Source organism: Nocardioides asiaticus (assembly GCF_040049175.1).
Classification (GTDB): domain Bacteria; phylum Actinomycetota; class Actinomycetes; order Propionibacteriales; family Nocardioidaceae; genus Nocardioides; species Nocardioides cheoyonin.
Genome location: NZ_JBDZDM010000006.1, coordinates 278,593 through 334,727 on the forward strand (window position 1 = coordinate 278,593; position 56,135 = coordinate 334,727).

The 56,135-nt window shown below is 72.2% G+C and carries 54 protein-coding genes (2 of these 54 only partly in view); 15 read left to right on the top strand and 39 right to left on the bottom strand.

Translation table 11 applies throughout. The features are described 5' to 3' along the window. The 4 genes from ABLE53_RS21470 to hemL all read right to left on the bottom strand — a co-directional run. Positions 1–445, bottom strand: the 5' portion of a protein-coding gene (locus ABLE53_RS21470) for a cytochrome c biogenesis CcdA family protein (protein WP_348861191.1). The gene continues 314 nt to the left of window position 1, outside the view; the window shows 445 of its 759 coding nt (coding positions 1–445); it begins with the start codon at positions 443–445; its stop codon lies beyond the left edge, outside the window. Beyond that, positions 442–1,050, bottom strand: a complete 609-nt coding sequence (locus ABLE53_RS21475; RefSeq protein WP_348861192.1) for a TlpA disulfide reductase family protein — start codon at positions 1,048–1,050, stop codon at positions 442–444. Before ABLE53_RS21475 ends, ABLE53_RS21470 begins: the two co-directional genes overlap by 4 nt. Before the next feature lies 1 nt (position 1,051). Further along, the gene (locus tag ABLE53_RS21480; RefSeq protein ID WP_348861193.1) at positions 1,052–1,759 is read right to left on the bottom strand and encodes a histidine phosphatase family protein; all 708 of its coding nucleotides are present in this window, start codon (positions 1,757–1,759) and stop codon (positions 1,052–1,054) included. Positions 1,760–1,838: 79 nt separating this feature from the next. Beyond that, positions 1,839–3,173: a glutamate-1-semialdehyde 2,1-aminomutase gene (hemL, locus tag ABLE53_RS21485; RefSeq protein WP_348861194.1), complete on the bottom strand. Its 1,335-nt coding sequence runs from the start codon at positions 3,171–3,173 to the stop codon at positions 1,839–1,841. Positions 3,174–3,387: 214 nt separating this feature from the next. Between hemL and ABLE53_RS21490 the strand changes: the two genes are divergently transcribed. Further along, positions 3,388–4,734 (top strand): lytic transglycosylase domain-containing protein, encoded by a 1,347-nt coding sequence (locus tag ABLE53_RS21490; protein WP_348861195.1) that lies wholly within the window; start codon positions 3,388–3,390, stop codon positions 4,732–4,734. Between the two features lie 58 nt (positions 4,735–4,792). Here ABLE53_RS21490 and ABLE53_RS21495 read toward each other — a convergent pair whose 3' ends face one another. From ABLE53_RS21495 to ABLE53_RS21525, 7 genes are all read right to left on the bottom strand, one after another. After that, positions 4,793–4,975 carry a hypothetical protein gene (locus ABLE53_RS21495; RefSeq protein ID WP_348861196.1) on the bottom strand — a complete coding sequence of 61 codons (183 nt, stop codon included), beginning with the start codon at positions 4,973–4,975 and terminating at the stop codon, positions 4,793–4,795. Between the two features lie 943 nt (positions 4,976–5,918). Next, the gene (gene hemB / locus ABLE53_RS21500) at positions 5,919–6,899 is read right to left on the bottom strand and encodes a porphobilinogen synthase (RefSeq protein ID WP_348861197.1); all 981 of its coding nucleotides are present in this window, start codon (positions 6,897–6,899) and stop codon (positions 5,919–5,921) included. Continuing rightward, positions 6,896–8,581, bottom strand: a complete 1,686-nt coding sequence (locus ABLE53_RS21505) for a bifunctional uroporphyrinogen-III C-methyltransferase/uroporphyrinogen-III synthase (protein ID WP_348861198.1) — start codon at positions 8,579–8,581, stop codon at positions 6,896–6,898. The genes hemB and ABLE53_RS21505 overlap by 4 nt, the downstream gene beginning before the upstream one ends. After that, a complete protein-coding gene (hemC, locus tag ABLE53_RS21510; RefSeq protein WP_348861262.1) occupies positions 8,578–9,552 on the bottom strand; it encodes a hydroxymethylbilane synthase in 975 nt (324 codons plus the stop codon). The genes ABLE53_RS21505 and hemC overlap by 4 nt, the downstream gene beginning before the upstream one ends. Positions 9,553–9,565: 13 nt before the next feature. Continuing rightward, complete coding sequence (locus tag ABLE53_RS21515; protein WP_348861199.1) at positions 9,566–10,885, bottom strand: glutamyl-tRNA reductase; 1,320 nt, start codon at positions 10,883–10,885, stop codon at positions 9,566–9,568. Positions 10,886–10,964: 79 nt separating this feature from the next. After that, the gene (locus tag ABLE53_RS21520) at positions 10,965–11,690 is read right to left on the bottom strand and encodes a redox-sensing transcriptional repressor Rex (RefSeq protein ID WP_348861200.1); all 726 of its coding nucleotides are present in this window, start codon (positions 11,688–11,690) and stop codon (positions 10,965–10,967) included. Positions 11,691–11,880: 190 nt separating this feature from the next. Further along, positions 11,881–12,132, bottom strand: a complete 252-nt coding sequence (locus tag ABLE53_RS21525) for a glutaredoxin family protein (RefSeq protein WP_348861201.1) — start codon at positions 12,130–12,132, stop codon at positions 11,881–11,883. Positions 12,133–12,213: 81 nt separating this feature from the next. Here ABLE53_RS21525 and ABLE53_RS21530 point away from each other — a divergent pair, with 81 nt between their 5' ends. The 3 genes from ABLE53_RS21530 (at position 12,214) to ABLE53_RS21540 (ending at position 15,416) form a co-directional block, all read left to right on the top strand. Then, the gene (locus ABLE53_RS21530; protein WP_348861202.1) at positions 12,214–13,116 is read left to right on the top strand and encodes an HAD family hydrolase; all 903 of its coding nucleotides are present in this window, start codon (positions 12,214–12,216) and stop codon (positions 13,114–13,116) included. Positions 13,117–13,204: 88 nt separating this feature from the next. Beyond that, positions 13,205–14,011: a sigma-70 family RNA polymerase sigma factor gene (locus ABLE53_RS21535; protein ID WP_348861203.1), complete on the top strand. Its 807-nt coding sequence runs from the start codon at positions 13,205–13,207 to the stop codon at positions 14,009–14,011. A 127-nt stretch (positions 14,012–14,138) separates the two neighbouring features. Further along, a complete protein-coding gene (locus tag ABLE53_RS21540) occupies positions 14,139–15,416 on the top strand; it encodes a DUF5667 domain-containing protein (RefSeq protein ID WP_348861204.1) in 1,278 nt (425 codons plus the stop codon). Positions 15,417–15,443: 27 nt separating this feature from the next. On the opposite strand, the gene ABLE53_RS21545 is transcribed toward ABLE53_RS21540, so the two are convergent. The 5 genes from ABLE53_RS21545 to ABLE53_RS21565 form a co-directional block, all read right to left on the bottom strand. Continuing rightward, the gene (locus ABLE53_RS21545) at positions 15,444–16,706 is read right to left on the bottom strand and encodes a 1-acyl-sn-glycerol-3-phosphate acyltransferase (protein ID WP_348861205.1); all 1,263 of its coding nucleotides are present in this window, start codon (positions 16,704–16,706) and stop codon (positions 15,444–15,446) included. Next, entirely contained in the window at positions 16,699–17,736 is a 1,038-nt protein-coding gene (locus ABLE53_RS21550) for an NAD-dependent epimerase/dehydratase family protein (RefSeq protein ID WP_348861206.1), read from the bottom strand. Before ABLE53_RS21550 ends, ABLE53_RS21545 begins: the two co-directional genes overlap by 8 nt. A 37-nt stretch (positions 17,737–17,773) precedes the next feature. After that, positions 17,774–17,875: a 30S ribosomal protein bS22 gene (locus ABLE53_RS21555; RefSeq protein ID WP_008356322.1), complete on the bottom strand. Its 102-nt coding sequence runs from the start codon at positions 17,873–17,875 to the stop codon at positions 17,774–17,776. A 104-nt stretch (positions 17,876–17,979) separates the two neighbouring features. After that, the gene (locus ABLE53_RS21560; RefSeq protein ID WP_348861207.1) at positions 17,980–18,186 is read right to left on the bottom strand and encodes a helix-turn-helix domain-containing protein; all 207 of its coding nucleotides are present in this window, start codon (positions 18,184–18,186) and stop codon (positions 17,980–17,982) included. Positions 18,187–18,430: 244 nt separating this feature from the next. Beyond that, positions 18,431–19,627, bottom strand: a complete 1,197-nt coding sequence (locus ABLE53_RS21565; RefSeq protein ID WP_348861208.1) for an acetoin utilization protein AcuC — start codon at positions 19,625–19,627, stop codon at positions 18,431–18,433. Between the two features lie 214 nt (positions 19,628–19,841). Between ABLE53_RS21565 and trpS the strand changes: the two genes are divergently transcribed. Further along, complete coding sequence (gene trpS, locus ABLE53_RS21570) at positions 19,842–20,819, top strand: tryptophan--tRNA ligase (RefSeq protein ID WP_348861209.1); 978 nt, start codon at positions 19,842–19,844, stop codon at positions 20,817–20,819. A gap of 16 nt (positions 20,820–20,835) precedes the next feature. Here the strand turns inward: trpS and ABLE53_RS21575 are convergent, their stop codons facing one another. Genes ABLE53_RS21575 through ABLE53_RS21605 form a run of 7 tightly spaced genes read right to left on the bottom strand, consistent with a single transcriptional unit; the run spans position 20,836 to position 24,885 of the window. Then, positions 20,836–21,570, bottom strand: coding sequence for a GTP pyrophosphokinase (locus tag ABLE53_RS21575; RefSeq protein ID WP_348861210.1), 735 nt, complete (start codon positions 21,568–21,570; stop codon positions 20,836–20,838). A gap of 57 nt (positions 21,571–21,627) precedes the next feature. Beyond that, complete coding sequence (locus tag ABLE53_RS21580; RefSeq protein ID WP_348861211.1) at positions 21,628–22,041, bottom strand: GNAT family N-acetyltransferase; 414 nt, start codon at positions 22,039–22,041, stop codon at positions 21,628–21,630. 4 nt (positions 22,042–22,045) lie between these two features. Continuing rightward, complete coding sequence (locus ABLE53_RS21585; RefSeq protein ID WP_348861212.1) at positions 22,046–22,564, bottom strand: hypothetical protein; 519 nt, start codon at positions 22,562–22,564, stop codon at positions 22,046–22,048. 10 nt (positions 22,565–22,574) lie between these two features. Then, positions 22,575–22,802: a hypothetical protein gene (locus tag ABLE53_RS21590; protein WP_348861213.1), complete on the bottom strand. Its 228-nt coding sequence runs from the start codon at positions 22,800–22,802 to the stop codon at positions 22,575–22,577. After that, positions 22,799–23,536 carry an ABC transporter permease gene (locus tag ABLE53_RS21595; RefSeq protein ID WP_348861214.1) on the bottom strand — a complete coding sequence of 246 codons (738 nt, stop codon included), beginning with the start codon at positions 23,534–23,536 and terminating at the stop codon, positions 22,799–22,801. The genes ABLE53_RS21590 and ABLE53_RS21595 overlap by 4 nt, the downstream gene beginning before the upstream one ends. Beyond that, the gene (gene ccmA, locus ABLE53_RS21600) at positions 23,533–24,243 is read right to left on the bottom strand and encodes a heme ABC exporter ATP-binding protein CcmA (RefSeq protein WP_348861263.1); all 711 of its coding nucleotides are present in this window, start codon (positions 24,241–24,243) and stop codon (positions 23,533–23,535) included. Before ccmA ends, ABLE53_RS21595 begins: the two co-directional genes overlap by 4 nt. Before the next feature lie 48 nt (positions 24,244–24,291). Next, positions 24,292–24,885: a TetR/AcrR family transcriptional regulator gene (locus tag ABLE53_RS21605; RefSeq protein WP_348861215.1), complete on the bottom strand. Its 594-nt coding sequence runs from the start codon at positions 24,883–24,885 to the stop codon at positions 24,292–24,294. Positions 24,886–24,967: 82 nt separating this feature from the next. Here ABLE53_RS21605 and ABLE53_RS21610 point away from each other — a divergent pair, with 82 nt between their 5' ends. After that, complete coding sequence (locus tag ABLE53_RS21610; protein WP_348861216.1) at positions 24,968–26,224, top strand: MFS transporter; 1,257 nt, start codon at positions 24,968–24,970, stop codon at positions 26,222–26,224. Here the strand turns inward: ABLE53_RS21610 and ABLE53_RS21615 are convergent. Together ABLE53_RS21615 and ABLE53_RS21620 are read right to left on the bottom strand one after the other, a co-directional pair. Beyond that, a complete protein-coding gene (locus ABLE53_RS21615; RefSeq protein ID WP_348861217.1) occupies positions 26,211–26,993 on the bottom strand; it encodes a sugar phosphate isomerase/epimerase family protein in 783 nt (260 codons plus the stop codon). The genes ABLE53_RS21610 and ABLE53_RS21615 overlap by 14 nt on opposite strands. Further along, the gene (locus tag ABLE53_RS21620; RefSeq protein ID WP_348861218.1) at positions 26,990–27,931 is read right to left on the bottom strand and encodes a Ppx/GppA family phosphatase; all 942 of its coding nucleotides are present in this window, start codon (positions 27,929–27,931) and stop codon (positions 26,990–26,992) included. The genes ABLE53_RS21615 and ABLE53_RS21620 overlap by 4 nt, the downstream gene beginning before the upstream one ends. 64 nt (positions 27,932–27,995) lie before the next feature. On the opposite strand from ABLE53_RS21620, the gene ABLE53_RS21625 reads away from it, so the two are divergent. From ABLE53_RS21625 to ABLE53_RS21635, 3 genes are all read left to right on the top strand, one after another. Continuing rightward, positions 27,996–28,757, top strand: coding sequence for a DUF3109 family protein (locus ABLE53_RS21625; protein ID WP_348861219.1), 762 nt, complete (start codon positions 27,996–27,998; stop codon positions 28,755–28,757). A 103-nt stretch (positions 28,758–28,860) separates the two neighbouring features. Further along, entirely contained in the window at positions 28,861–29,526 is a 666-nt protein-coding gene (locus tag ABLE53_RS21630) for a VOC family protein (protein ID WP_348861220.1), read from the top strand. A gap of 10 nt (positions 29,527–29,536) precedes the next feature. After that, positions 29,537–30,253 (top strand): class I SAM-dependent methyltransferase, encoded by a 717-nt coding sequence (locus tag ABLE53_RS21635; RefSeq protein WP_348861221.1) that lies wholly within the window; start codon positions 29,537–29,539, stop codon positions 30,251–30,253. A gap of 178 nt (positions 30,254–30,431) precedes the next feature. On the opposite strand, the gene ABLE53_RS21640 is transcribed toward ABLE53_RS21635, so the two are convergent. Further along, positions 30,432–31,610, bottom strand: coding sequence for an NAD(P)/FAD-dependent oxidoreductase (locus ABLE53_RS21640; RefSeq protein WP_348861222.1), 1,179 nt, complete (start codon positions 31,608–31,610; stop codon positions 30,432–30,434). A 28-nt stretch (positions 31,611–31,638) separates the two neighbouring features. Continuing rightward, positions 31,639–32,658 carry a LacI family DNA-binding transcriptional regulator gene (locus tag ABLE53_RS21645; RefSeq protein ID WP_348861264.1) on the bottom strand — a complete coding sequence of 340 codons (1,020 nt, stop codon included), beginning with the start codon at positions 32,656–32,658 and terminating at the stop codon, positions 31,639–31,641. 108 nt (positions 32,659–32,766) lie between these two features. Here ABLE53_RS21645 and radA point away from each other — a divergent pair, with 108 nt between their 5' ends. Then, the gene (radA, locus tag ABLE53_RS21650; protein WP_348861223.1) at positions 32,767–34,191 is read left to right on the top strand and encodes a DNA repair protein RadA; all 1,425 of its coding nucleotides are present in this window, start codon (positions 32,767–32,769) and stop codon (positions 34,189–34,191) included. A gap of 98 nt (positions 34,192–34,289) precedes the next feature. After that, on the top strand, positions 34,290–35,372 hold the full coding sequence (gene disA / locus ABLE53_RS21655; RefSeq protein WP_348861224.1) for a DNA integrity scanning diadenylate cyclase DisA: 1,083 nt from the start codon (positions 34,290–34,292) through the stop codon (positions 35,370–35,372). Positions 35,373–35,418: 46 nt separating this feature from the next. Here the strand turns inward: disA and ABLE53_RS21660 are convergent, their stop codons facing one another. Next, on the bottom strand, positions 35,419–36,225 hold the full coding sequence (locus tag ABLE53_RS21660) for a hypothetical protein (protein WP_348861225.1): 807 nt from the start codon (positions 36,223–36,225) through the stop codon (positions 35,419–35,421). Positions 36,226–36,304: 79 nt separating this feature from the next. Here ABLE53_RS21660 and ABLE53_RS21665 point away from each other — a divergent pair, with 79 nt between their 5' ends. Next, the gene (locus ABLE53_RS21665; protein ID WP_348861226.1) at positions 36,305–37,198 is read left to right on the top strand and encodes an HhH-GPD family protein; all 894 of its coding nucleotides are present in this window, start codon (positions 36,305–36,307) and stop codon (positions 37,196–37,198) included. A gap of 124 nt (positions 37,199–37,322) precedes the next feature. Here ABLE53_RS21665 and ABLE53_RS21670 read toward each other — a convergent pair whose 3' ends face one another. The 7 genes from ABLE53_RS21670 to ABLE53_RS21700 form a co-directional block, all read right to left on the bottom strand. Further along, positions 37,323–39,911 (bottom strand): ATP-dependent Clp protease ATP-binding subunit, encoded by a 2,589-nt coding sequence (locus ABLE53_RS21670; RefSeq protein WP_348861227.1) that lies wholly within the window; start codon positions 39,909–39,911, stop codon positions 37,323–37,325. 188 nt (positions 39,912–40,099) lie between these two features. Continuing rightward, positions 40,100–40,429: a histone-like nucleoid-structuring protein Lsr2 gene (locus ABLE53_RS21675; protein WP_348861228.1), complete on the bottom strand. Its 330-nt coding sequence runs from the start codon at positions 40,427–40,429 to the stop codon at positions 40,100–40,102. Positions 40,430–40,554: 125 nt separating this feature from the next. Beyond that, a complete protein-coding gene (locus ABLE53_RS21680) occupies positions 40,555–41,334 on the bottom strand; it encodes a type III pantothenate kinase (protein WP_348861229.1) in 780 nt (259 codons plus the stop codon). An 11-nt stretch (positions 41,335–41,345) separates the two neighbouring features. Then, positions 41,346–42,275, bottom strand: a complete 930-nt coding sequence (gene nadC / locus ABLE53_RS21685; RefSeq protein ID WP_348861230.1) for a carboxylating nicotinate-nucleotide diphosphorylase — start codon at positions 42,273–42,275, stop codon at positions 41,346–41,348. Continuing rightward, on the bottom strand, positions 42,272–43,987 hold the full coding sequence (locus ABLE53_RS21690) for an L-aspartate oxidase (protein WP_348861231.1): 1,716 nt from the start codon (positions 43,985–43,987) through the stop codon (positions 42,272–42,274). Before ABLE53_RS21690 ends, nadC begins: the two co-directional genes overlap by 4 nt. A gap of 22 nt (positions 43,988–44,009) precedes the next feature. After that, complete coding sequence (panC, locus tag ABLE53_RS21695) at positions 44,010–44,891, bottom strand: pantoate--beta-alanine ligase (protein WP_348861232.1); 882 nt, start codon at positions 44,889–44,891, stop codon at positions 44,010–44,012. Further along, positions 44,888–45,823, bottom strand: a complete 936-nt coding sequence (locus tag ABLE53_RS21700) for a Rossmann-like and DUF2520 domain-containing protein (protein ID WP_348861233.1) — start codon at positions 45,821–45,823, stop codon at positions 44,888–44,890. The genes panC and ABLE53_RS21700 overlap by 4 nt, the downstream gene beginning before the upstream one ends. A 209-nt stretch (positions 45,824–46,032) precedes the next feature. On the opposite strand from ABLE53_RS21700, the gene ABLE53_RS21705 reads away from it, so the two are divergent. After that, positions 46,033–46,716, top strand: a complete 684-nt coding sequence (locus ABLE53_RS21705) for a sulfotransferase family 2 domain-containing protein (RefSeq protein WP_348861234.1) — start codon at positions 46,033–46,035, stop codon at positions 46,714–46,716. Positions 46,717–46,735: 19 nt separating this feature from the next. On the opposite strand, the gene ABLE53_RS21710 is transcribed toward ABLE53_RS21705, so the two are convergent. After that, a complete protein-coding gene (locus tag ABLE53_RS21710) occupies positions 46,736–47,533 on the bottom strand; it encodes a sulfotransferase (RefSeq protein WP_348861235.1) in 798 nt (265 codons plus the stop codon). A 99-nt stretch (positions 47,534–47,632) separates the two neighbouring features. Between ABLE53_RS21710 and ABLE53_RS21715 the strand changes: the two genes are divergently transcribed. Both ABLE53_RS21715 and ABLE53_RS21720 read left to right on the top strand, forming a co-directional pair. Beyond that, positions 47,633–51,148, top strand: a complete 3,516-nt coding sequence (locus tag ABLE53_RS21715) for a bifunctional glycosyltransferase/CDP-glycerol:glycerophosphate glycerophosphotransferase (protein WP_348861236.1) — start codon at positions 47,633–47,635, stop codon at positions 51,146–51,148. Then, positions 51,145–52,278: a glycosyltransferase family 2 protein gene (locus ABLE53_RS21720; protein WP_348861237.1), complete on the top strand. Its 1,134-nt coding sequence runs from the start codon at positions 51,145–51,147 to the stop codon at positions 52,276–52,278. The genes ABLE53_RS21715 and ABLE53_RS21720 overlap by 4 nt, the downstream gene beginning before the upstream one ends. A gap of 135 nt (positions 52,279–52,413) precedes the next feature. On the opposite strand, the gene ABLE53_RS21725 is transcribed toward ABLE53_RS21720, so the two are convergent. From ABLE53_RS21725 to ABLE53_RS21735, 3 genes are all read right to left on the bottom strand, one after another. Next, positions 52,414–54,099, bottom strand: a complete 1,686-nt coding sequence (locus tag ABLE53_RS21725) for a glycosyltransferase family 61 protein (protein WP_348861238.1) — start codon at positions 54,097–54,099, stop codon at positions 52,414–52,416. Positions 54,100–54,191: 92 nt separating this feature from the next. After that, a complete protein-coding gene (locus ABLE53_RS21730) occupies positions 54,192–55,925 on the bottom strand; it encodes a glycosyltransferase family 61 protein (RefSeq protein WP_348861239.1) in 1,734 nt (577 codons plus the stop codon). Between the two features lie 13 nt (positions 55,926–55,938). After that, positions 55,939–56,135, bottom strand: partial view of a hypothetical protein gene (locus tag ABLE53_RS21735; RefSeq protein WP_348861240.1) — the 3' portion only. Its footprint extends 322 nt past the window's final position; the window shows 197 of its 519 coding nt (coding positions 323–519); its start codon lies off the right edge, out of view; it ends in the stop codon at positions 55,939–55,941.

Sequence of the window (56,135 nt, forward strand, 5' to 3'; positions counted from 1 at the left end):
AGCCGAGCCCGAAGAGGAAGCCGAGCAGCGGCGCCGCCGCCAGCCCGACCGCCGGCACCTTGTGGAAGCGCACGTCCCGCTGGAGCGCCGGGATCAGCCCGATGAAGGCGATCCCCATGACGATGCACAGGATGCCGAGGACCCGGTTGGCGACGTCGGTGTACGCCAGCAGCTTGGAGGCGATCCCGCCGACCGCCAGCCCGAGCAGGACGAAGACGACGGTGAAGCCGAGCACGAAGAGCACCGAGCCCAGGAGCATCCGGCCCCGGCGTACGTTGCCCTCGGCCAGGTCGGCGCCGGAGAGCCCGGTGGAGTAGGACAGGTAGCCGGGCAGCATGGGCAGCGTGCACGGCGAGACGAAGGACAGCAGCCCCGTCACCAGGGCCACCGGGACCGCCAGGAGCAGCGAGCCGTTGCTCGCCGTCGACGTGAACCACGCGCTCATGCCGCACCCTCCTCCGGGGCGGCGGGCCCGCCGGCGTCCTCGATGATGTCCTCGAGGGTGGTCCGGGTGGGGATCGTCCCGCGGATGATCGCCGCGACCCGGCCCTGCGGGTCGAGGACGGCCGTCGCGGGCACGGTGCGGGGACTGAGCCGGTCGCGGAACGCGAGCGTCGCCTTGCCGTCGGGCGAGTAGAGCGAGGGGTAGGTGACCTTGTAGTAGCGCTCGAAGGCGAGACCCTGGTCGGCGGAGTTGTCGCGGATGTTGACCCCCAGGAAGGCGACCTTGTCGCCGAGTGCGGTGTGGACCGACTGCAGCATCGGGGTCTCCTTGCGGCACGGGCCGCAGGTCGACCACCAGAAGTTCACGACGACCACCTTGCCGCGCTGCGCGGAGAGGTCGTACGACGACCCCGTCAGCGTCTTGCCGGACAGACTGATCGGCTCGCCGCGGTCGGCGGCGGCGTACTGGATCACCTGCCCGTCGCCGGAGATGTAGCCACCGTCGTTGGTGCCCGAGAGCCCGCACCCGGCCAGCGCGGCCAGGGTGAGGAGGAGTGGTGCGATGAGGCGGAGCCGCCGAGCGAGAGGCGGCATCTCGGGCTGCATGTCAGGCCTGCTCCTCCTCGGGCACCTTGCTGTCGGGGCGGTGCTCCTCGGGTGCGCCTCCGGCGGAGTACGGCGCGTGCTTGTCCTTGGCGGGGATCAGGTCGCCGGACGGCTCGGAGTAGGAGATCTGCGCGAGCCGGTCGCCGACGAAGTGGAACGAGGTGAGCGAGCACAGGGTGCACTGCCGCTTTCGCGGGTCGTGGAGGAAGCTGCGCCGCTCGGCCGCGAGCCTGGTCGTCCAGATCGGCAGCTGGTGGGAGACGATGACCGCCTCGTGGCCCTCGGCCGCCGTGCGGGCGGCCTCGATCGCGGCCATCATCCGGGCGACGATCTCCTTGTAGGGCTCGCCCCACGACGGCTTCCACGGGTTCCACAGCCTCAGCCAGGTGCGCGGGCTCTTGAGCGGACTGTCGCCGCGGCCGAACTGCATGCCCTCGAACCAGTTGCCCGACTCGATCACCCGCTCGTCGAGCGCGACCTCGAGCCCTTTCGCGGCGGCGAGCGGGGCCGCGGTCTCCTGGGCCCGCTCGAGCGGGCTGGAGACGATCCTGGTGATGTCGCGGCCGCCGACGCGCTCGGCGATCCGCTCGGCCATCTTGACCCCGAGCGGGGAGAGGTGGAACCCGTCGCGCCGGCCGTAGAGGATCCCGTCCGGGTTGTAGACCTCGCCGTGGCGCAGCAGGTGGACGGTCGTGTCGGGCGTGCTCATGCCGCCACCTCCGTGAGAGAACAAGAACGATACGGACGCGGCGGCACGAGTGGATCGACGTTCGCTCGCTGACGCTCGCTCATTGCTGCACCCTTGCGGCGGCCTCGGCGGCGGCGGGCAGCGCGTCGACGATCTGCCCGACGGCGCGCTCGTCGTGGGCGCTGGAGAGGAACCAGGTCTCGTACGCGCTGGGCGGGAGGTAGACGCCCTGGTCGAGCATCGAGTGGAAGAAGGCGGCGTACGCCGTGACGTCGGTGGTGCTCGCGTCGTCGAAGTTGCGCACGTCGCGGTCGGTCAGGAAGACCGAGAACATCGTGCCGGTCGCCTGGATCCGGTGCGCTACGCCGGCCTTGGTGAGCGCCTCCGCGACGGCGCCCTTGACGGTCTCGGCGGCGGCGGAGACGTGGGCGTAGACCTCGTCTGTCGCGAGCCGCAGCGTGGCGAGCCCGGCGGTGGTGGCGACGGGGTTACCGGACAGGGTGCCGGCCTGGTAGACGGGGCCCTCGGGCGAGAGCCGCCGCATGATCTCGGCGCGGCCGCCGAACGCCGCGGCCGGGAAGCCGCCGCCCATCACCTTGCCGAAGGTGACCAGGTCGGGGGTCCAGCCCTCCTGCTTGCCGTCGAGACCCCACTGGCCCTGCCTGCTGGCGCGGAAGCCGGTCATCACCTCATCGGAGATGAACAGCGCGCCGTTGGTCCGGCAGGTCTCGGCGAGGAAGGCGTTGAAGCCCGGCTCCGGCGGAACGATGCCCATGTTGCCCGGTGCGGCCTCGGTGATGAGGCAGGCGATGCGGTCGCCGTACTCCAGGAAGGCCTTGGTCACCGCGTCGCGGTCGTTGTAGGGCAGCACCAGGGTGAGCTCGGTGCTGGACGCCGGGACGCCCGGGGTCCCGGGGACGGCGAACGTCGCGAGGCCGGAGCCCGCGCTGGCCAGCAGCGCGTCGACGTGGCCGTGGTAGCACCCGGCGAACTTGATCACGACGTCGCGGCCGGTGAAGCCGCGGGCGAGCCGGATCGCCGACATCGTCGCTTCGGTGCCGCTGCTGACGAAGCGGACCTCCTCCACCGGGGCCCGCTCCACGATCGCCTCGGCCAGCTCCACCTCGGGCTCCGTCGGCGTGCCGTACGACGTGCCGCGGGCGACCGCCGCGCCGACCGCCTCGAGCACCTCGGGGTGGGCGTGGCCCAGCAGCATCGGGCCCCACGAGCAGATCAGGTCGACGTAGTCGTTGCCGTCGACGTCGGTCAGCCAGGCTCCCTTGGCCGAGCGGATGAAGCGGGGCGTGCCACCGACCGCGTTGAAGGCCCGGACCGGGGAGTTGACCCCACCGGGGGTCACCGCCTTCGCGCGGGCGAAGAGGGCTTCGGAGGCGGGGACGGAGCCCGCGGGGTCGTACGTCGCATCAGTGGGCACCGGCTCATTGTTCCTCAACCGGCCAAGTAAACTTCATTCGGCTCATCGCATCATGGAGCGCCGTGAGTCGCGTCTCACGATCGTGGCCGTTTGCAGCGGCCTTTCTTGGGCAAACGTGATGTGCGTAACTTGTGCGTGACACGCTTCGTTAGGGCTTGACGTACGAGGGAGCACGGATCGCACGGGGAGTGCGATGCACTTGAGGGAGAACCAGATGTCCGCACCGCGCTTCGGCCGGCTGCACAAGGCCACGGCGCTCGTCCCGCTGGCGGTCCTCTCCGCCGCGTGGACGGTCAACGTCACCGGCCTGACCTCCACCACGTCGGCGGTCGCGTCCAACACGACCCCTCCGGCGGCGAGCCTCCCGGACGGCACGGCGCTCCCCTCGGGTCCGATCTCGGCCCCGGCCAGCGTGTCCGCCCCTGAGGGCAGCAACCGCGGGCTGAGCGCCAAGAAGGCCTCGGACATCGTGGCGACCGCCTCGTCGTCGGGCATCCCCTCGGCCGCCCTGGCGGCCTACCAGCGGGCGGCGACGATCATCGACGACGCCGACAAGAGCTGCCACCTCGACTGGCAGCTGATCGCGGCCATCGGCCGGGTGGAGTCCAACCACGGCCGGGCCGACGGCAACCGGCTCACCTCGAACGGCCTGTCGACGCCGGGGATCTTCGGCCCCGCCCTCAACGGCAGGACCGTCTCCCTGATCCGTGACACCGACGGCGGGCGCTACGACGGCGACACCTCCTACGACCGCGCGGTCGGTCCGATGCAGTTCATCCCGTCGACCTGGTCGATGGTGGGCGTCGACGCCGACGGCGACGGCAAGCGCAACCCGCAGGACATCAACGACGCCGCCCTCGCGACGGCGGTCTACCTCTGCTCCGGCGACGACGACCTGTCCACGCTGAGCGGTCAGCGGGCCGCGGTGTTCCGCTACAACCACAGCCAGTCCTACGTCTCGACCGTCCTCGGGGTCGCCTCGGCCTACCGTGCCGGCGACTACACCTCGGTGCCCGACAACACCGTCACCACCGACTGGACCTTCACCCCCTCCGCGCCGCCGGCGAAGGGTCACGGAGCCAAGCACGGTGGCAAGGCCGCCGGCGGCCACACCAGCACCGGGACGCCCGCCGCCGGCACCGGGTCCACACCCTCGACCGGCGGCAGCTCGTCCTCCTCCGGGGGCACCTCCAGCACCGGTGGCTCCGGCTCCGGCGGCAGCAGCAACAACGGCGCGGGCAGCAAGGGCAGCGACAAGGGCAGTGGCCCGACGGACGGCAACAGCTCCGCCCCGGACCCGGTCGGTGCCGCGGGCGACGCTGTCCAGGCCGGCGGTCAGGCGGTCGAGGACACGATCACCAAGGCCGAAGCAACCACGAAGTGCGTGGGCCAGGTGATCCCGGCCCAGCTTCAGGACGTGCTCAGCAACGCTGGCGTCCTGGGTGGGACGCTGTCGCAGATCGTGGGCGTGCTGAACAGCCCCGTCGCGGCGCTGCTGGGTGGCAAGGAGAAGGCAGCGACGCTGCAGGACTGCGTCAACAAGCTGGTCGGCGGCAGCTGACCCGGAGCCAAGACTGTGAGCAGGGCCGCCACCTCCGACCTGGAAGTGGCGGCCTTGGTCACTCGGTTTGCGTACGTCGCCAGTCCTCGAAGGCGAGCTCCTCGTCGAGGTCGCGCTCGACAGGGATCCAGGCGCCGCTCGGCGGGTCGAGGGTCCACCGGCGCGGCCGGTTGAGCTCCAGCGCGCGAGCCCTCGCAGCGAGCATCCGCTCGACCTGAGTGGCCCGCGAATCGCCTGCCACGATAGCGAGGTACTCCAGACCGGCCCGTCGGAAGCGGTCCTCGCGGCCGACGTCCCGGCGATGGCGCTCCCGGGACTTGTGGGCGGCCGTCGTACTCGCCGACGACTCCGGCCTCGACGTCGAGTATGTCGGGCGCGCCGAGCGCCCTGCCGTCGAGGGCGTAGATCACCCGGTTGCAGACGGGCTTCGGCAGCCGTGCGTCGAGCACCCACACCAGCCGCATCCGCGACTCCATCGGCGACCTGCTCCGCTGCTCGGCGAGCTCGACTGCCGCGAGCAGAACGTCGCGGCGACGACCGCGGAGCCCGCTCGCGTACGACCTGAGCCGCCTGATCGAGGTCAGTCGGGCCGCCATCACCATGTCGACGAGCACCACGGCCTCCCGCAGGTCGTCGAGCCGGAGAATCTCGTCGACGACCGCCCGCTCGACGATCGTGCACGGCACCCCGTTGACTACTCGGATCTCGCCGGAGGAGAGCGCTGCCCGGGTTGCGATGCTCGCGTCCGTCCGGGCGAGCTGTCTCGTCGACACAAGCGCCACCTGCAGCGCGGAGCCATCGGGGGCGCGCCCGTCGCAGTACGCGGCGCCGTACATCCGGAGCGCGGCCCAGCCGGTCACCGCACCGTCGCCTTCGAGCCGCATCGACTGCTCGAGGATGCGCTGCTCGGGGACCGACGAGTCCGTCTCGGCGGGAACGTGGAAGCCGTGGCTCGTCTGGCGCCACCGGCCACGCCGCACCTCGTGGCGTGTCGGACGCTCGGCGTACTCACCGTCGTCGGCAGTCCGTGGTCGGCGCCGGGTCGGGCGCACGAGCCCGACCGGCGGATCGCAGCGGGGCTGGAAGTGACCGTCCTCGTCCATGCTCCAGGCATGCCCGCGGCGTACGCCGCTGAGACCTGCCAACCACGGCCTGTGGACAGCGACCAGGCCGAGCGTGACAGGTCAGCGCAGCAGCCCGGCGGCCTCGACGGCCCAGTAGGTCAGGATGACGTCGGCGCCGGCGCGCTTGAAGGCGGCGAGGCTCTCGAGGATGGCCGCCTGGCGGTCGATCCAGCCGTTGGCCGCGGCGGCCTCGAGCATGGCGTACTCCCCCGAGATGTTGTAGGCCGCCACAGGGACGTCCACGGCGTCGCGGACGGCGCGCAGGACGTCGAGGTAGGGCAGCCCCGGCTTCACCATGACGATGTCGGCGCCCTGCTCGATGTCGAGCAGCGCCTCCCGGACGCCCTCGAGGGCGTTGGGCGGGTCCTGCTGATAGGTGCGCCGGTCGCCCTTGAGCGAGGAGTCGACCGCCTCGCGGAAGGGGCCGTAGAAGGCGGAGGCGTACTTCGCGGAGTAGGCCAGGATCGAGACGTCCCGATGGCCGGCCTCGTCCAGCGCCGTCCGGATGACGGCGACCTGGCCGTCCATCATCCCCGACGGCCCGACCATGTGGACGCCGGCCGACGCCTGGGCGCGCGCCATCTCGGCGTACACCTCGAGCGTCGCGTCGTTGTCCACCGAGCCGTCGCCGGCGAGGACGCCGCAATGGCCGTGGTCGGTGAACTCGTCGAGGCACAGGTCGCTCATCACGGTGATCGCGTCGCCGACCTCGGAGACGACGTCGGCGATCGCGACGTTGAGGATCCCGTCGGGGTCGACGGCGCCGGAGCCGACGGCGTCCTTCTCGGTGGGTACGCCGAAGAGCATGATCCCGCCGATCCCGGCCTCGGCAGCCTCGACCGCCGCCTTCCGCAGCGAGTCGCGGGTGTGCTGGACGACGCCCGGCATCGAGGAGATCGGCACCGGCTCGGTCGCGCCCTCGCGGACGAAGGCCGGCAGCACCAGGTTGGCCGGGCGTACGGCGGTCTCGGCCACCATCCGCCGCAGGACAGGGGTCTGCCGCAGCCGCCTGGGACGTATGACTGGACGCTCGATGCTCATCGTGAGCTCGTCGCCTTCCGGCGGCCGGCCGGCTTGCGCTCGGACGGCTTGGTGACGGGCTGGCCGGCCTCGATCATCGCGGCCCGGCGGGCGGCGCCGAACGAGGCGAGCGCGTCGGTCAGCGCCTCGATGGACGGCTTCGGGGCCATCACGTCGACGCGGAGTCCGTGCTCCTCGGCGGTCTTGGCGGTGGCGGGACCGATGACCGCGATCACCGTCGAGGCGTGCGGCTTGCCGGCGATGCCGACCAGGTTGCGGACCGTGGAGGAGGAGGTGAAGACGACGGCGTCGAACTTCCCGGTCTTGATCGCCTCGCGGGTCGGCGCCGGCGGCGGCGCGGCCCGGACGGTGCGGTAGGCGGTGACGTCGTCGCACTCCCAGCCGAGGTCGACCAGGCCGGCCACGAGGTTCTCGGTGGCGATGTCGGCGCGCGGCAGGAAGACCCGGTTGATCGGGTCGAGCAGCTCGTCGTACTCCGGCCAGACCTCGAGCAGCCCGGCTGCCGACTGGTTGTCGCCCCCGGGCACGAGGTCGGCGCGCAGGCCCCAGTCGGCCAGCGCCTGCGAGGTCTTCTCGCCGACGGCGGCGATCTTGAGCCCGGAGAAGGCGCGGCTGTCGAGGCCGTACTCGTCGAACTTCTCGCGTACGGCGCGGACCGCGTTGACCGAGGTGAACGCGATCCACTCGTAGCGGCCCTCGACGAGCCCGCGGATGGCCTTGTCCATCTGCTGCGGGTTGCGCGGCGGCTCGACGGAGATGGTGGGGACCTCCTCGGGCACCGCGCCGAAGCCGCGCAGCTTGGCGGAGAGCGCTGGCGCCTGCTCCTTGGTGCGCGGCACGAGGACCCGCCAGCCGAAGAGCGGCTTGGTCTCGAACCACGACAGCGTCTCGCGCAGGCCGACGACCTTGCCGACCACGATCACGGCCGGCGGCGCCATCCGGGCGGCGCGGGCGTCGGCCGCGATGTTGTCGAGCGTCGAGGTGACGGTGGCCTGCTCGGTGGTGGTGCCGACCCGGGTCATCGCGACCGGCGTCTGCGGGGAGCGGCCGGCGGCGATCAGCTCCTTGGCGATGTCGCCGACCAGGCCGACACCGGAGAGCAGCACGAGGGTGCGGTCGTCGGCGTACTGGCTCCAGTCGACCTTCTCTCCGCAGGTCACGACCGCGACCTCGCGGTGGTCCTTCGTGGTGAGCGGGATGCCGGCGTACGCCGGGACCGCGCTGACCGAGGAGACACCGGGGACGATCTCGAAGCCGATCCCGGCCTTGGCGCAGGCCTGCGCTTCCTCCGGGCCGGAGGCGTACAGGAACGGGTCGCCGGCCATGAGGCGTACGACCCGCAGGCCGCGCTTGGCCTGCTTGACGACCACCTTGGCGCGGGCCGCGTGGGTCAGCGGCTGGCCGTCCTCGCCGAAGCCGCCGTCGACCAGCTCGGGGCCGACGGCCGCGGCCGCGTCCACCGGGTCTGCGTCCTCGGCGGGCTCGGGGAGCCCGAGCACCTGCCTGACCATGGCGGCGTGCTCGGGGGCCTCGGTCACGACGACCTCCGCCTGCCTGAGCAGGTCGAGCGCCCTCACGGTGAGCAGCTCGGGGTCGCCGGGACCGCTGCCGACGAACGACACCCAGCCCAGGCTCGCGTCGGCGGCTGCCGCCTTCTGATCGGTGGTCTTGGCTCCGGTCATGCGTTGTGCACCTTGTCCAGCTCGGGAGCGGCGGGATGGGGCTCGCCGCCCTTGTTCAGCTCGTGATCCAGCTCTGCGGCACCCTCGGCGAGCATCTCCTCGGCGAGCCGGGTCCCGACGCCGACGGCGTCGTCGACCGGACCGCTCGAAGACATGCGGATCGAGAGGGATCCGTCGGGCGAGAGCACGACGGCCCTCACCCAGAGCTCCGCTCCGTCGTCGCCCTCGACGACCTCGGCGAGGGTGCCGATGGGAGCGGCACAGCCACCCTCGAGGGTGGCGAGTACGGCGCGCTCGGCCTCGACGGCCGCGCGCGTGAAGGGGTCGTCCAGACCCGTGAGAACGGTGAGGAGCTCGGCGTCGTCCGCGCGGCACTCCACCGCCAGCGCACCCTGGCCGGGGGCGGGCAGCACCTGCAGCGGGTCGAGCACTTCGGTGACCTCGTCCAGTCGATCGATGCGAGCAAGGCCGGCACGGGCGAGCACGACGGCGTCGTAGTCACCGGCCCGGACCTTGCCGATTCGGGTGTCCACGTTCCCACGGACGCCGACGAGGTCCAAACCGAGACCGAGGGCCCTGATCTGGGCGGCCCGGCGCGGCGATCCGGTGCCGACCTTCGCGCCCTGCGGAAGCTCGGCGAGGGTCAGTCCGTCGCGCGCGACGACCACGTCGCGCGGGTCCTCGCGGGAGGGTACGGCGGCGAGCGTGATGCCCTCGGCGGCGTAGGTCGGCAGGTCCTTCAGGGAGTGCACGGCCACGTCGATCTCACCGGCCAGCAGGGCGTCGCGCAGCGCGCTGACGAACACGCCCTGCGAGGGCGCCCCGGTCAGCGGCGTGCCGGCGGCCTGGCTGCGGTCGCCCTCGGAGGTGATCTCGACCAGCTCCGTGTCGTGTCCGCGCTCGCGGAGGAGGTCGGCGACGTGGCCCGACTGGGTCTTCGCGAGGACGGAGCGGCGGGTGCCGAGACGGATCGTCACCGGGTGGTCACCGGCTTCCCTTGCGGCCGGGGCGGGAGCCGTCCTCGGGGACGTCGGGACGGGTCACCGCGCTCACCGCGTCGGCGTCCAGGGCGAAGAGCTCGGCCAGCGCGGCGGCGTACGACACGGCGCCGGTCTCGTTGGCAAGCTCCTTGACGCGGACCGTCGGCTCGTGGAGCAGCTTGTCGGCGACCCGGCGGACGGTGCGCAGGACCTCGGCGCGGGTGGACTCGTCGAGGCCGGGCAGCCGGCCGTCGAGACGGGCCATCTCGGCGTCGACGACGCTGGTGGCCATCGAGCGGAGCGCGACCACGGTCGGGGTGACGCTGGCCTGCTTGCGGGCGCTGAGGAAGGCAGCGACCTCCTGCGCCACGATGTCGCGTACGGCGGCGAGCTCCTGCCCCGCCTGCGACTCGTGCAGCTCCTCGGCGAGGCTGGCCAGGTCGACGAGCGTGACGCCCGGCAGGTCGGCGACCTGCGGGTCGATGTCGTGGGGCAGGGCGAGGTCGACGAGGGCGACCGGCCGGTCGGCGCGGTCGGCGACCATCGGGGTCGACACGAGGACGCCGCGAGCGCCCGCGCAGGTGATCACGAGGTCGGCGTCGGCCACCTCGGTGGCCAGCGAGGGCAGGCCGGCGGCGCGGCCGGCGTACTCACGGGCGAGGCGCTGTGCGCGGTCCTCGGTGCGGTTGACGACGACGATGTCCTCCGCTCCGGCCCGAGAGACGGTCGCGGTGGCGAGCCCGGCCATGGCGCCGGCGCCGACGATGACGACCCGCTTGCCGGCGACCGGGCCGATGGCCCGCTGCGCGCGGGCGAGCGCGGCGGTGACCAGCGACGGGGCCGCGCGGTCGATGTCGGTCTCGGCGTGGCTGCGCTTGCCGACCCGGAGGGCCTGCTGGAAGAGCGAGTTGAGGGCCGGGCCGACGGTGCCGAGCTCCTGGCCGAGCTGCAGCGCGGCGCGGGTCTGGCCGAGGATCTGGGCCTCGCCGACGGCCATCGAGTCGAGCCCGGCGGCCACCTGGAACAGGTGGGAGACCGCGCCGTCGTCGTAGTGGACGTAGAGGTGCGGCAGCATGGTCTCGACCGACTCGCCGGCCCGCTCGATGATCTTGCGGGACAGCTCCTCGACCGAGCCGTGGAACCGGTCGACCTCGGTGTAGATCTCGAGCCGGTTGCAGGTCGCGATGACGGCCGCCTCGGTGACGTGCTCGCAGTGGGCGACGTCGGTGACCAGCTTCTGCAGGCCGCCCGCGTCCACCGACACCGCCTCGAGCATCGGGACCGGAGCGGAGTTGTGGGAGATGCCGACGACCAGGACGCTCATGCCGCCGCCTCCGTGGGAGAACAACAAAGATACGGACGCGGCGGCCTGAGAGCGCCGATGGTCGCTCGCTGACGCTCGCTCATGCCGTCACCCCGTCGGGGTCGATGGCGACGGCGCCGGTGCCGTCGAGTGACGGGACGCCGTCGGCCTCGGTCTGCGCCTTGCGGGACTCGTGGTAGGCCAGGATCTGGAGCTCGATGGAGAGATCCACCTTCCGTACGTCGACGCCCGGCGGCACCGAGAGGACCGTCGGGGCGAAGTTGAGGATGCTGCTGATGCCCGCCTGGACCATCGCGTCGGCGACGTCCTGGGCGGCCGGGGCGGGCACCGAGATCACCCCGATGGCGACCTGGTGCTCGGTGACGATGTCGGCGAGCTCGCGGAACGGCCGCACCGGGATGCCGGCGACCTCCTTGCCCTCGAGCCGCCGGTCGGCGTCGAGGAGCGCGACGATCCGGAAGCCGCGGCTGCGGAAGCCGGAGAAGTTGGCGAGCGCCTGCCCGAGGTTGCCGATGCCGACGATGACGACCGGCCACTCCTGGGTCCCGCCGATCTCGCGGGAGATCTGGTAGCGCAGGTAGTCGACGTCGTAGCCGACCCCGCGGGTGCCGTAGGACCCGAGGTAGGACAGGTCCTTGCGCAGCTTCGCCGAGTTGACCCCGGCAGCGGCGGCCAGCTCCTCGGAGGAGCAGACGGCGATGTTGCGGTCGGCGAGGGAGAGGAGTGCGCGGAGGTAGACGGGCAGTCGGGCGACGGTCGCCTCGGGGATGTCCCTGGCAGAGTCCGTGGTGCTGCGTGCCGTCACTCTCAGCTCTTTCAAGACAGGCCGCGGTCGGGGGCTGGTGGGCAGTCCGGGCGCGCTCCGCGACCCGTTCACTCTAGGCAGTTTGTGCAATCGAGAACAAACCGAGTGAGCCAGGAGACGCGCCGGCTTCTATCACGGGTGAGGTACCTCACAGGGGCCGGGGTGATACATCCCGAGACCCCCCGCGGGCTCACCGGGTGGTCGGGCGCCCGAGCGCGGCGCGCAGACGATCCTCCGAGACCCGCCAGAAGTCGTGCTGGCGGCCGTCGACGAAGGTCACCGGGATCTCCTCGCCGAAGCGCTCCTTGAGCTCGGGGTCCTCGTCGATCGAGACCTCGTCGTACGACGTCCCGGTGTCGGCGCAGACCCGCTCGATCACCGCGCGGGCGTCGTCGCAGAGGTGGCAGCCGGGCCTGGAGTAGAGGGTGATGCGGGCGCTCATGCTGTTCCCTTTCTGACCGGTGCCATTGTGCCCCGCGGAGGCCGGCACGGACCACCGGCGCGGCGCACTAGAGTGACCGCCGTGAGCACCGCCCGGGACCGTCAGCGCCGCCGGGAGGAGATGCGCCGCCGCGACCTCAGGCGCCGATCCGCCCTCGCGGGCGAGGCCTCGGCGGCGGCCGCCGAGGTGGAGACCGCGCTCAGCGGGACCGGCGACTCCCCGGCGGCGGCGTTCTTCGACGTCGACAACACGATCATGCAGGGCGCGACGATCTTCCATCTGGCGCGGGGGCTCCACAAGCGGAAGTTCTTCACGACACGGGAGATCCTCGGGGCGGCCTACAAGCAGGCGTACTTCCGCGTCGTCGGCGTCGAGGACCCCGCCCACATGGACTCCGCGCGCAACAGCGCGCTGTCGTTCATCAAGGGCCACACCGTCACCGAGCTGCAGGAGCTCGGCGAGGAGATCTTCGACGAGGCGATGGCCCACCGGATCTGGCCCGGCACCCGCGCGCTCGCCCAGTCGCACGTCGACCGCGGGCAGCGGGTCTGGCTGGTCACCGCCGCCCCGGTCGAGATCGCCCAGATCATCGCCCGCCGGCTCGGCCTCACCGGGGCGCTCGGCACGGTCGCCGAGCACGCCGACGGCGTCTACACCGGTCGCCTGGTCGGCGACATGCTGCACGGGCCGGCGAAGGCGGAGGCGGTCAAGGCGCTCGCCGCCCGGGAGGGTCTCGACCTGGCGCAGTGCTCGGCGTACTCCGACTCGGCCAACGACCTGCCGATGCTCTCCCTCGTCGGCGACCCGTGCGCCATCAACCCCGATCACAAGCTGCGTGCCCACGCGCGGGCGATGGGCTGGCGGATCCGCGACTACCGCACCGGGCGGAAGGCGGCGCGGGCGGGGATGATCGCGGCCGGGCTCGGCGGTGTCGCCACCGGCGCTGTCGCCGCCGGCGTCGCGCTCCGGCCCCGCAAGCGCTGAATTCTTTACTGAGACACCTGACACGGCAACGGCCCGGGACGTACAGTGGCCCGGGCAGCGGGGGAGCACATCCGGGGAGGGAACCCATATGCCGTGGCAGGCCGGCGACATCGCCCGGGGTCTGAGCGCGTTGCGCGCGGAGGTCGCCCGGGTGCTGGCGGAGACGGCGGACCCGACGCCGCGACTCGTCCCGGCCCTCGCCGGCGCCGGCGTCCTGCTCAGCAAGGCCGACACCGGCACCCCGCACGGAGGCAGCGGCTCGAGCACCGACCTCCCCGCTGCGGCGTACGACGGCGGCGGGAGCGACCAGGACCGGGCCGCCTCCTCGGAGGAGTCCGAGGAGGACCGCACCCGCCTCATCGCCCTCGTCGAGCTCGCCCGCAAGGGCGACTCCGAGGCGTTCGGGATGCTCTACGACCACTACCACGGCTCGGTCTACCGCTTCCTCTTCTACCGCACCCGGTCCGTGACCCTCGCCGAGGACCTCACCTCGGAGACCTTCTTCCGCGCCCTGCGCTCGATGACCGGCTTCCGGTGGCAGGGCAAGGACTTCGGGGCCTGGCTCATGACGATCGCCCGCAACCTCGCCACCGACCACTTCAAGGCCGGCCGCACCCGCCTCGAGCTGACGACCGAGGACATGGGGCTGCACGACGACGCGACGGACGGACCGGAGTCGGCGGTGCTTGCGAGCATCACCAACGAGATCCTGCTCGAGGCGCTGTCCAAGCTCCCCGACGAGCAGCGCGACTGCGTCGTGATGCGCTTCCTCCAGGGCCTCAGCATCGCCGAGACGGCCTCCGTCCTCGGCCGCAGCGACGGCGCCGTCAAGCAGCTCCAGCTCCGAGGGGTCCGCAACCTGGCGAAGCTGATGCCGGAGGGGCTCCGAGGGTGATGGAGAGCTCACTCCGCACCGCGCTCACCGGCGTAACCTTTGCGCCCGCGGCATCGTTGGTGTCAGCAGCCGCGGCGACGCGGCTCCTCCCCCGCAGCACCACCGGTCCGATCCGAGGACGACACTGATGAGCCCGGCGTTCCCGACGCGACGACGCGCCGACGAGTTCCACCGCCTGGTCGAGGGCACCCCGACCCGCGGCGAGGCCACCCCGGCCGACCTCGCCGAGCTGGCAGAGCTCGCCCGCGAGCTGCGCGACCTCCCGGCCGTCGAGCCGCGGGCGGCGTTCTCGACCGCGCTGCGCGAGCGGCTGATGGTCGCGGCGGAGACCGAGCTCGCGCCGGCCGCGTCCACGATCGAGAGGCGGCTCACCGTCGGTGGGGCTCCCGGATCCCGCAGCCGCCGCTCGCGGCGCCTCACCGCCGGGCTGGCGGCGCTGGCGATCGTCGGTGGCACGGCCGGCACCGCGCTGGCCTCCCAGGGCGCGCTGCCCGGCGAGACGCTCTACCCGGTCAAGCGGGCGATCGAGAACCTCAAGACCGGCTTCAGCGTCGGCGACGAGTCGAAGGGCTCGACACTGCTCCACGACGCCGGCACCCGCCTCGACGAGGTCCATCGGCTCACCCACGACAAGGCCAGGCCCGCGGACGCCGACACGGTGAGCAAGACCCTGGAGTCCTTCGCCTCGCAGGCGACGACCGCCTCCGACCTGCTCCTCGGCGACTACAAGGACTCGCGCGACGCGAAGCCGGTCGAGGACCTCCGCAGCTTCGCCGCGGACGGGATCAGTCGGCTCTCCGACCTGCAGGCGCAGGTTCCCGAGGCTGCGCAGGGCGCCCTCGCCGACGCGGCCCAGACCTTGCTGCTCATCGACCAGGCCGCCGCCGCGGTGTGCCCGGAGTGCTCGGGTCCCGGCATCACGCAGCTTCCGCAGAACCTCCTGCACGCCGTCTCACAGTCGCTCAACAGCACGGCGTCCGACGCCACCGGCGCCGCCGGCAACGGTCAGCCCGGCGTCTCGCTGCCCTCCATCAACCCGGAGGACCTGCTCCCGGCGACCGTCGGCGCCGGCCAGGGCGGCGGCGCGACGGGGTCGAAGCAGTCGACGGGCTCCGGGTCGGGCTCGTCCTCTCAGAGTGGCTCGTCCGACGACAGCTCGTCGACCGACAGCGGCTCCGGCAGCGGCTCCGGCGGTGGACTCCTCGGGAATGTGCTCGGCGGTGGCTCGAGCTCCGACGACGGCTCGGGCAGCTCCTCCGACTCGGGATCCGACGACTCCGGCTCGACCGACTCCGGCAACGGCGGCGCGGTCGGTGACACCGTCGGTGGGGTCGTCGACGGTGTCGACAAGGTCGTCGGAGGCGTCACCGACGGCGTGGGCGGCCTGCTCGGCGGCGGCTCCTGACGCAGGAGCCGCTCACATCGCGCGGCGTCAGCGGAAGACCGACTCCCGCTGCATCAGCAGCGAGTAGAGCGTCTGCTGGATCGTCTCGCGCACCTGGTCGGTCACGTTGAACACCAGCATCGGATCGTCGGCCTCGCCGTCGTCGTACGCGTCGGTGCGGATCGGCTCGCCGAACTCCATCAGCCACTTCGACGGCAGCGGGATCATCCCGAGCGGGCCGAGGAGGGGGAAGAACGGCGTGATGGGGAGGTATGGGATGCCGAGCACCTTCGCCAGTGCGGGGATGTTGCCGACGAGCGGGTAGATCTCCTCGGCGCCGACGACGGCGAGCGGGACGATGGGTACGCCGGTGCGCAGCGCGGCGGAGACGAAGCCGCCGCGGCCGAACCGCTGCAGCTTGTAACGCTCGCTGTAGGGCTTGCCGATGCCCTTGAACCCCTCCGGCCAGACGCCGACGAGCTCGCCGTCGCAGAGCATCCGCTCCGCGTCCTCGCTGCACGCGAGCGTGGCGCCGGCCTTGCGGGCGAGCATGCCGATGAACGGCATCCTGAAGACCAGGTCGGCACCCAGCGGCCTCAGGTCGCGACCGACGTGGTCGTGGATCGTCACCATCGTCATCAGCCCGTCCATGGGCAGCGTGCCGGAGTGGTTGGACACCACGAGCGCGCCGCCGTCGGTGGGGATGTTGTCGATCCCGCGGACCTCGATCCGGAACCACTTCTCCTTGATCGGGCGCAGCATCGCGAGCAGGAACCGCTCGGTCAGCTCCCGGTCGAAGCCGTAGTCGTCGACGTCGTACTGCCCGGTCACGCGCCGGCGAAGGAACGCCAGGAAGCGCGCCAGCTGCGGCTCCCAGTCCGTGCCGAAGACCTCCCGTGCGGCGCTGTCGAGCGCCGCCTGCCAGTCGGCCGGCGGGATGCCGCCGAGCGGGTGGCGGTCGGTCGTGGTCGCCACCTGCGTGGGCTCATGCTCCGCGCCGGTGCCGTCGGGCCCAGTGGCGTCGGGCTCAGTGGCGTCGGGCTCAGTGGAGCCGGGCTCAGTGGAGCCGGGCGCGCTGCCATCGGGCTCGGCGGCCTCAGGCGCGGCGGAGTCCGGCTGCGCGGCGGGGTCCTGCCCGACGGCGTCGCGTACGCCGTCCGGCTCCTCGGCCCCATCGGTCTTCTTCCGGCGCGCGGGCCGGGAGGCCCCGGCACCCCCGGCGAGCCGGCGAGCGGCCGAGGACGACGACCGGCCGCTTCCGCGTCCCGGCTCTCCACGGGTGCCGAGCGGGATGATCTCTGCGTCAGCCACTGAGCGGAACCTCTCCTCGGATCGGGGCTGCGGGCAGACGGTGCTCGAGCTCGGCCAGGAGCCGGTCGGTCCGGCCGCCCGTGGGCGTCGTCGAGGCTGCGAAGTCGGCGAGGGCCGAGGCCGTCGTGTAGGCCGGCTCGAAGCCGAGCTCGGCCCGCATCCGGGTCGTGTCGACGCCGCGGCCGTAGGTGAGGAAGCCGAGCAGCTCGGGTGGCAGCTCGGCGACCCGGGTCTGCCGGAGGAGGCTGTGGACCGGGCCCGGGAGCGGCAGGGTCGGCCGCTGCATCCGTCGCGCGACCTGCGAGAGCGTGAGGATGCCGTCGCCGGCGACGTTGAAGGTGCCCGGTACCCGCGACCTGATCGCGTGGCCGAGGGCGGCGTACAGGTCCCGCTCGTGCAGGAACTGCATCCGCGGGTCGAAGCCGAGGACGGTCGGCAGGACCGGCAGCCGGAGGTACGTCGCCAGCGGGCTGTCGACCCGGGGACCGAGGACGTTGGCGAACCGCAGCGTCGTGACGCAGACGTCGGGCCGGCGCCGCGCGAAGCCGCGCACGTAGCCCTCGATGTCGGCGACGTCCTTGGCGTAGCCGCCGTAGGCGCTGCGCCGCGGCTCCATCTCCTCGGCGAACATCGCCGGGTCGCGGTTGCTGGATCCGTAGACGGTGGTCGTCGACTTCACGACCAGCTGCTGGACCGAGGGGGCCTTCTGGCAGGCGGCGAGGAGCTGCATCGTCCCGATGACGTTGAGCTCCTTCATCATCGTCCGTCCGCCGGTGCTGCCCGGGGTGGCGATGATGCTCATGTGGACGACGGTGTCGACGTCCTCCTTGGCGATCACCTTGGCGATCACCGGGTTGCGGATGTCGGCGCGGACGAAGGACATCCCGCCGATGTCGCCGCGGGGCGGGACGACGTCGACGCCGATGACCCGCTCCACGCCGGCGCGCTCGGCGGCGGCGCGCGCGAACCTGCGCCCGAGGTCACGCGAGACCCCGGTGACCAGGACGACCCGTCCGGCGCGCTCCGTCATGTCACCTACGCCGACCGCAACGACCGCGGCTAGCGCGTCACTTGCCGAGCTTGCGACGCTGGACGCGCGTCTTCTTCAGCAGCTTGCGGTGCTTCTTCTTGGCCATGCGCTTGCGGCGCTTCTTGATGACAGAACCCACGGGAAACCTTCCTGTTCACCGACGGCAGGGGCCGCCGGACCGGCCAAGCCTAACCGGACGGGAAGGACCGTGGGGAATCGGTGACGGGCGGCGAGACCGGCAGCTCAGCCGGCGTTGTAGAAGGAGTTCTTCAGGTAGTCGTTGGCGTCGTCCTCCCGCACCCGGAAGGAGCGCCCCACGCGGACGGCGGGGAGCTCCCCGCTGTGGACGAGTCGGTAGACGGTCATCTTGGAGACACGCATCATCGCGGCCACCTCGGCAACGGTCAGGAACTTGCTGTCGGAGATATCTCCGGAGGTGTTGCCAGCCATGAGTCCACCGATTCCTTCTCGAAAGTAGCGCGCCACCGGCTTCCCCACCGATTGCTCCCACGCGCTCGCTGCCTTCGTGAGAATAGAGCCTGATGTGACTAGTGGGGAAGGGGTAACCCCTGGGAATCTCATCGAGACCCGGCGTGTCGGATTGATTTCGGGCAATGCACTTGATCCCCGCGGCCGCGGACCGCCGGTCGCGCCGCGCGGGTGTGTCTCTCAACCGTGCCCTAAGAGGGGGTAGTTAAGGAAGAGGGTCGAGCCCGTGGAGCGGGAAGACGGCCGTCCGGGTGGCGTTGATCTGCCGATCGAGCCACGTGGCGGGGTCATACCCCAGTGACCAGTCGCGGTACGTCGGCTCTCTGCCGTCGGTCATGCGGCGGGGCGCGACCGCGCCGAGCAGCTCCTGGATGTGGGCGCGCCAGCTCTCCGGCGTGTCGAGCTGCGGGTCCAGCGGCGCGCCGCCGACGATCGCCAGCAGGTGGGTCCACGCCCGGGGGACGACGTCGACGACGGCGTACCCTCCCCCGCCGAAGGCGACCCACTTCCCGTCGCAGACCTCGTGGGCGAGCTCGTGGAGGGCGAGGTACGCCGCCCGCTGGCCGTCGACGGTGAGCATCAGATGGGCCAGCGGGTCCTCGGTGTGGGAGTCGCAGCCCTGCTGGGTGACCAGGATCTGCGGCTTGAACTCCCTCACCAGCGGCGGCACCACGGCGTGGAACGCCCGCAGCCAGCCGTGGTCGGCCGTGCCGGGCGGAAGGGCGACGTTGACCGCGCTGCCGACGGCGTCGGGGCCGCCGGTCTCCTCGGGGAAGCCGGTGCCCGGGAAGAGCATCTGCCCGGTCTCGTGGAGGCTGATGGTGAGCACTCGCGGGTCGTCCCAGAACGCCCGCTCGACGCCGTCGCCGTGGTGCACGTCGACGTCGACGTACGCGATCCGCTCGACGCCCTGGTCGAGCAGCCACCGGATCCCGATCGCGACGTCGTTGTAGATGCAGAACCCGCTCGCCCGGTCGCGCATCGCGTGGTGGAGCCCGCCCATGATGTTGGCGGCATGCAGGCTCTCCCCGCTGAGCACCTGCCGGGCCGCCTCGACGCTCGCGCCGGCGATGTGGGCGCTGGCGTGGTGGATGGCCGGGAAGACCGGGTCGTCCTCGGTGCCGAGCCCGTGGGTGAGGTCCGCGCCCAACGTCTGGCCGGCCCGCTCGACCGCCTCGATGTAGGAGGCGTCGTGGACGGTGAGCAGCTGGTCGTACGACGCCATCGGCGCGGGCACCACCCGCAGTCCGCCCACGGGCCGGGACAGGACGCCGATCTCGTCGGCAAGCCGCATCGTCAGGGCGACGCGGAGCGGAGCCATCGGATGGCTGGGTCCGAAGTCGTACTCCGAGAGACTGGGGTCGTAGACGACGGTGGCCGGTCCGGAGCACTGCACGTCCATGGGACTGACCGTACCGGCTGCACTTATCGCCTCGGCCCCCGCTTCGAGGTGTGGCACACTGGCCGGGTGCACGCGCTTCGCATCCAGTGGTGGTCCGCCTGACCGGCGGCCATCCTTCGTGCGCATCTGACACCCATCACCAGGCCGCCCACCGGGCGGCCTTCTTCGTGTCTTTCGCGTCGGCCTCCGGTGGGCTCTCACCCCAGGAGGAACCATGATCCGACGACTCTCCCTGCTCACCCCGTCAGGCCGGCTCACCCTCGGCAACCTGCTCGGCGCGCTCCGGCCGATGGCGGAGGGTCAGCACCGTGCCCAGGGTCGGGCAGAGTGCTTCTACGGGCTCTCGGACCTGCACGCGCTCACCACCCCGCACGACCCCGCCGTGCTCCGGGAGCGCGTGCGCGAGATGGCCACGCTCCTGCTCGCGGTCGGGCTCGACGACTCGACGCTCTTCCTGCAGTCCGCCGTGCCGCAGCACCGCGGGCTCGCCTACCTGCTCGAGTGCGTCGCGCACACGGGCGAGCTGAACCGGATGATCCAGTTCAAGGAGAAGGGCCGCGGGGTCGACTCGACCCGGGCCTCTCTCTACACCTACCCGGTCCTGATGGCCGCGGACATCCTGCTCTACCGCGCGCCCGAGATCCCGGTCGGCGAGGACCAGCGGCAGCACGTCGAGCTCGCCCGCGACGTCGCGCTCCGGTTCAACAACACGTACGGCGGTGTCTTCACGGTCCCGCGTGCGGTCCACCCACCGACGGGCGCCCGGGTGATGGACCTCGCCGACCCGACCCGGAAGATGAGCAAGTCGGCCGGCGACGCCCATCCGGGGTCGATCTTCCTGCTCGACCCGCCCGACGTCGTACGCCGCAAGGTCGGCCGCGCGGTCACCGACTCCGACACGGGCCCGGACCCGGTCCGAGCGGACCGCGCGGCGAAGCCCGGCGTCACGAACCTGATCGAGATCCTGGAGGCGTGCGGCGGGTCGGCCGACGGGCTCGCGTCGTACGGCGGGCTCAAGGCGGCCGTCACCGAGGCGGTCGTCGCAGTGCTGGAGCCGATCCAGAAGAGGTACGCCGAGCTGGCGGCTGACCAGGCACACGTCACCAGCGTGTACGCCGCCGGCGCGGCGCGCTGCCAGGAGGTCACCGCCCCGGTGCTGGCGGCTGCCGAGGCGGCGATCGGGCTGGCGTGAGGCCCGGCTCCGACGGTCAGCTCGCGCCGGGCGCGAGGCCCTTCATCCCCGCGCGCAGCCGCGCCATCCGGGCGTCGAGGTCGTGGGCGGTGGCGGCCGCGACCCGGAGCTCGTCGAGCAGGCCGGGCGGCACCTCGCCGTCGTACTTGTAGTAGATCTTGTGCTCCACACTCGCCCAGAAGTCCATCGCGATGGTGCGGATCTGGAGCTCGACCTCGACCTGCTCGGTGCGGTCGGAGAGGTAGACCGGGACCTCGACGATGAGGTGCAGGCTGCGGTAGCCGTTGGGCTTGGGGCGGGCGATGTAGTCCTCGACCTCGACCACCGTCACGTCGGGCTGGCTGGTGAGCATGTCGGCGATCCAGTAGACGTCGGACTCGAACGCGCAGGTCAGGCGTACACCGGCGATGTCGTGGATGCGGGCCTGGATCTCCGCGATCGACGGCGGGCAGCCGATCCGGGTCGCCTTCGCGAAGATGCTCTCCGGCGACTTGAGCCGGGTGCGGACGTGCTCGATCGGGCTGTGGTCGTGGGTCTGCTCGAACTCCTCGCGGAGGATCGAGATCTTCGTCGTCAGCTCGTCGATGGCGAACTTGTAGCGCAGCCGGAAGCGGGTGAACTCGCGCTGCAGCTCACGCAGCCGCGCCGCCGCGGTCTCCTCGTCCTGGTCGGCGAAGTCGGGGTGCTCGAGATGGTTGAGGATCCGCTCCAGCACGACGGCTGACTGGGCACGTGACTGCTGCTCGACCACCGGGAACTCCTTCGACCACGGACGCCGTCAAGAGTGCCTCATCGGTCCAACCGGTCCTCAGTCCGGCTGCTCCCAGCGCGGGTAGATCCGGTAGCCGGGCTTGGTCTGGTGGGGCATGGCCTCGTAGAACGCCTGGGCGTCGTCGGTGAGCAGGTCCATCCGCTGGGTGCCGGTGGCGTCGTAGATCGCCTCGACGAGCCGGCGGGCGATGCCGCGGCGGCGGTACGCCGGGGTCACGGCCAGCTGCGCCAGGTAGGACTGCAGCGCGCCGTCGCCCATGCCGTAGCCGAAGCCGACGACGGCGCTCCCGTCGACGGCGATGCGGGCCACCACGCCGGGCCCGGATAGGACCCGGCGGCAGAGGTCGGGGTCGGTCAGCGACGGCCAGCCGAGGGCGGCGCAGAGCGCGCCGACGCCGGCGGTGTGGACCGAGTAGGGCAGGGGGTCGTACGGCAGGATCTCGACGGGCACCCGCTCATCCTGCAGCAGCGTCCGGCCCTCGGTCGCGCACCCTCCGCACGTGCTCGAGCGACTCCCGCAGCTCGGCGAGCCAGTCCTCGCTGTGCTGCTGCACGAGCCTCACGCACCAGCCGAGCGCATCGCTGCGGCTGCGCGCGACGCCGGACTCGACGAGCAGGTCGAGAACCTGCCGCTCCGGCTGCCGCAGCCGCGTCATCACGGGCGCGGAGACGTTGGTGAACAGCGCGCGTACGCCGCCGCACTCGACGCCCCACGACACCTTGCGGCCGTAGCGCCGCTCCGCCTCGCGTGCGACGGCCATCCGGTCCTCCCGGGTGCGCTCGCGGAACTCCGCGATCCGCCCCTCGATCGTCGCGCGCCTGACCTCGTCGGTCTCGTCCTCGGCCGTCGCGGGCTCGTCGATCCGCCCGACGACGGTGATCTCCTCGCGGTCGACGACCACGTCGACCAGCTCCTCGAACAGTCCTTCCGGGAGCCGGCCGGCGAACCAGCCCCGGACTTCGTCTGTAGTCATGTAAGCATGATTACTCGCTTGCAGGCAGCGGGCAAGCGTCCTCCGCCAGCCGCTTCAGCGTGAGCAGCTCCTTGCGCATCATCACCAGGTCTGGGCGGGCCGGGGCGGGATGGTCGGGCGGCGCCACGGACACGGCGCGGGTCAACCGCCGAACCGGAGCCGGGAGCAGGTTGTCGGCCGGGTAGCCACGCCTCGCCTCCGCCTCCGTCGCGCCCCAGGCGTCGAGCAACCCCGTCACGGCGTACGCCGCCGGAGCGTCGCGGCTCCGAGCGCGAGCCCCGCGACGACGTACGCGACGACGACTACGAGGTCGACCCACACCGAGCCGGACGTGGTGGCGCCGCTGGTCAGGTGCTTCATCGCGTCGACGGCGTACGACAGCGGGAGGACGTCGCTGATCGCGTGCAGCACGTCGGGCAGGTCGTCGCGGGAGACGAAGAGGCCGCAGAGCAGGATCTGGGGTACGACGAGGGCGGGCATGAACTGGACCGCCTGGAACTCGGTGTTGGCGAACGCGCTCACGAAGAGGCCCAAGGCGCAGCCGAGCACGGCGTCGGCGACCGCGACGAGGAGGAGCTGCGCCACGGAGGTGACGTCGAGCCCGAGGAGGCCGACGCTGACGCCGACCGCCACCAGCGACTGGACCGCCGCGACCAGGCCGAAGGCCAGTCCGTAGCCGAGCAGGAAGTCGAGCTTCGCGAGCGGCATCGCGAGCAGCCGCTCGAGCGTGCCCGACGAGCGCTCGCGCAGCGTCGTGACGCTGGTGACCAGGAACATCACGACGAACGGGAAGATCGCCAGGAGCGCCGGGCCGATCCGGTCGAAGAGCGAGACCGGCGAGGAGCGGTACATCCACCACAGCAGCACCATCAGCAGGCACGGGACGAGCAGCAGCATCGCCAGGGTCCGCGGGTCGCGCCGGACCTGGTTGAGGACCCGCGCGGTCACGGCGAGCGTACGCCGGGCGCTCATGCGGCGTCCTTCACCAGCGCGAGGAACGCATGCTCGATGTCGTCGGTGCCGGCCTTCTCCTTGATCCCCTCGGGCGTACCGTCGGCGAGGAAGCGTCCGTCGCGCATGAGCAGCAGCCGGTCGCACCGCTCGGCCTCGTCCATCACGTGGCTCGAGACGACCACCGTGGTCCCGCCGTCGGCGAGGCCGCGGAACGTCGTCCACAGCTGCTCGCGCAGCACCGGGTCGAGGCCGACGGTCGGCTCGTCGAGGACCAGCAGGTCCGGCCCGCCGAGGAGCGCCACCGCGAGGCTGACCCGGTTGCGCTGGCCGCCCGAGAGGTCGCGTACGACACGGTCGGCGTGGTCGCTCAGATCCACCGTCTCGAGCGCGGCGGTGACGGCGCCGCGCCCGACCCCGAGGACGCGGGCGAAGAAGCGGAGGTTCTCCGTCGCGGTGAGGTCGAGGTAGACGGCGTCATCCTGGGTCACGTAGCCGATCCGGCGGCGCAGCTCCCTGTCCCCCGCAGGCCGGCCGAGCACCTCGAGCCGGCCGGTCGTGTGCGCCTGCACGCCGACCAGCGTGCGCATCAGCGTCGTCTTGCCGCACCCGCTGGGACCGAGCAGCCCGGTCACCTCACCGGCAGGCACGGTGAAGTCGAGCCCGTGCAGGATCTCCCGGCGTCCGCGTACGACGGTCAGGCGCTCCGCCTCGACGACATTTTTCATCACCTGCTGAATTTCTCACTCGGAGGCCCCGTCCCGCAAGCCCCTCGATCAGGGGAGCGGATCGGAGAGGTAGCCCTGGACGACCGGCGCGTACGTCGCGACCAGCTCCTCCACCGGCGCCGACGCCAGCGGCTCGACCCGGATCACGTAGCGGAACAGCACGAGGCCGAAGAGCTGCGACGCGGTCAGCGCCATCCGGAGCTCGGCCCGGTCGACGCCGAGCCCCGCCCCGAGAGGCTCGAGCACCATCCGGACGAAGCCGTCGCGGACCAGCCGGTCGCCGCCGGGCTCGACGGCACCGCGCAGCAGGGCCAGCAGCGGCAGCCGGGTCTCCTCGTCGTCCCACACGTCGAGGAAGGTTCGCACCAGCCGCTCCCCCGCGCCCTCGATCCCGCCGGCCAACAGCTGCGGGACGACCTCGCGCGGGTCGACGCGCAGCTCGAGGGCGGCGATGAAGAGGTCCTCCTTCGCCCCGAAGTAGTGATGCACCAGCGCAGAGTCGACGCCCGCGGCGGCCGCCACGCCGCGCACCGACGTGCCGGCGTACCCCTGCCGCGCGAAGCGCTCCCGCGCCGCGGCGAGGATCGCCGCGCGGGTGTCGGGCGACCCCGGCCTGCGGCCGCGGCGGGGCGTGGTCGTCATGGTCGCGAGCGTAGTCGCGCGGGCGTGGCTGATATCTCACAATCCCGTGGCTCGACGGAGTCCCGGACCTAGCGTGGAGACGATGTCCGCCCCCACGACCCACCCGAACGAGGCGGACACGCGCACCTGGACCGGCCACCGCCGCGGAAGCCGCGGCTACCGGCGCATCCTCGTCGCCCTGGGCGCCGCCGGGGTCGCGACGTTCGCGCAGCTCTACTCGACCCAGGGCATCCTCCCGGTCGTCGGGCACAGCCTCCACGTCGACGCCGCGCAGGCGGCCCTGACGGTCTCGGTGGCGACGCTCGGACTGGCGGCCTCGGTGCTCGCCTGGTCGTGGGTCGCCGACCGGATCGGGCGGGCGCCCGCGATGAAGGCGGCCCTGGTCGCCGCGGCGGTCCTCGGGCTGCTCACACCGCTCGCGCCGTCGTACGCCGTCCTGCTGGGGCTGCGCGCGCTCGAGGGGATCGCTCTCGGCGGCGTGCCTGCGCTGGCGGTGGCGTACCTCTCCGAGGAGGTGCACCGCTCGCAGGCGGCGGTGGCGGCGGGCACCTACATCTCCGGTACGACGATCGGCGGCCTGCTCGGCCGCGTGGTGTCGGGGCCCTTCGCGGAGCTCGGCGGGTGGCGGCTCGGCGTGGCCGCGGTCGGCGTCCTGTCCGCTTCCGCGACGGTCGCGTTCGTCCTGCTCGTCCCTCGCGCCCGCGGTTTCAGCCGGCCGGCCGGCAGGCCCGAGGTGGGCGTGGTCCGCGGCATCGCGCTCAACCTGCGCGACCCGCGGATGCTGGTGCTCTACGCGCAGGCGTTCCTGTTGATGGGCGGCTTCGTCGCGATCTACAACTACCTCGGCTACCGACTCGAGCGGGCGCCCTTCGGCCTGCCCGTGGTGGTCTCCTCGCTCCTCTTCTTCGCCTACCTGGCCGGGACCGTCTCGTCGCGGGTGGCCGGCGGCCTCGCGGCCCGGCACGGGCGGCGCCGGGTGATGCTCTGCTCCACCGCGGTCATGATCGCCGGGGTCGCCCTCACGCTGCCCGACTGGCTGCCGACGGTCCTGGTCGGCCTGGTGGTGATGACCGCCGGGTTCTTCGGCGCCCACTCCACGGCCTCGGGCTGGGTCGGGCACCGCGCATCGGTGGGCCGCGCGCAGGCCACGTCGCTCTACAACCTCTTCTACTACGCCGGCTCGAGCCTGTTCGGCTGGCTCGGCGGCTACGCGTTCCTCGCCGGCTGGTGGGGTACGGCGGGCATGGTGCTGCTCCTCGCCGCGACCGCGCTGCTCTGGGCGGCGGCCGCGGCGCACCCCGAGGGCGACAGCGTCCGGGAGCCGGTCACCCGGCCGTGAAGTGCTCCCGCGCGAAGTCGAGCGCCTCGCGCAGCTCGGCCTCGCGGGTGGGGCCGGGCGAGGCCTTGCGGGTATTGATCTCCAGGATGATCTCGCCGTCGAACCCGGAGCCCGCGAGGTGACGCAGGAACTTGTCGGCGCCCATCGCCCCGCGGCCCGGCACGAGGTGCTCGTCCTTCGCGCTGCCGGTGCCGTCGGTGAGGTGGATGTGGCGCAGCCGCGACCCGAGCCGCTCGGCCATGGCGATCACGTCGGCGTGGGCGATCGCCGCGTGGGACAGGTCGATCGTGGTGTTGGCGTAGTACTCGGTGGAGGGGTCCCAGTGCGGCAGGTACATCTGCATGCCCCGCCGCCCCGAGGCGCGCCAGGGGTACATGTTCTCGACGGCGTACGCCAGCCCGGTGTCGGCCTCCAGCTTCGCGATCCCCTCGACGAAGCCGGCGGCGTACTCCTTCTGCCAGCGGAACGGCGGGTGCACGACGACCACCTCCGCGCCGACGGCGTGGGCCATGTCCGCGGACCGCTCCAGCTTGCCCCACGGGTCGGTGCCCCAGACCCGCTGGGTGAACAGCAGGCAGGGCGCGTGGATCGCCGAGACCGGCAGCTCATGGTGCTCGGAGAGCTGCTTGACGGCGGCGGTCTGCTGCGACAGCGAGTCGATGCCGACCATGATCTCGACGGAGTCGTAGCCGACCGCCTTCGCGTAGCCGAACGCGTGCGCGGTCGACTCCGGGTAGACCGACGAGGTGGACAGGCCGACTCTGGTCACTGGGCGTCCCCGAGGACGGAGAGGTGGTCGAGACGCTCGAGGATCAGCCCCTCCCGCAGTGCCCAGGGGCAGACCTCGAGGGCGTCGAGGTCGAAGAGGTCCATGCAGGCCTCGGCGACGAGCGCGCCGGGCACGATCTGGTGGGCGCGGTCGGAGCTCACCCCGGGCAGCCCGGCGAGCTCCTCGAGGGTCATGCCGACCAGCTTGGGGACCCAGCGGCGCAGCTCGCCGAGCGGCAGCTGGCGCGGCGCCCGGATGCCCTCGCTGCTCGGCGCGGCACCGCAGATGCGGGCGAGCGAGCGGAACGTCTTGGAGGTCGCGACCGCCTTGTCGGGCTGACCGGTCCGGATCAGCTGGCCGGCGTCGCGGGCGATCGTCGTACGGATCGTACGGCGCAGCTCGCGCAGCTCCTCCTCGCTCGGCGCGTGCCCGAAGTAGGTGGTCGCGAGGCGGGCCGCGCCGAGCGGCAGCGACCACGCGACGTCGGGCGCCTGGTCGGCGCCGCCGGCGATCTCGAGCGACCCGCCGCCGATGTCGAAGACCGCCAGCCGGCCGGCCGACCACCCGAACCAGCGGCGTACGGCGAGGAAGGTCAGCCGGGCCTCGTCCTCCCCGGGCAGCACCTCGATCTCGACCCCGGTGCGCTCATGGACATGGTCGAGCACCTCCTGGGCGTTGACGGCGTCGCGCACCGCCGAGGTCGCGAACGCGAGGATCTCCGAGCAGCCCTTGTCCTCGGCGACCTCCACCGCCTCGCGGGTGAACCGGGTGAGCGCCTCGATCCCCTTCTTGGTGACCGCGCCGTGCTCGTCGAGGTGCTCGGCGAGCCGCAGCCGCTCCTTGTGGGAGTACGCCGGCAGCGGCGCCGCGCCACCGTGGGCGTCGACGACGAGCAGGTGCCCCGTGTTGGAGCCGATGTCGAGCACGCCCAGCCGCATGGGACCAACGCTACCTGCGTCGGCCTGCGCGCCGGCGGTGACACCGCGCACGTAGGCTTGCCCGGTGCCCGAGGTGGACCTTGACTTCCCGCGCGCGTGGGTGGAGTTCGTCAACCCTGCGGACCGCGACGAGGTGCTGCGCTGCGACCTCACCTGGCTGACCTCGTCGTGGACCTGCATCTTCGGCGGCGGCTGCCCGGGGATCTACGCGACGGCGCCCGACGTCGGCTGCTGCACCCTCGGCGCCCACTTCGCCGACAAGGAGGACGAGAGGCGGGTCGCCTCGTACGTCGGCCGGCTCGACCCGTCCACCTGGCAGCTGCACCCCGGACGGCGCGCGAAGACGTCGGACTGGGTGGAGAAGGACGCCGATGGCGAGCGCAAGACGAGGGTCGTCGAGGTCGACGGCCAGGAGGCCTGTGTCTTCCACAACCGCCCTGGCTTCCCCGGCGGCGCGGGCTGCGCGCTGCACATCCTCGCGCTGCGCGAGGGGATGGAGCCGCTGCAGACCAAGCCGGACGTGTGCTGGCAGCTGCCGATCCGGCGTACGTTCCGCGACGTCGAGCGCCCCGACGGCACGACGTACCTCGAGGTGACGATCGGTGAGTACGACCGCCGCGGATGGGGCCCGGGGGGCCACGACCTCGACTGGTACTGCTCCGGCAACACCGAGGCCCACATCGCGCCCGAGCCGGTCTTCGTGACCTGTGAGGCCGAGCTCACCGAGCTGATGGGCAAGGAGGCGTACGCCGAGCTGGCGCGCCACTGCGAGGCCCACATCCGGTCGCGCTCGATGCTCGCGCTGCACCCCGCCGACCCGCGCTGACCAGCGCGCGCCCGCCGGCCGGCGGCCCCCTCGAGACGTCTCGACGTCAAGAGACAACGACCCCGGTTTCGCGTCGCTCTCAGGCAGCGCTCAGAATCTCTGCATGCGCCTGGACCACGTTTCGTACGCCGCAGGAGCCGATGGGCTGGTGGGGACCGCCAAGCGCATCGGCGAGCTCCTGGGGCAGGACTTCGTCGACGGTGGGGTCCATCCCCGCTTCGGCACCCGCAACTACACGCTGCCGCTCCGCGGTGGGCTCTACCTCGAGGTCGTCGAGGCTCTCGAGCACCCTGCGTCCGACAAGGCACCGTTCGGCCAGGCCGTGAAGGCCCGCTCCGCGCTCGGCGGCGGCTGGATCGGCTTCGTCGTCGGCGCCGACGACGAGGACCTGCCGGTCATCGAGAAGCGGCTCGGCCGCCCGTGGGTGCCCGGCAACCGGCACCTCCCCGACGGCACCGAGCTGCACTGGCACCAGATCGGCATCAACGGCCTCATCGCCGACCCGCAGCTGCCGTACTTCATCCACTGGGAGATGGACCCGAAGCTCCACCCGGGCAACGCCGGCTCCGACATCACGCTGACCTGCCTGGAGATCTCCGGCGACCCGCAGCGGGTGCAGGACTACCTCGGCGAGGACCTCGACGAGCGGGTCGACCCGTGGACCGGCAAGCCGGCCGAGAACGTCGAGATCCGCTGGGTCGCCGAGCACGGCACCCCTGGTCTCCTCGCGGCCAACTTCATGACGCCGCACGGCGAGGTCCGCATCTGAGCCGGCGGCAGTGAGCAGGGCGGACCTCCCGGGCGCCGCGGGCGCGATCCCGTCGCCCAACATCTGGCACCACACCGCCACCTACGAGGTGGAGAACCGCGCGGTCGACCCGCACGGCCGGCTCTGGGCGGCCATGCAGGAGGTCTCCGGCGGCTGGGCCGGGCGCGACGTGCTCGACCTCGGCTGCGGGTCCGGCTTCCACCTGCCGCGCTTCGCGGATCGGGCGCGCACCGTCACCGGCGTCGAGCCGCATCCCGAGCTGTGCACGCTCGCCCGGCGGCGTACGCGACGTCTTCCCCAGGTCACGGTGCTCGAGGGGGTCGCCCAGGCGCTCCCCCTCCCCCCGGCGTCGGTCGACGTGGTGCACGCCCGCTGGGCCTACTTCTTCGGTCCCGGCTGCGAGCCCGGCCTGCGCGAGCTGGACCGGGTCGTACGCCGCGGCGGCGTCGCGATGGTCATCGACAACGACGGCAGCCGGTCGACGTTCGGCGGGTGGTTCCGGCGCGGCTATCCCCGTCTCCCGTCGCCCGAGGAGATCGAGCGGTTCTGGTCCGTGCACGGCTGGACCCGGGTCGCGGTCGACATGGACGCCTCGTTCGAGTCGCGCGCGGACCTCGAGGCGGTCGTCCGGATCGAGTTCGACGAGAGGACCGCCGACGCGGTCCTCGCCGGGCACGAGGGGACCTACGTCGACTACGCGGTCAACCTCTGGTGGCGCCGCTTCTGAACGCTATTCGCGGATGCCCTGCGGCGGTGGTTGAGCAACCGAAGTCGACCGGGCGCCGGTTGCTCAGCCACCGCTCCGTTCAGCGACGCTCCGGTCAGCGGTGCGTAAAGAACCGAATCCGGGATCCGATCGGTTGCTGAGCCACCGCTGATGGGCCGCAGGGCAACCGATCGACCGGCTAGCGCAGGTCGGTGAGCTCGTCGGGGTCGGGGCTCGTGCCGACGATCTCGCGGAGCTTGTCGTTGACGTCCCAGATGCCGACGTTCATCCCGGCCGTCACGATGCCCTCCCGCAGCCAGTAGGCGATGAACTCGTTGCCGCCCTGGTCGCCGCGGACGACGACGTCGTCCGCGGCCGAGCCGCGGCCGACGTACTCCATGGAGAACTCGAACTGGTCGGTGTAGAAGTACGGCAGCCAGTCGTAGACGTCGTCCTTGCCCCCATCCGGTCCGGCCAGCATCGCCTTCGCGGCGAGCTGCCCCTGCCGGATGGCGTTGTCCCAGTGCTCGACGCGCAGCGGGCCGAGGAGCGTGCTGGTGGCGAGGGCGACGTCGCCGGCGGCGTAGATCTGCGGGTCGGAGGTACGGAGGTGCTCGTCGACCTCGATGCCGTTCGAGACGACGAGGCCGGCGCCCTGGGCGAGAGTGGTCTCCGGGACGGCGCCGATGGCGACCACGACGACGTCGGCGGCGACCTTGCCGTCGCCGGTGATCACGCCGTCGGGCTCGATCGCCTCGACCTTGACGCCGGTGCGGATCTCGACGCCGTGCTGGATGTGCAGGTCGACGAGGTAGCGCGCGATGTCCGGGCCGAGGACGTTGTAGAGCGGCAGCCCGGCCGCCTCGAGCACGACCGCCTGGGCGTCGTGGGCCCGCGCCGCCGCGGCGACCTCGAGGCCGATCCAGCCGCCGCCGACCAGGACGACACGTGCGCCCGGCGTCAACGCCGCCTTGAGGCGGCGGGCGTCGGCGACGGTGCGCAGGAAGTACGCCGAGTCGATGCCTGGCAGGTCGGGCACGCGCGGGGTGGCGCCGGTGGCGAGCAGGAGCGCGTCGTAGGGCAGGGTCTCGCCGCTGTCGAGCGTGACGGTGCGTGCCTCGCGGTCCAGCGCGGTGGCGGTGACGCCGGTGAGGAGGCGTACGTCGCGCTCGGCGTACCACTCCGCCTCGTGGACGAGCCCGAACTCGGAGTCGCCCAGGAGGTACTCCTTGGACAGCTGTGGTCGCTCGTACGGCGGCTCGGGCTCACTGCCCACGACGGTCAGCGACCCGGCGTACCCCTCCTCCCGCAGCGTCTCGACTGCGTTGGCGGCCGCGAGGCCGGCCCCGATCACGACGATGCTCGCAGGAGTAGCCATGCCCCCATCCTGTCGGGCCGGGGCAAGGTCAGGAAGAGCCGCGGACGACGAGGGCGGGTTTGAGCATGACCCCGGGTCCGACGTACGGCGGCGTGCCGAGCAGGCCCTCGAGGGCCTTGACCAGCTCGCCGGCCGCTTCCTCGAGCGGCTGGCGGACCGAGGTGAGGCCGGGCGGAACGGTCTGGGCGACCAGCGAGTCGTCGAACCCGACCACGGCGATGTCCTGACCGGGACGCAGGCCACGCTCGAAGAGGGTGTGGAAGACCCCCATCGCCAGGGTGTCGGACGCGCAGACGAACGCGCTCGGTCGGGCCTCGTCGAGCAGCGCGGCGGCGGCCATCCTGCCGGAGTTGACGGTGTCCTCGACGCGGGAGGCGAGGCCGGTGGTGCTGAGGTCACGGGAGCGCATCGCGTGGCTCCAGCCCGAACGGCGCTCCTCGCCTAACAGCGAGTCCTTGCGCCAGCCGATCCAGGCGATCCGGGTGTGCCCCTTGTCGATGAGGTGCGTGGTGGCGAGCTCGGAGCCGTAGGCGCTGTCGATGTCGACCCACGGATGGCGTGCGTCGGGATAGCCCCACGGGCGGCCGAACGCCACGAACTGGGCGCGTCGCGACTGCAGCCACGCGATCTGCGGGTTGCCGAGGTAGGTGTCGGTGACGACGAACGCGTCGACGGCGGTGGAGCGGAGCAGGTCGTCGTAGCCGCCGACCGGGTCCTCGTTGTCGGTGCTGAACAGCAGCACGTGGTAGCCGGCCTCGCCGGCAGTCTCCACGAGCGAGTGGACGAACCGGTCCATCATCGCGTTGGCGGTGCCCTCCTGGACCGGCTGGAGCCGCAGTCCGATCAGGTGGGAGGCGCGGGTGCGCAGGCTGCGGGCCGCGCGGTTCGGCTGGTAGCCGAGCTGCTCGATCGCCGCCTGGACGCGGGCGAGGGTGTCGGCGCGGAGGAGGTCGGGGTTGTTGACGGCGTTGGAGACGGTCTGGCGCGAGACCCCGGCGAGCTCGGCGACGTCGGCCAGGGTCGGCGGCGCTGCCATCCGGCCGGTCATCCGCGACACCGTCGGCTCCCTCCGTCACCCGACACGTCCACCTTGAACGTTCCAAAGCATATCGGCGCCTCCGCCGCACTGTCGGTGCCCTCCCCTAACGTTCCGGACATGGCCTCAGCACGCTCTGCCCCCAAGCCCCCGCGCCCCACCTACCGCTGCTCCGAGTGCGGGTGGGAGACGGTCAAGTGGGTCGGCCGCTGCGGCGAGTGCCAGGCGTGGGGGTCGGTGGCCGAGGCGGCAGCGCCCGTGGGGCGTACGCCGGCGGCGCCGGTCTCCTCCGCGGCGGTGCCGATCGGCGAGGTGTCGGTGACCGAGGCCGGCTTCCGGTCCAGCGGCGTGCCCGAGCTCGACCGCGTCCTCGGCGGCGGGCTGGTCCCCGGCGCGGCGATCCTGCTCGCCGGGGAGCCCGGGGTCGGCAAGTCCACGCTGCTGCTCGAGGTGGCCGCCCAGACGGCACGCTACGGTCGGCGCACGCTCTACGTCACCGGCGAGGAGTCCGCGTCGCAGGTGCGGCTGCGGGCCGACCGCACCGGGGCGATCCAGTCGGAGCTCTTCCTCGCTGCCGAGACCGACCTCGGCGCGGTGCTCACCCACATCGAGGAGACCCGGCCGGAGCTGCTGGTCGTGGACTCGGTGCAGACGATCGGAGCCGCTGGGGTCGAGGGGGTGCCGGGCGGGGTCACCCAGGTGCGCGAGGTGGCCGCCGCGCTGATCCGGGTCGCCAAGACGCGCAACATCACGACGATGATCGTCGGCCACGTGACCAAGGACGGCTCGATCGCCGGCCCGCGGGTGCTCGAGCACCTCGTCGACGTCGTGCTCCACTTCGAGGGCGACCGGGAGTCGCGGTTCCGGATGGTGCGGGCGATGAAGAACCGCTTCGGCCCGATCGACGAGGTCGGCTGCTTCGACCTCTCCTCCGAGGGCATCGTCGCGGTGACCGACCCGTCCGGGCTCTTCGTCGGGACGCACCACGTCACCGTGCCCGGCACCTGCGTGGCGGTGACGATGGAGGGCCGGCGGCCGCTGCTGGCGGAGGTGCAGGCGCTGACGACACCGACGTCCCAGGAGCGCGCCCGGCGTACGACGTCGGGGCTGGACGGCGCCCGGCTGGCGATGATCCTCGCGGTCCTGCAGCGCCACGCCCGGATGCCGCTGCACAGCCGCGACGTCTTCGCCTCGACCGTCGGCGGCGCCCGGCTGATGGATCCCGCCGCCGACCTGGCGGTCGCGGTGGCGATCGCGAGCTCCAACTGCGGAGCCCCGACGCCGCGCGGCGTGGTGGCGCTGGGCGAGATCGGCCTGGCCGGGGAGCTGCGCCGTGTCCGCGACCTCGAGAAGCGCCTCGCCGAGGCCGCGCGGCTCGGCTTCACCGTCGCCGTCGTGCCGGCCGAGCCGGGGCCGGTGCCGTCGGTGCCGCGCGAACGCAACCTCGACGGGATGCGGGTCTTCGAGCTCCACGACGTCTACGGCGCGATCGAGTTCCTGAGGTTGTCCCAGCGCACCCGGATGGAGGGCGGCTACGACGACTGACCACACGGCAGAGCGCCCGCGATGACGCGTGGACGCGGCCCCGCCCGGATAGACTCGGCGCACACCAGCACAAGGGACGTGTCGATGAGAGGAGCGCAGTGGCCACCGAACGATCGTCGGAGACGCTGCGCCTGCGCGAGACGCTCGCGCTGATCGCGCCCGGGACGCCCCTGCGCGACGGTCTCGAGCGGATCCTGCGCGGCCGCACCGGCGCGCTCATCGTCCTCGGTCACGACCGCGTGGTCGACGCGCTCTCGACGGGCGGCTTCGACCTCGACGTGCCGTTCACCTCCACCGGCCTGCGCGAGCTCGCCAAGATGGACGGCGCGATCATCGTCGACGCCGGCATCACCCGGATCATCCGCGCCGCGGTCCACCTGATGCCCGACCACACCATCCCGTCGGAGGAGACCGGCACCCGCCACCGCACCGCCGACCGGGTGGCGCGCCAGACCGGCTACCCCGTCATCTCGGTCTCCCAGTCGATGCAGATCATCGCGGCCTACGTCGGCGAGACCCGGCACGTCCTCGAGGACTCGGGCCAGATCCTCACCAGGGCCAACCAGGCGCTGGCGACGCTGGAGCGCTACAAGCTGCGCCTCGACGAGGTCGCCTCGACGCTGTCGGCCCTCGAGATCGAGGACCTCGTCACCGTCCGCGACGTGGCGGTCGTCGCGCAGCGACTCGAGATGGTCACCCGCATCGCGCGCGAGATCGAGGACTACGTGCTCGAGCTCGGCACCGACGGGCGGCTGCTGTCGCTCCAGCTCGAGGAGCTCATCACCGGCGTCGACGCCGAGCGCGAGCTGGTGATCCGCGACTACCTCCCGCGCGGACGGCGCGCCCGGAGCCCCGAGGAGCTGCTCCTGCAGCTGGAGAGCCTGTCGTCCACCGAGCTCGTCGACCCGGCGTCCACCGCCCGCGTGCTCGGCCTCTCGAGCGGCGACGCGCTCGACGGCGCTGTGGCGCCCCGCGGCTACCGGCTGCTCGCGAAGGTCCCGCGGCTGCCCAGCGCCGTCGTCGACCGGCTGGTCGACCACTTCGGCACGTTGCAGAAGCTCCTCTCCGCCAGCGTCGACGACCTGCAGGCCGTCGAGGGCGTCGGCGAGCTGCGCGCCCGCTCCGTGCGCGAGGGGCTCTCCCGGCTCGCCGAGTCGACGATCCTCGAGCGCTACGTCTGATCGCCGTCTGCCGGCACCGTCGGCGCCGTCAACACGGTCAGCGACGTCAGCGCAGGAGCGGTGTGGAGTCGCTGCCCGCCGTCGTACGCCCGTCGGTGCCGGTCGCGGACGGGCTGTCCGACGGGCTGGCGGACGTGCTCGCGCTCCCGGACGGCGCGGCCGAGGTGGTCGGCGTGGGGGTCGACCCGGGGACGGCGAGCTCGAACGTCGCCTCGGTGGGCTCGCCGCCGAGCGCGGCGGCGACGACGCGGTAGGTGCCGGCCCTCGCCCACGGCGTGTGGACCGAGCAGGAGTCGTCGGAGCGGTGGCCGAGCCAGGTGAGCGGGAAGTTGGTCGGGGTGTCGCGGTAGACCGTCAGGTCGGCGGCCGGGACCGCCTGCGGGCAGTCGACCGTCGACCAGACCGTGGCGCCCCCGGCGCCGCTGATCCTGACCTGGAGGCTGTCCGAGGAGGCATGCCAGGTGCACGCCGGGCTCTCCTCGGTCTGCAGCTGGAGCATGACGGTGACCGGGCTGGCGGCGTACGCGTTGGTGACGGTCGGCGTCACCTTGAGATCGGACGGCGCGCAGTCACCCGAGGGGGTGGGCAGCGCCGTCGAGGTCGGGGCGGTGGCGTTGCTGTGCTGGCCGCGCCACGTCTGTGGCGGCGCGGACGAGCCGCTGGGCGAGACGGTCACCGTCACCGTCGGGCTCGCGTCGGCGGCGACGTCGGTGGCGGCATGGCCGGAGCTGCCGTCGCTGCCGAGGCCGAGGAGCTTCGCGATCACCACGACCAGCAGGAGTGCGAGCGTCAGCACCACCAGCCGGCGGCGCCAGTAGACCGAGGACGGGAGAGACCCGCGAGTCAGCGCCATGGGGAGACCGTAACCAGCCGGAAACCCCGATCCGGGGTGCCACTCCGTGCGCTCGCGGATGCGGGCAGAATCACCCGTGATGACCAGCGCGACCCCAGATCTCGACACCCGGCTCCGGGAGCCGATCCTGCAGTGGTACGACGCCAATGCCCGCGACCTGCCGTGGCGGGCGGCGACCGCGACGCCGTGGTCGGTGATGGTCAGCGAGTTCATGCTGCAGCAGACCCCGGTCGCGCGCGTGCTGCCGGTCCACGAGGCCTGGCTGGAGCGCTGGGCCACACCGCCGGCACTGGCCGAGGCGCCGACCGGTGAGGCCGTCCGGGCGTGGGGGCGACTGGGCTACCCGCGGCGGGCGCTCCGCCTCCACGCGGCCGCCGTGGCGATCGTCGAGCGGCACGGCGGGGAGGTCCCGAGCGACTACGACGCGCTGAGGGCGCTCCCCGGCGTCGGCGACTACACCGCCGCCGCCGTCGCCTCGTTCGCCTATCGACGCCGCCACATCGTCCTCGACACCAATGTCAGGAGGGTGCTCGCCCGCCTCGTCGGGGGCGAGGAGCTGCCTGCCCCGTCGGTCACGAAGGCCGAGCGAACCCGCGCCGAGGCGCTGCTGCCCGAGGACGCCCCGACGGCGGCCACCTGGTCGGTCGCCCTGATGGAGCTCGGCGCATTGGTGTGCACCGCGGCCGGGCCGGCTTGCGAGCGATGCCCCGTCGTCTCCTCCTGCGCGTGGCACGCCGCCGGCCGCCCGGCGTACGACGGGCCCGTGCGGAAGGTACAGACCTGGGCCGGCACCGACCGGCAGTGCCGCGGTCGCCTGCTCGCGCTGCTGCGCGACAGCGACGGCCCCGTCCACCGCAGCTCCCTCGACGCCGCGTGGGCCGACGCCGCGCAGCGCGAGCGCGCCCTCGCCGGCCTGCTCGAGGACCGGCTCGCCGTACGGGTGGGGCCGGAGACGTACGCCCTGCCGGGGTAGTCCGGGACGGTTGACAGGGCTTACTCACGGGTAACCCCTGAGGACCGTCCCGGACTATCCCGCCGCGACAGACGACAGCGCCCCGGCCCATCAGGACCGGGGCGCTGCTCGTCAGACCGAGTGGTCAGTCGTTGTCGCCGGAGCTGCCAGCGTCAGTCGAGCCCTCGTTGGAGCCCTTGTCGGAGGCGGAGTCGCCCTCGCCGACCGTGGCCGTCTCGAACGGCGGCAGGTCGGGGATGGTCGACTGCTTCTGGCCCTTGAAGGTGAAGGTCGCGGTCGGACCCTCGCCCTCGACGTCGACCAGGACCAGCTCGCCGGCACCGACCTCGCCGTAGAGCATCTTCTCGGCGAGGACGTCCTCGATCTCCCGCTGGACCGTACGCCGCAGCGGGCGGGCGCCCAGCACCGGGTCGAAGCCCCGCTCGGCGAGCAGCTTCTTGGCCGTGGGCGTGAGCTCGATGGCCATGTCGCGGTCCTTCAGCCGGGTCTCCACCGCGCCGATCATGTTGTCGACCATCGAGATGATCTGCTCCTGCGACAGCGGCGGGAACACGATGACCTCGTCGACACGGTTGAGGAACTCCGGACGGAAGTGCTGCTTGAGCTCGTCGGAGACCTTCGCCTTCATCCGCTCGTAGTTTCCGGCGGCGTCGTTGGCCTGGCTGAAACCGAGGTTGACCGACTTGGCGATATCGCGCGTGCCGAGGTTGGTCGTCATGATGATGACGGTGTTCTTGAAGTCCACGACCCGGCCCTGGGAGTCGGTCAGGCGACCTTCCTCCAGGATCTGCAGCAGGCTGTTGAAGATATCCGGGTGGGCCTTCTCGACCTCGTCGAAAAGGACGACCGAGAACGGCTTGCGGCGCACCTTCTCGGTGAGCTGGCCGCCCTCCTCGTAACCGACGTAGCCCGGAGGCGAGCCGAAGAGCCGCGAGACGGTGTGCTTCTCGCCGAACTCGGACATGTCGAGCTGGATCAGGGCGTCCTCGTCGCCGAAGAGGAACTCGGCGAGGGTCTTGGACAGCCACGTCTTACCGACACCGGACGGGCCGGCGAAGATGAACGAGCCGCCCGGACGCTTCGGGTCCTTCAGGCCGGCGCGCGTACGCCGGATGGCGCGGCTGAGCGCCTTGACCGCCTCGTCCTGGCCGATGACCCGCTTGTGGAGCTCGTCCTCCATCTTGAGGAGCCGGCTGGACTCCTCCTCGGAGAGCTTCACGATCGGGATGCCGGTCGCCACGGCGAGCACCTCGGCGATCAGCTCCTCGTCGACCTCGGCGATCTCGTCCATGTCGCCCGCACGCCAGGCCTTCTCGCGCTCGGACTTCTTCGCGATGAGCTGCTTCTCCTCGTCGCGGAGCTTCGCAGCGGCCTCGAAGTCCTGGCCGTCGATGGCGGCCTCCTTGCGCTGGCGTACGTCGGAGATCTTCTCGTCGTACTCCCGCAGGTCGGCGGGCGCCGTCATCCGGCGGATCCGCAGCCGCGACCCGGCCTCGTCGATGAGGTCGATGGCCTTGTCGGGCAGGAACCGGTCGGAGATGTAGCGGTCGGCGAGGGTCGCCGCCGAGACCAGCGCCTCGTCGGTGATCGTCACCCGGTGGTGGGCCTCGTAGCGGTCGCGCAGCCCCTTGAGCATCTCGATCGTGTCGGCGATCGACGGCTCGGGGACCTGGATCGGCTGGAAGCGGCGCTCCAGCGCGGCGTCCTTCTCGAGGTACTTGCGGTACTCGTCGAGCGTGGTCGCGCCGATGGTCTGCAGCTCGCCGCGGGCCAGCATCGGCTTGAGGATGCTGGCGGCGTCGATCGCGCCCTCGGCCGCGCCGGCGCCGACGAGGGTGTGGATCTCGTCGATGAACAGCACGATGTCGCCGCGGGTGCGGATCTCCTTGAGCACCTTCTTGAGGCGCTCCTCGAAGTCACCGCGGTAGCGGCTCCCGGCGACCAGGGCGCCGAGGTCGAGGGTGTAGATCTGCTTGTCCTTCAGCGTCTCGGGCACGTTGCCCTTGACGATGTCCTGGGCGAGCCCCTCGACGATGGTCGTCTTGCCGACGCCCGGCTCCCCGATGAGCACCGGGTTGTTCTTCGTACGACGGGAGAGGACCTGCATCACGCGCTCGATCTGCATCTCCCGGCCGATGACGGGATCGAGCTTGCCCTCTCTGGCGTCCTGGGTGAGATTCCTCCCGAACTGGTCGAGCACGAGGCTCGAGCTCGGCGCCTCGGAGGAGCCGCCCGCGGTCGCGGCGGCGCCGGACTGCGACTGGCCCTCCTTGCCCTGGAAGCCGGAGAGCAGCTGGATCACCTGCTGGCGGACCCGGTTGAGGTCGGCGCCCAGCTTCTGCAGGACCTGGGCCGCGACGCCCTCGCCCTCACGGATGAGGCCGAGCAGGATGTGCTCGGTGCCGATGTAGGAGTGGCCGAGCTGCAGCGCCTCGCGCAGGGACAGCTCGAGCACCTTCTTGGCGCGCGGGGTGAACGGGATGTGGCCGGAGGGCGCCTGCTGGCCCTGGCCGATGATCTCCTCGACCTGGGCCCGGACGGCCTCGAGAGAGATGTCGAGCGACTCCAGCGCCTTGGCGGCTACGCCCTCCCCCTCGTGGATGAGCCCGAGCAGGATGTGCTCCGTGCCGATGTAGTTGTGGGACAGCATGCGGGCCTCTTCTTGGGCCAGCACGACTACCCGGCGAGCTCGGTCTGTGAACCGCTCGAACATGCGCATCGCTCCTCAAAACTAGGGGTGAGGCGTCACCCGGGTCTTCCGTAGGCCCGGGAGGCGGCCTCGAGGGACTACAACCCCGCTGACAGCCTACGCGTTCCGCGAAGCCCGATGTTTTCCGTGCGCTCAGAGCGAACACGCGGGGAGCGAGTGACGGGCGGTCCGGGCCGCGCCCGCGGCGCGGCTCAGTGGGCGGCGTCGTACGCCGACTTCACCTCGGCGGGGATGCGACCGCGGTCGGGGACGGTGTAGCCGTTGTCACGCGCCCACTCCCGCACCTCCTTGGGGCTCGCGCCCCCGGCGGAGGGAGACGTACGCCGCCCCCCGCGGCGGCCCGACGACGAGGCCTTGCGCGCGTGGCCGATGTAGACGGCCAGGGCGTCGCGCAGCTTCGCGGCGTTCGCGTCGTTGAGGTCGATCTCGTAGGACGTGCCGTCAAGGGCGAAGGAGACGGTCTCGGTGGCCTCCGAGCCGTCGAGGTCGTCCTCGAGAATGATCTGGACCTTCTGCGCCATCGAATGGATTTCCTCTCGCGTGGGCGAATGTGTCGCGGAATTCTTGGAAGCGCATTGATCATGACATAACGGATAAGCACGCCGCGAACCGAACCGACGCGAAAACCTGAAAGGGAAGTAAAAAGTCAGGTGTTGCGCCGGAAAATGAGCTCCAAACCCTGCAGCGTGAGCCAGGGGGAATGCGCGGTGAAACACGTGCACTCGTCGATGACGAGCCCCGCGAGATATCCGGTCGCAATCACATTCACGTCCCCGCGCGGGGCGCCGAGCGCGGCGACCATCCGCCCGACGATCCCCTCCACCTGGGCGGCGACGCCGAAGACCATTCCCGACTGCACCGCCTCGACGGTGTTCTTCGCGATCACCGATCGCGGCCGCACGATCTCGACCTTCCGCAGCTGGGCGCCGCGGCGGCCGAGCGCCTCGAGGGAGATCTCGATCCCCGGTGCGATCGCCCCGCCGACGTACTCCCCGGACGGGGAGACCACGTCGAAGGTGGTCGCGGTGCCGCCGAAGTCGACGACGATCGCCGGCCCACCGTGCAGGCGAGCGGCGGCGAGCGCGTTGGCGATCCGGTCGGTGCCGACCTCGCGGGGGTTGTCCATGAGGATGGGTACGCCGGTCCGCACCCCCGGCTCGACGATGACGTACGGCACTCCGGGCCCGACGAGGTGGCGCGCCAGCATGTCCCGCCACTCGTGCAGCACCGACGGCACCGTCGCACACACCACGATGCCGTCGATCGCGTCCCAGTGCTCCTCGAGAAGGCCGTGGAGGAGGATGGGCCACTCGTCGGAGGTGCGCCGCTCGTCGGTCATCACCCGCCAGTCGGCCGACACCGTCCCGTCCTCGACCAGGCCCAGGACGGTGTGGCTGTTGCCGATGTCGACCGCGAGGAGGGGCATCAGATCTGCCCTCATCCCTCGCTGAGGTCCAGGCCGAGGTCGAAGACCCTCACCGAGTGGGTCAGCGCGCCGACGGAGATGAGGTCGACGCCCGTCTCGGCGACCTCGCGCGCCCGCTCGAGGGTGAGCCCGCCGGACGCCTCGAGGGTCGCTCGCCCCGCGGTCATCTCCACGGCGGCACGCATCTGCTCGGTCGTCATGTTGTCGAGCAGGATCCTCTCGCAGCCGGCATCGAGCAGCTCCTTGAGCTCCTCGAGCGTGGTCACCTCGACCTCGACCGGCAGATCGGGGTAGGCCCGCCTGACGGCGTCGTACGCCGGCACCACGCCGCCCGCGGCGACCACGTGGTTGTCCTTGACCAGCGCCATGTCGGAGAGCGAGAAGCGGTGGTTGACCCCGCCGCCGCAGCGGACGGCGTACTTCTCCAGATCGCGGAGACCCGGCAGCGTCTTGCGCGTGTCGAGCACCTTCGCGTTCGTCCCGTCGAGGGCGGCCACCCAGCGGGCGGTCGCGGTGGCGACGCCGGACAGGTGGGAGGCGTAGTTGAGCGCGGTCCGCTCCGCGGTGAGGAGACCCCGCGTCTGGCCGGCGACCCGCATGACGACGTCGCCGGGGGCGACCCGGGCGCCGTCGGGGACCCGGTCGGTGACGGTGACGGTGTCACCCATGACGTAGTGGAAGACGAGGGCGGCGAGGCCGAGCCCGGCGACCACGCCCTCCTCGCGGGCGGCGAAGACGCCGACGCCGGTCGCCTCGGGCGGGATCGTCGCCATCGAGGTGACGTCCTCGCTCGGCATCTCACCGGGTCCCGCGGCGGGCAGGTCCTCGTCGAGCGCGAGCTCCACGGCGTCGTAGACCGCGCCGGCGTCGAGCCCGGCCGCGGTCAGCTCCGCCACCAGGTCGGCCGGGAGCCTGTCGAACGGGACGCGCTGGATGCTCATGGCTCGCTCCATCTCAGGGTCGTGGCGCCGTCGGCCATCGTCGTGTCGACGTGACCGGCGAAGCGCTCGTCGTCGCGGTCGGGGAAGTCGTCGCGCCAGTGCGAGCCGCGGGTCTCCTCGCGGGCCAGCGCCGCCTCGGCGAGCGCCAGCGAGACGGTGAGCAGGTTGGTCGTCTCCCACGCGGCCGGGTCGATCGTCTCGGCGCGCTGCTCGGCGAGCTTGCCGAGCCGCTCGAGGGCCTCGGCAAGTCCCTCCGCGTTGCGCAGGACGCCGGCCCGTGAGGTCATCACCTCCTGCAGCTCGGCGCGTACGCCGCCGGGCACCAGCCCCACGGACCCTCCGTGCCACTCGGGCTCGGCGAGCGGGCGCAGCTCCGCGGGCAGGACCTCCGCGATCCGCCGCGAGAAGACCAGTCCCTCGAGCAGGCTGTTGGACGCCAGCCGGTTGGCCCCGTGGACACCGCTGCAGGCGACCTCGCCGGTGGCGTACAGCCCCGGCACGCTCGACCGTCCCCACAGGTCGGTGCGGACCCCGCCGGAGGCGTAGTGGCACGCGGGCGCCACCGGGATCAGGTCGGTGACGGGGTCGATGCCGTGGGCCCTGCACGAGGCCAGGATCGTCGGGAAGCGGCGCTCCCAGAAGGCGCGGCCGAGGTGGCGGGCGTCGAGCCACATGTGAGGCCGGCCCATGTGGCGTCGGTCGCTTCGCTCCCCGCCCGCTGACGCATCGAGCATCCGCCGCATGATCGCCTTGGAGACGACGTCGCGCGGCGCCAGGTCGGCGAGCTCGTGCAGCCCCTGCATGAAGCGGTCGCCCTCCCAGTCGACGAGGAACGCGCCCTCGCCGCGGACCGCCTCGGAGATCAGCGGCTGCTGGCCGCGCGAGTCCGGACCGAGCCACATCACGGTGGGGTGGAACTGCACGAACTCCAGGTCCCGCAGCTCGGCGCCCGCCCGGAGTGCGATGGCCATGCCGTCGGCGGTCGAGACCGACGGGTTGGTGGTCTGGGAGAAGACCTGGCCGAGGCCGCCGGATGCGAGGACCACGGCGCGTGCCCGGACGAGCCCGACGCCGTCCCCGTCTCCCTCCCCCATCACGTGGATGGTGAGCCCGGCGACGCCGCCATCGGCCGCGGTCACCAGGTCGACGACCATCGCGTGCTCGAAGACCAGGATCCGGCCTCGGTCGCTTCGCTCCCCGCCCGCGTGCGCGTACGGCGCGCGCCTGACCGCCTCGACCAGTGCCCGCTGGATCTCGGCCCCGGTCGCGTCGCCGTGGGCGTGGGCGATCCGGTCGCGGTGGTGGCCGCCCTCCCGGGTGAGGGAGAGGTTGCCGTCGGGGTCCTTGTCGAAGTTCGCGCCCCAGTCGATGAGCTCCTGCACGGCGGCCGGGCCCTCCGTGACGAGCACGCGTACGGCGTCCGGGTCGCACGCGCCGGCGCCCGCGACCAGGGTGTCCGCCTCGTGCTGCTCCGGGGTGTCCTCGGGGCCGAGCGCTGCGGCGATGCCGCCCTGCGCCCACTGGGTCGACCCCGCGTTGAGGACGTCCTTGGTGACGACGGCGACCCGCTCGACCTGACCGCGCAGCCGCAGCGCCGCGGTGAGGCCGGCGATCCCGCTGCCGACGACGATCACGTCCACCCACTCCGTCCAGCCGGGGTCGCGGGCCGACAGCAGCCCGGGGACCGTCCCGGGGATCGTGTCGATGGTCACCGCCGAAGGCTACTTCGCCCCGTCACCCGCCGATGACGAGGTCCATGTTGTCGATCAGCCTGGTGGTCTGCCCCGAGGTCGAGCCCAGCCGGGCGGCGATGAGGATGCGCGCCGGCGTCCCGGCGGGTGCGTCGGCGGGCAGCTCGTGCAGGTCGAGGTCGGTGATCACGAGGTAGTCGAGGTCGACGCCGTGCGCCGACCGCAGCTCCGCGCGAGCGGCGTCGAGGGCCGGGCAGACGCCGTACGCCGCCTCCGCGCGGGCGGCGTAGAGCGCCCGGCTCAGGGCGACGGCGGCGGGCCGCTGATCGCCGTCGAGGTAGCGGTTGCGGCTGGAGAGCGCGAGCCCGTCAGGCTCTCGCTTCGTGGGCGCACCGACGACCTCGGTGGCCATGCACAGGTCGGCCGCCATCCGGCGTACGAGGACCAGCTGCTGGTAGTCCTTCTCTCCGAAGACCGCCAGGTCGGGCCTCACCAGGCCGAACAGCTTCGCCACGACCGTGAGCATCCCGCGGAAGTGGCCGGGGCGCGTGCGCCCCTCGAGCACGGTGCCGAGCGGGCCGGGCTCGACGGTCACCTGCGGGTCGCCGCCGGGGTAGACCTCGTCCACCGATGGCGCGAAGACGATGTCGACGCCCTCCGCCTCGCACACGGCGAGGTCGGCCTCGAGGCTGCGCGGGTAGCGGTCGAGGTCCTCCCCCGGTCCGAACTGCAGCGGGTTGACGAAGATCGACACGACGACCGGACCGCCGGCGACCCGCTCGCGGGCCGCGCGCATGAGGCTCGCGTGGCCCTCGTGGAGCGCGCCCATCGTCGGGACGAGGGCGACCAGGTGCCCCTCCGCCCGGGCGGCTGCGAGCAGCTTGGCGAGCTCCTCGCGGGTGCTGGCGACGACGGGGAGGGTCATCGGGACCTCCGGGTCGTCTCGACGGGTTCATTGTCCGGAACCGGGTCCAGCAGCGCGGCGATCCGGCGGGCGCGGATCGGCAGCAGCCGCCCGTCGGAGACCGCCCGGTCGAGGGTGGCCCGCGCCAGGGCGACGTAGGACGGCACCGTCTGCGGGGCGTTGGCGCCGAGGTCCTCGAGGTGGGCGGCGACCGTGCCGGCGTCGCCGCGCACGATCGGCCCGGTCAGCGCGGCGTCGCCGCGGGCCAGCGCGTTGTCGAGGGCGGCGGTGAGCAGCGGCCGCAGGGTGCCGGCGGGGTCGCTCGCGCCGGCGGCGGCGAGGATCTCCATCGCCTCGGTCACCAGCGTGACGAGGTGGTTGGCGCCGTGGGCGAGGCCCGCGTGGTAGAGCGTGCGCATCTCCTCGGGCACCCACATCGCGCTGCCGCCGAGGTCGGCGACGACGGCCTCGGCGAAGGCCCGGTCGGCGGGGGTCGCGGCGGTGAGGCCGACGACGCAGCCCGGCAGTCGCCGCAGGTCGACGGCGGTGCCGCTGAACGTCATCGCCGGGTGCAGCGCCACCGCGTGCGCGCCGACGGCCCGCGCGGGAGCGAGCACGGCCAGCCCGTGACGCCCCGACGTGTGCACGACGTACTGCCCCTCGCGGAGCGCGCCCGCGTCCGCGAGCGTGGTGACGACGTTGCCCAGCATGTCGTCGGGGACGGTCACGAGGAGCACGTCGCAGGACCGCGCGACGGCGGTCGGCTTGGCGACGGGTACGCCGGGGAGCAGCGCGGCGACGCGCTCACGGGAGGCGTCCGACTCACCGGACACCGAGACGATCTCGTCGCCGACGGCGCGCAGCGCGGCGGCGAGGACGGCACCGACGCGTCCGGCGCCGATCACACCCACCCGACGCCCGGGCCGGGGACCGCCCGTGGACTGGGGTTCCATGTTGCTGACCTTTCGTTCCAGTCCCTCCGGCCGCCCCGCGCGCGTACGACGCGTACGAGCGGCGGGGCCGGGATGGGTACCGGACGTCGTGCCTGCGACGCCGGCGGATGCCGATGCCGCCGTCCACGCTACTTCGCTGCGTAACGAGCGAGAAACATCGCTTCCGGTGGCGTGGGTCACAGGCCGGAGCGACACCCTAGGGTGTGCCCGTGCCCATCTTCACCAAGGACGACCGAGCCGTGCTGTTCGTGCACGTGCCGAAGACGGGCGGGACCACCCTGGAGCGGCTGATGATCCGCGCCGGGTGGTCGATGGGGCTGCACGCCACCCCCTCGACGGAGCCGCCCGAGCACTTCCGGATGCGCCGCTGCTCGCCGCAGCACTACCACGGCGCCCTGCTGCAGGAGCTGCTCCACGTACGCCGCTTCGAGCTGCGCTTCCTCGTCGTACGCGACCCGGTCGCGCGGTTCCGCTCCGAGTACGCCTTCCGCCGCAGCGAGCCCGGCGCCGGCTCGGCCGAGGCCGTCAACGCGTGGGCGAAGGAGTCGCTCGACCGCTGGCCGGTCAGCCCGTACCTGCGCGACAACCACCTGCGGCCCCAGCACGAGTTCCTCGTTCCGGACACCGAGGTCTACCGCCTCGAGGACGGGCTCGACGCGATCGTCGAGCACCTCAACGACACCTTCGGACTCGGCCTCGGCTCCCCGAGCGGCATCAGGCGCTTCAAGCACAGCGGCGCCCAGAACACCCTCGCCAGCTCCGACGTCGAGATCGACGCCGCCCTCGACGCCCGCCTGCGCGAGTTCTACGCCCGGGACTTCGAGGTCTTCGGGTACGCCGGCGCGCCCGAGCCCCGGGGCGCCCCGCCCCACAGGCTCCACCGCCTCGCCTGACTGCGGCTCGCTGAGGCCCTCAGTACGAGTGCCGGGTCTCCATGACCGCCCGGAGCCGCGCCTCGTCGTACTCCTCGCCCAGCCAGGCGAACAGCCCCTTGAGCACGGAGGGGTCGGCGACGTAGTCGTCGAAGTGGACCCGGTAGGCGGCGTCGCCCAGTGCCTCGGCCGCGGAGAGCTGGAGGTTCTCGATCCGGGCGACCTCGGCGAGTTGGCCGTCGTAGTCCTTGCCGGCCCAGCCGCCGCCCTTCTTCTGCCAGCTCCGGACGACCTCCTCGTGCGAGCGGGTGTTGAAGACGAACCGGGCGCCGGGGAAGAGCTCGGTGAGGAACTCGAGGTACTGCTGCAGGTCCGAGCTCTGCCAGCGGATCTCCTTGAACCCGGTGACCCGGGTGTCAGGCTCGGGCCGGAGCAGCGTGTCGAGGACCAGTGCGCGCAGCTCACGGAGCGCGACCCGGCGCGGGTAGCCGTCGAGCCCGAACCAGGGATGGGTCGGGTCGGTCGGCACCTTCTTGCGGACCGACTGGGGCCGCTCGGTGATGAGCCGGTAGTGCTTGTAGAGGTGGTAGACCGAGCCGGCGTTCTCGCCGCGGATCAGCCACCCCGGCGTCGCGTCGAGCATGCCCTGCAGCAGGGTCGAGCCGCTGCGCCCGTAGGTGACGATGAAGACGTACGACAGGTCGTCGCGCGCCGGGCGGCGCTCGGCGTCGAGCTGGCGCCGCAGTCGCTCCACCTCGGCGGCGAGCTCGTCGCGCTGACGGAGAAGCCGCGACACCGCCGGCAGTCGGTCGGCGATCCGCCTCCTCAACGCGCTCATCGGCTCCCGTCCCGATTGTCCCTGGTCTGGCGCGGTCACACTACACTCGGCGTTTGCATGGAGTTTTCCGGAGGGTTCCTGGCTTTGATACGACCGCAGATGGCCCGACGGCTGGGCTCCCTCGCCACACGGGCCGCGCGGGGCGGACCCCGCCGGGTCGCCCGCGCGCTGGGCTACCGGCCGCGGCCGATGCTCAGTGTCGTCGTCCCCGTCTACAACGTCGAGCACTGGGTCGGCGCGGCGCTCGACAGCATCCTCGGACAGTCCTTCCGCGACCTCGAGGTGATCGTGGTCGACGACGGCTCCCCCGACGGGTCGATCGACGTCGTACGCCGCATCGCCGCCCGGGATCCACGGATCCGGATCGTGCGGAAGCAGAACGCCGGGCTGGGAGCCGCGCGCAACACGGGCCTCGAGCACGTCCGCGGGACGTACGTCGCCTTCGCCGACTCCGACGACCTCGTCATGCCGGGGACGTACGACGCGATGGTCGGCCTGCTGGAGCGCACCGGCTCCGACTTCGTGACCGGGGCGTTCGAGCGCGGCGAGGAGGAGACCGCGACCCGGCCGCGCTGGGTCAGGCGGCTCACCCGCCGGACGCGCACGGGCCTGCGGATCGAGGACGAGCCCTGGGCCCTGCTCGACATCACCTCGTGGAACAAGGTCTTCCGGCGCAGCTTCATCGAGGAGCACGGGCTCCGGTTCGACGAGGGGGTGCGCTACGAGGACCAGGTCCCGATCACGCGCGCCTACCTCTCGGCCACGTTCGACATCCTCGACAAGACCGTCTACCTGTGGCGGACGCGCCACGACGGCACCTCGATCACCCAGCAGAAGAGCACGCTCGCCGACCTCTCCGACCGCCTGCGCAGCCAGGAGGGCTGCGCGCGGCTGGTGCGGGACGCGCCCCAGGAGATCCGTGAGACCTGGTTCGTGAAGCTGCTCGACTACGACCTGCCGAGCTACGTGCAGGCGGCGCTCTCCGGCAACGCCGAGTACGCCGACGCCGTACGCGCCCGGCTGGCCGCGCTCCGCGCGGAGATCCCGGAGGATCTCTGGGCGCGCATCCAGTTCCGCAACCGGGTGACCTCGTGGGCGCTGAGCCACGGCGAGCTCGACGTCGCCCTGGCGCTGCGTGTGTGGTTCCAGCGGCACCGACAGGGCCTGCCGATCGCGGTCCGCGACGGCGTCCCCGTCTTCGAGCTGCCCGCGGACGTCGTCGGCGATGCGCTCCCCGACTCCCTCCATCGGGTCGAGCAGGTCGACGTCGTGCCCCAGGTCCACCTGCTCTCCGTCGCCTGGGAGGGTGACGAGCTGGTGCTGCGCGGCTCGGCGTACCTCCTCCACGTCACCGGCGACTACGCGCCGCACGAGCTGAGCCTGCACCTGCGGGTGGAGGGCCGCGACGTCGAGATCGAGGTCCCGGTCACGAGGTACGCCGACGAGCGGCTCGACGACGTCGCGCAGCGCGCGTTCGAGGACCGCACCGGGTCCGGCTTCGAGGCGCGCATCGACGCCCAGAAGCTCGCGGAGGTCGTCCCGGCCGGCCAGCAGGAGCTGGTGCTCGACTTCCACCACACCCAAGGCGCCTTCGCGCAGGACTCCGACCTCACCAGCGTGCTCGGGATGGGCCCGGGCGGAGTGCGCGACGGCCGCGTCGTCGCCGACCGCCTGGTCCGGCTCACCGGCAACACCCAGATCGGCCACCGGCTCGCGGTCCACGACCACTGGGCCCTCACCGCCGGGCAGCGGGTCGTCGACGGCCGGGTCGAGCTGACCGTCGCGGGGCCGCTGCGCGACCCGATCCGGCGACTGACCCGCGGCTCGCAGACCGGACGCGACGAGACGGCCGGCACCGTCACCGTGCAGATCGAACCGGAGAAGCCCGACTTCCTCGACGCCGTGCTGCAGTCCGGCCGGCGGCTGCCGGTGCTCTGGAACGAGGAGCCCAACATCCTCGGCGGTCCCTACGGCGGCTTCGTCCGGCGCGGTCCCGGGCAGCGGGTGCGGTGCGGCAACCTCCGTCCCGCCGTGTCGGTGACCGGTGTCGAGGTGATCCCGGAGGACCCGTCGCACCTGCTACTGCACGGCACCAGCCTCGGCGCCGAGGGGCTCCGGCTGCGACTGATGAGCCCCCGTGCCGGCGCCGTCCCGAGCGAGAAGCTGCCCAACGGCGACTTCACGCTGCGGCTGCCCGTCGTACGCGAGGCGTGGAGCCTCGGCGAGACGGCGCTGCCGGCGGGCCGCTACTCGCTCGCGCTGGCCCGGTCGCGCAAGAAGCCCCGCCCGATCGACGACTCCACGGTCGAGGTGGCCACCAGCCTGCGGAGCACCGGGCCCTACGACGTCGAGATCGGCGGTCAGCCGCTCCGGATCGGCGTCACCGGCGCGTGGAACCTGCTCGTGGTGAGCTCGCCGCTGGGGCCCGGGACCGGCAGCGCGCGCACACAACGCCGGCTGCGTGACGAGTACGCCGCCGCGCGGACCCGGCCGCGGCTGCCGGTCGCGCTCATCGAGACGTTCAAGGGCCGGATGGCCGGCGACTCCCCGGCCGCGATCGCCCGCGAGCTGCTGCTGCGCCGGGCGGCGGGCGCCGACGGCGTCCCGGAGCCGGTGTTCAGCGTGCACGACCTGTCCGTGGCGGTCCCGCCCGGCGTACGCAAGGTGGTGAGGTTCAGCCCCGAGTGGTACGACCTGCTCGGCCGGGCGTCCTACATCGTCAACAACGACAACTTCCCCTGGTTCTTCTCGAAGGCGGAGGGCCAGGTCTACGTCCAGACGTGGCACGGCACTCCGCTGAAGCGGATCGCGAAGGACATCGACGACCCGCAGCTGATCCCGGTGGCCTACATGAAGACGATGGACGCCGAGGCGGCCACGTGGGACTACCTGGTCTCGCCGAGCCCGTACTGCAGCGAGATCCTGCCCGGCGCGTTCGGGTACGACGGCCCGCTCCTCGAGCTCGGCTATCCGCGCAACGACGCGCTGCTGACCGCCGACGCGGACCGGGTCCGCGCCGAGGTGCGGGCGAAGCTCGGCATCAAGGACGGCAGGCGGGTCGTCCTCTACGCCCCGACGTGGCGCGACGTCGACGCCAAGGTGCTCTACCTCGACCCCGCCAAGCTGGTCGAGGAGGTGCCCGACACCGTCCTGCTCGTCCGCGGTCACGTCAACACCTCCGACAGCGACGCGATCGGGCCGGCGGCGCGCGGGAGGATCCGCGACGTCACGCTCTATCCCGACATCAACGACCTGTTCCTCGCCAGCGACGTGCTGGTGACCGACTACTCCTCGGTGATGTTCGACTTCGCGCTGCTGGACCGGCCGCAGGTCTTCCTGGTGCCCGACCTGGACGAGTACCGCGGCGACGTACGCGGCTTCTACCTCGACCTCGAGGAGATCGCCCCCGGCCCGATCTGCCGCGACGACGACGCGCTCATCGCCCACCTGCGGGCGGGCGAGGCCGCCGACGAGCCCTACCGCGAGGCGCGGGCCCGGTTCCGCGAGCGGTTCGCGCCGTGGGACGACGGGCTGGCCACGAAGCGGGTTGTCGACGCGATGCTCGGCGGGGGGCCGACGTCGCTGGTGCGCGACACCGGCACAATCGACGCGTGAGGCTGTTCCGGGCCCGGCCGCGGGTGGTGGCGCCCCTCGTCGGCGTCGTCGTCCCGGCCTACGACGTCGCGGCGCTGCTCCCCGCCTGCCTCGACGGCGTCCTGGGGCAGACCCACCGCGAGCTGCGCGTCGTGGTCGTCGACGACGGCTCGCCCGACGAGTCCGGGGAGATCGCGGAGTCGTACGCGGCCCGCGACGAGCGGGTCAGCGTCGTCCACACCGACAACCACGGCCTCGGCGCGGCCCGCAACGAGGGGCTGCGGCGACTGCTGGGCGAGGCGGAGGTCGACTACGTCGCCTTCGCCGACTCCGACGACGTCGTACCTCCCGATGCGTACGCCACCCTGGTGCGGACGCTCGAGCGGACGGGCTCGGACCTCGCCACCGGCTCGATCCTGCGCTGGTCGGCGAGTGAAGCGGACGGCGAGCGGCTGACCGAGCCGGGCTGGATGCGCCGCTTCCACGACCCGGCTCGGCTGCGCACGACCGCCGCCGAGCACCCCCGCATCCTGGGCGACGTGTTCGCCTGGAACAAGCTCTACCGGCGTACGTTCTGGGAGGCCGCCGGCCTCTCATGGCCGGAGGGGGTGCGCTACGAGGATCAGCCGACGCTGACCCGCGCCTACCTCGCCGCGGAGGCGTTCGACGTCCTCCCCGACATCGTCTACCACTGGCGGGTCCGCACCGACGGCACCTCGATCACCCAGCAGCGCTCCTCGGTCGCCGACCTGCGCGACCGGCATCTGACCAAGCGGGACTCGCTCGACACCGTCGAGGCGTACGTCGCCGCGGGCGGCTCCCCAGAGGTCCGCGAGGTCTTCCTCCGCGAGGTGCTGCCGGGCGACCTGCACCGCTACTTCGCCGAGATCCCCGGCTGCACGGACGAGTGGTGGGCCCTGCTCGTCGCCATGGTGCGGGACCTGTGGGCCGGCCGGTCGCTCGCGGACACCACGATGACGCCCGTCCAGCGGCTCACCGGCTGGCTGGTCGAGCACGACGACCGGCCTCGCGCCACCGCCGTCATGGCCTGGGTCGCCGAGCACCGCCGTCCGCTCCCGCGCACCGGGGAGTACGTCGAGGTCCCCGGGGTCGATCTCGCCGACGTCGACCCGGCCGCACTGCGGGTCTGACGCGCTAGTCGCCGACCGCCGGCGGCTGCTCGTCTAGGTATGCAGCCGAGCGGTCACTTCCCTGGCGGAACTCCGCGGGGGAAGTGAGTGTTTGCCTGCATACCTTGACGAACAGCCACCCCGGGACCGCCGGCCTCAGCCGCCGACCGCCTTCTCCAGCTCGTCGCCGTTGCGGGCGAAGTCGAACGCCCAGGACGCCTTGAAGGCCTCGTCGCTGTAGCGCCCGTCGGGGTGGGTGACGTCGGGCGCCGACCAGAAGTAGTGCTCGTCGGCGCCGAGGAGGGAGCAGAACATGTGCTCGTTGCGGGCGATGTAGGCCTCGTGGTTGAGCACGATGAGCTTCTCGAGCGCCCGGGAGTGGACGACGTTGAACATCCCGGAGCCGCCGAAGCCGGCCACCACCTTCGCCTTGCGGAAGAGGTGGACCTGCTCGCCCAGCGAGTGCCGCTCCGGGTAGACGATCTCGAACCCGCGGTCGGCGAACCACTCCTCGACCTCGGGCTGGTTGCGGCACCGGCGGTTCTCGGCGCCCTCGCCACGGGAGACGAAGACCCGCTCGTGCGGCTCGCCGCCGTCGGGATCGCCGCCGGTGAATCCGCGCGCCAGCCGCTCGTAGGTGTCGAGCATGCCGGGGTGGACGTAGTACGGCTCGTGCTGGTGCCACATCGGCGTCGCGGAGACGACCGACTCCAGCAGGACCGGCTCGTCGACCTTGACGATGTCGTCCGGGGAGATGCCGTAGGCCTCGAAGACGCGCTCCTCGAGCGTCACCTCGGGCGGGTCGACGAGGCCGCGGTGGACGAGCACCTTGAGGTCGGGGACGGCCCGCTTGGCGGCGTCCCAGCCCCACAGCCGCGAGACGACCTCCGCCATCACGTGGCCGAAGTGGTGGGCGAAGGTGCTCTCCAGCTGGTAGTAGCTGCCCGGAAGCGGCTCCGGCAGCCGGCCGGGACGCAGCCGCGTCCAGCGGTCGCCGACGTTGTCCAGGAAGGGGTGCCGGACCGTGGAGGAGAGGTGGAAGCGGAAGGAGTCGGGGAGCACGGTGTTGCCGGCGTACATCAGCGTGCGGCCGCGGGCCACCACCGGCCCCTCGTAGTGGCGCAGCGTCAGCCGCGGATAGGCGTAGCGGGTCGGGAACTCGGAGCTGTGCTCGCCGTGGCTGTGGACCACCGAGTCGGAGACCAGCTCGCCGGCCTGCTGCTCGGCGAGGATCCGCACCGAGACGTCCGGCTCGCGGGCGGGCAGCAGGTCGACGACCTCGGCCTCGCGCAGCGCCAGCAGGTGCCGGCCGCGCTTCGTGACGGCGACGTACGCACGCTCGACGTCGTACGCGGGCAGCGACTCGGCCAGGTCGCGCTCGCCACGCGTGGCGGCTCCCTCCGTGAGCGAGTCGAGCCAGTCGACGAGATCGGAGGCGTCGCCAGTGGCGTGGCGCCGGTCGACGAGGAACCGGCCGCTGTTGCGCAGCGACCGGTAGGTGCGCCGGACCAGGTCCGGCAGGCTGCAGGACCGGCCGCCCTCCCCCTCCAGGCGGTCGGTCAGGCAGACGACGGCGTCGAGCGTCCCCAGCCGGCGTACGACGCGGGGCAGGTCGGTCGCCTCGGTGACGACGGTGACCCGGTCCGCGGCGAGGTGCTCGCGCCACGACGCCACCGCCTCGGCCTGGTCGGGCCGGGCGAGCAGCAGGATCCGCCGGTCGGTGCCGGCGCCGAGCGCCTCCTCCGGCGAGGGGCCGGCCAGCCGCCTGCCCAGTCGATGACCCAGTCGATGACCCAGCCGTCGGCCCAGGCCGCCCCTGACCACCGGTCCGGTCTGGCTCACCCTTGCGTCTCCTCGGTCCTGTGCTGGTGTCGCGGTCCGGTGGTCCAGCCTGTCGAGACCACCGACGCTCGGACGGCTCAACGTACAGCCACTCAGCGCAGCTGCCTGTCCAGCTCCGCTGCGTGCTGCTCGAAGTCGAACGCCCACGAGCCCTGGTAGGCGGCGTAGTCGAACCTGCCCTCGGCAGGGACATTGTCCGGGGCCGACCAGAAGAAGTGCGCCTCGACCCCGAGCATCGCGGCGTACAGCAGCTCGTTGCGGGCGATGTAGGCCTCGTGGCCGAGCACGACGACCTTCTCGGCGTTATGGGAGTACATCAGGTTGAACATCGCCGACCCGGCGAACCCCGCGATCACCTTCGCGCCCCGGAAGAGGTGGACCTGGTCGGGCAGCGACAGCCGCTCGGGTACGACGACGGCGTAGCCACGCTCGGCGAAGAACGCCTCGACCTCGGGCTGGTTGCGGCACACCCGGTTGCGCGCGCCCTCGCCGCGGGAGACGAAGATCTTCTCGGGGACGTCCGACCCGACGTCGGCGCCCCGCAGGAAGCCGTCGGCCAGCCGGTCCCAGGTCTCCTGGATCCCCGGGTGGACGTAGTGCGGCTGCGCGTTGTGCCACATGGGCGTGGAGGCGACGGCCGAGCGGATCTCGACCGGTCCCTCCGACCACACCACGTCGTCCGCGGCGATGCCGTACGCACCGAAGAAGGCCTTCTCCAGCGCGGCCCCGGTGCGTCGGCCGGGGAGCTGGACGAATAGGACCTTCAGGTCGGGGACCGCCTGCTTGGCGGCGTCCCAGCCCCACAGCCGCGAGACCACCTCGGTGGTGAGGTGGCCGAAGTGACCGGTGTGGACGCTGTCGAGGACGTAGTAGCTGCCCTCGAGGCTCCGTTTCGGCAGGTAGCGCGAGTCGATCCGGCCCCAGGGGCCGCCGACGTTGCGGAGGTTCGGGTTGTGGAGCTGCTTGCCGAGGTGCCAGCGGAAGGAGTCCGGCAGGACGGTGTGGCCGGTCCAGAGCAGCATCCGGCCGCCGAGCGCGATCGGACCCTCGTAGTGGCGGCACTCGAGCTGCGGGTACGCGATCGCGTCGAGGTCCGGCTCGTTCCCGCCACCGTGGTGGACCACCGGTGCCGCGATGGCCAGCCGGCCTGCCGGCCGCCGGTCGAGCGACGTCACCGTGACATCGGGCTCGCGCATCGCGAGGATCCGGTCGGTGTTGCGCTCGTCGCGCAGCTTGTAGAAGTGCTCGCTCCGCTTCGTGACGGCGACCATCTCGCGGGTCAGCAGGACGTCGCCGACGGAGCGCTCGAGCTCGGAGCCCTCGCCTAGCTGCGCGTCACCGCTCACCGCGAGCAGCCGGAGCAGCTCGTCGGTCTCCGGTGCCGCCTCGCCGACGGCCCGGCGGTCGACGAGGTAGAGCCCGTCGCGCTTCACCGTGCGGAAGACGCCATTGAACACGCCCAGCCGGGTCGAGGTGCCGGGCAGTCCCGCCTTCGACACGAGGTCGACCACGACGTCGAGGGCCGGCATCCGGTGGGCCTTGGACGCGGGGCTTCCGTTCCACTCCCGGTAGTGCGCACCGCGCTCCGCGAGGTGCCACTCCGGGGCCTCCTCGACCGAGAGGACGTAGACGTCGTCGTCGCTGAAGAGGTCGAGCCAGCGCTTCACGACGTCGGTCTGGGCGACGTCGGTGATCAGGAGCACCGTGCGGCCCCGGCCGCGTCCGGCGTACTCCTCCGGGGCGGGTGTCGCGCGGCCGACGGGAGCGGGCTTCGGTTCCGGCGGGGCGGCCCCCGGGTCCGGAGTACGACGGCGGAGGAACCTCACGATCCCCACCATGTCACGAGCGCAGCCGCGCCGTCCGGGACCTCGCCGCCCTCACGACCCGGCCCGCCACGCGGCGCGCGCGGGCCGTGGCGGTCCGAGCGTTGCTGGTGAGGTTGGCCCGGAGCAGGTCGACGTCGACGCTCACCGCACGACGGGGCGCGACCGGCTCCGGCGGCTCCATCCGGGTCCGGGGCGACGGGCCGGTGACGA

Coding starts and splice junctions, on each gene's coding strand:
- ABLE53_RS21475 (WP_348861192.1), bottom strand. CDS start 1,050: ATGCAGCCCGAGATGCCGCCTCTCGCTCGGCGGCTCCGCCTCATCGCA.
- ABLE53_RS21480 (WP_348861193.1), bottom strand. CDS start 1,759: ATGAGCACGCCCGACACGACCGTCCACCTGCTGCGCCACGGCGAGGTC.
- ABLE53_RS21490 (WP_348861195.1), top strand. CDS start 3,388: ATGTCCGCACCGCGCTTCGGCCGGCTGCACAAGGCCACGGCGCTCGTC.
- hemB (WP_348861197.1), bottom strand. CDS start 6,899: ATGAGCATCGAGCGTCCAGTCATACGTCCCAGGCGGCTGCGGCAGACC.
- ABLE53_RS21505 (WP_348861198.1), bottom strand. CDS start 8,581: ATGACCGGAGCCAAGACCACCGATCAGAAGGCGGCAGCCGCCGACGCG.
- ABLE53_RS21515 (WP_348861199.1), bottom strand. CDS start 10,885: ATGAGCGTCCTGGTCGTCGGCATCTCCCACAACTCCGCTCCGGTCCCG.
- ABLE53_RS21525 (WP_348861201.1), bottom strand. CDS start 12,132: ATGAGCGCCCGCATCACCCTCTACTCCAGGCCCGGCTGCCACCTCTGC.
- ABLE53_RS21535 (WP_348861203.1), top strand. CDS start 13,205: ATGCCGTGGCAGGCCGGCGACATCGCCCGGGGTCTGAGCGCGTTGCGC.
- ABLE53_RS21540 (WP_348861204.1), top strand. CDS start 14,139: ATGAGCCCGGCGTTCCCGACGCGACGACGCGCCGACGAGTTCCACCGC.
- ABLE53_RS21550 (WP_348861206.1), bottom strand. CDS start 17,736: ATGACGGAGCGCGCCGGACGGGTCGTCCTGGTCACCGGGGTCTCGCGT.
- ABLE53_RS21560 (WP_348861207.1), bottom strand. CDS start 18,186: ATGGCTGGCAACACCTCCGGAGATATCTCCGACAGCAAGTTCCTGACC.
- ABLE53_RS21565 (WP_348861208.1), bottom strand. CDS start 19,627: ATGGACGTGCAGTGCTCCGGACCGGCCACCGTCGTCTACGACCCCAGT.
- trpS (WP_348861209.1), top strand. CDS start 19,842: ATGATCCGACGACTCTCCCTGCTCACCCCGTCAGGCCGGCTCACCCTC.
- ABLE53_RS21585 (WP_348861212.1), bottom strand. CDS start 22,564: ATGACTACAGACGAAGTCCGGGGCTGGTTCGCCGGCCGGCTCCCGGAA.
- ABLE53_RS21595 (WP_348861214.1), bottom strand. CDS start 23,536: ATGAGCGCCCGGCGTACGCTCGCCGTGACCGCGCGGGTCCTCAACCAG.
- ccmA (WP_348861263.1), bottom strand. CDS start 24,243: ATGAAAAATGTCGTCGAGGCGGAGCGCCTGACCGTCGTACGCGGACGC.
- ABLE53_RS21605 (WP_348861215.1), bottom strand. CDS start 24,885: ATGACGACCACGCCCCGCCGCGGCCGCAGGCCGGGGTCGCCCGACACC.
- ABLE53_RS21610 (WP_348861216.1), top strand. CDS start 24,968: ATGTCCGCCCCCACGACCCACCCGAACGAGGCGGACACGCGCACCTGG.
- ABLE53_RS21620 (WP_348861218.1), bottom strand. CDS start 27,931: ATGCGGCTGGGCGTGCTCGACATCGGCTCCAACACGGGGCACCTGCTC.
- ABLE53_RS21630 (WP_348861220.1), top strand. CDS start 28,861: ATGCGCCTGGACCACGTTTCGTACGCCGCAGGAGCCGATGGGCTGGTG.
- ABLE53_RS21640 (WP_348861222.1), bottom strand. CDS start 31,610: ATGGCTACTCCTGCGAGCATCGTCGTGATCGGGGCCGGCCTCGCGGCC.
- ABLE53_RS21645 (WP_348861264.1), bottom strand. CDS start 32,658: ATGACCGGCCGGATGGCAGCGCCGCCGACCCTGGCCGACGTCGCCGAG.
- radA (WP_348861223.1), top strand. CDS start 32,767: ATGGCCTCAGCACGCTCTGCCCCCAAGCCCCCGCGCCCCACCTACCGC.
- ABLE53_RS21660 (WP_348861225.1), bottom strand. CDS start 36,225: ATGGCGCTGACTCGCGGGTCTCTCCCGTCCTCGGTCTACTGGCGCCGC.
- ABLE53_RS21665 (WP_348861226.1), top strand. CDS start 36,305: ATGACCAGCGCGACCCCAGATCTCGACACCCGGCTCCGGGAGCCGATC.
- ABLE53_RS21670 (WP_348861227.1), bottom strand. CDS start 39,911: ATGTTCGAGCGGTTCACAGACCGAGCTCGCCGGGTAGTCGTGCTGGCC.
- ABLE53_RS21675 (WP_348861228.1), bottom strand. CDS start 40,429: ATGGCGCAGAAGGTCCAGATCATTCTCGAGGACGACCTCGACGGCTCG.
- ABLE53_RS21680 (WP_348861229.1), bottom strand. CDS start 41,334: ATGCCCCTCCTCGCGGTCGACATCGGCAACAGCCACACCGTCCTGGGC.
- nadC (WP_348861230.1), bottom strand. CDS start 42,275: ATGAGCATCCAGCGCGTCCCGTTCGACAGGCTCCCGGCCGACCTGGTG.
- panC (WP_348861232.1), bottom strand. CDS start 44,891: ATGACCCTCCCCGTCGTCGCCAGCACCCGCGAGGAGCTCGCCAAGCTG.
- ABLE53_RS21700 (WP_348861233.1), bottom strand. CDS start 45,823: ATGGAACCCCAGTCCACGGGCGGTCCCCGGCCCGGGCGTCGGGTGGGT.
- ABLE53_RS21710 (WP_348861235.1), bottom strand. CDS start 47,533: ATGAGCGCGTTGAGGAGGCGGATCGCCGACCGACTGCCGGCGGTGTCG.
- ABLE53_RS21715 (WP_348861236.1), top strand. CDS start 47,633: ATGGCCCGACGGCTGGGCTCCCTCGCCACACGGGCCGCGCGGGGCGGA.